Annotated in this window: 52 protein-coding genes; 38 read left to right on the top strand and 14 right to left on the bottom strand. The window is 65.2% G+C overall.

Features of this window, described 5'->3' with window-relative positions; all coding sequences use genetic code 11:
- Positions 1 to 84: 84 nt before the first annotated feature.
- From U5A57_RS28035 to U5A57_RS28055, 5 genes are all read left to right on the top strand, one after another.
- Positions 85 to 387 carry a Dabb family protein gene (locus tag U5A57_RS28035; protein WP_321914880.1) on the top strand — a complete coding sequence of 101 codons (303 nt, stop codon included), beginning with the start codon at positions 85 to 87 and terminating at the stop codon, positions 385 to 387.
- Between the two features lie 89 nt (positions 388 to 476).
- Entirely contained in the window at positions 477 to 923 is a 447-nt protein-coding gene (locus U5A57_RS28040; protein WP_321914932.1) for a PaaI family thioesterase, read from the top strand.
- Between the two features lie 111 nt (positions 924 to 1034).
- A complete protein-coding gene (locus tag U5A57_RS28045; protein ID WP_321914881.1) occupies positions 1035 to 2033 on the top strand; it encodes an NADP-dependent oxidoreductase in 999 nt (332 codons plus the stop codon).
- Positions 2034 to 2122: 89 nt separating this feature from the next.
- Positions 2123 to 3004 carry an SDR family oxidoreductase gene (locus U5A57_RS28050; protein ID WP_321914882.1) on the top strand — a complete coding sequence of 294 codons (882 nt, stop codon included), beginning with the start codon at positions 2123 to 2125 and terminating at the stop codon, positions 3002 to 3004.
- A gap of 23 nt (positions 3005 to 3027) precedes the next feature.
- Positions 3028 to 3990, top strand: a complete 963-nt coding sequence (locus U5A57_RS28055) for an alpha/beta hydrolase (RefSeq protein ID WP_321914883.1) — start codon at positions 3028 to 3030, stop codon at positions 3988 to 3990.
- A gap of 7 nt (positions 3991 to 3997) precedes the next feature.
- Here the strand turns inward: U5A57_RS28055 and U5A57_RS28060 are convergent, their stop codons facing one another.
- Complete coding sequence (locus U5A57_RS28060; protein ID WP_321914884.1) at positions 3998 to 4852, bottom strand: NRDE family protein; 855 nt, start codon at positions 4850 to 4852, stop codon at positions 3998 to 4000.
- Between the two features lie 91 nt (positions 4853 to 4943).
- A complete protein-coding gene (locus U5A57_RS28065; protein ID WP_321914885.1) occupies positions 4944 to 5987 on the bottom strand; it encodes a folate-binding protein in 1044 nt (347 codons plus the stop codon).
- Between the two features lie 77 nt (positions 5988 to 6064).
- Here U5A57_RS28065 and mltG point away from each other — a divergent pair, with 77 nt between their 5' ends.
- The 10 genes from mltG (at position 6065) to U5A57_RS28115 (ending at position 16493) form a co-directional block, all read left to right on the top strand.
- The gene (gene mltG / locus U5A57_RS28070) at positions 6065 to 7075 is read left to right on the top strand and encodes an endolytic transglycosylase MltG (RefSeq protein ID WP_321914886.1); all 1011 of its coding nucleotides are present in this window, start codon (positions 6065 to 6067) and stop codon (positions 7073 to 7075) included.
- A complete protein-coding gene (tmk, locus tag U5A57_RS28075; protein ID WP_321914887.1) occupies positions 7076 to 7696 on the top strand; it encodes a dTMP kinase in 621 nt (206 codons plus the stop codon).
- Positions 7697 to 7783: 87 nt separating this feature from the next.
- The gene (locus U5A57_RS28080) at positions 7784 to 8827 is read left to right on the top strand and encodes a DNA polymerase III subunit delta' (protein WP_321914888.1); all 1044 of its coding nucleotides are present in this window, start codon (positions 7784 to 7786) and stop codon (positions 8825 to 8827) included.
- Between the two features lie 41 nt (positions 8828 to 8868).
- On the top strand, positions 8869 to 9654 hold the full coding sequence (locus tag U5A57_RS28085; RefSeq protein ID WP_321914889.1) for a TatD family hydrolase: 786 nt from the start codon (positions 8869 to 8871) through the stop codon (positions 9652 to 9654).
- 67 nt (positions 9655 to 9721) lie between these two features.
- Complete coding sequence (locus tag U5A57_RS28090) at positions 9722 to 10447, top strand: ankyrin repeat domain-containing protein (RefSeq protein WP_321914890.1); 726 nt, start codon at positions 9722 to 9724, stop codon at positions 10445 to 10447.
- Positions 10448 to 10541: 94 nt separating this feature from the next.
- On the top strand, positions 10542 to 10904 hold the full coding sequence (locus U5A57_RS28095; protein WP_028207010.1) for a Rap1a/Tai family immunity protein: 363 nt from the start codon (positions 10542 to 10544) through the stop codon (positions 10902 to 10904).
- A 185-nt stretch (positions 10905 to 11089) separates the two neighbouring features.
- Positions 11090 to 12382, top strand: a complete 1293-nt coding sequence (locus U5A57_RS28100; protein WP_321914893.1) for a mechanosensitive ion channel family protein — start codon at positions 11090 to 11092, stop codon at positions 12380 to 12382.
- Positions 12383 to 12482: 100 nt separating this feature from the next.
- Positions 12483 to 13889 carry an alpha,alpha-trehalose-phosphate synthase (UDP-forming) gene (gene otsA, locus U5A57_RS28105; RefSeq protein WP_321914894.1) on the top strand — a complete coding sequence of 469 codons (1407 nt, stop codon included), beginning with the start codon at positions 12483 to 12485 and terminating at the stop codon, positions 13887 to 13889.
- Between the two features lie 105 nt (positions 13890 to 13994).
- Positions 13995 to 15161, top strand: a complete 1167-nt coding sequence (locus U5A57_RS28110) for an AAA family ATPase (protein ID WP_321914895.1) — start codon at positions 13995 to 13997, stop codon at positions 15159 to 15161.
- Between the two features lie 264 nt (positions 15162 to 15425).
- Positions 15426 to 16493, top strand: coding sequence for a glycosyltransferase family 4 protein (locus U5A57_RS28115; RefSeq protein WP_321914896.1), 1068 nt, complete (start codon positions 15426 to 15428; stop codon positions 16491 to 16493).
- A 33-nt stretch (positions 16494 to 16526) separates the two neighbouring features.
- Here the strand turns inward: U5A57_RS28115 and U5A57_RS28120 are convergent, their stop codons facing one another.
- The 3 genes from U5A57_RS28120 to U5A57_RS28130 form a co-directional block, all read right to left on the bottom strand.
- Positions 16527 to 17114: a YSC84-related protein gene (locus U5A57_RS28120; protein WP_321914897.1), complete on the bottom strand. Its 588-nt coding sequence runs from the start codon at positions 17112 to 17114 to the stop codon at positions 16527 to 16529.
- A 128-nt stretch (positions 17115 to 17242) separates the two neighbouring features.
- Positions 17243 to 17686, bottom strand: a complete 444-nt coding sequence (locus U5A57_RS28125; protein WP_321914898.1) for a hypothetical protein — start codon at positions 17684 to 17686, stop codon at positions 17243 to 17245.
- Between the two features lie 319 nt (positions 17687 to 18005).
- Entirely contained in the window at positions 18006 to 18332 is a 327-nt protein-coding gene (locus U5A57_RS28130) for a PsiF family protein (protein WP_321914899.1), read from the bottom strand.
- Positions 18333 to 18547: 215 nt separating this feature from the next.
- Here U5A57_RS28130 and U5A57_RS28135 point away from each other — a divergent pair, with 215 nt between their 5' ends.
- Positions 18548 to 18844 (top strand): YciI-like protein, encoded by a 297-nt coding sequence (locus U5A57_RS28135; protein WP_321914900.1) that lies wholly within the window; start codon positions 18548 to 18550, stop codon positions 18842 to 18844.
- A 67-nt stretch (positions 18845 to 18911) separates the two neighbouring features.
- Here the strand turns inward: U5A57_RS28135 and U5A57_RS28140 are convergent, their stop codons facing one another.
- Positions 18912 to 19583 carry a phosphoribosyltransferase gene (locus tag U5A57_RS28140; RefSeq protein WP_321914901.1) on the bottom strand — a complete coding sequence of 224 codons (672 nt, stop codon included), beginning with the start codon at positions 19581 to 19583 and terminating at the stop codon, positions 18912 to 18914.
- Positions 19584 to 19861: 278 nt separating this feature from the next.
- Between U5A57_RS28140 and U5A57_RS28145 the strand changes: the two genes are divergently transcribed.
- Positions 19862 to 20083 carry a hypothetical protein gene (locus U5A57_RS28145; protein WP_158757792.1) on the top strand — a complete coding sequence of 74 codons (222 nt, stop codon included), beginning with the start codon at positions 19862 to 19864 and terminating at the stop codon, positions 20081 to 20083.
- A 20-nt stretch (positions 20084 to 20103) separates the two neighbouring features.
- On the opposite strand, the gene U5A57_RS28150 is transcribed toward U5A57_RS28145, so the two are convergent.
- Entirely contained in the window at positions 20104 to 20961 is an 858-nt protein-coding gene (locus U5A57_RS28150; RefSeq protein WP_321914902.1) for a LysR substrate-binding domain-containing protein, read from the bottom strand.
- A 138-nt stretch (positions 20962 to 21099) separates the two neighbouring features.
- On the opposite strand from U5A57_RS28150, the gene U5A57_RS28155 reads away from it, so the two are divergent.
- The 3 genes from U5A57_RS28155 to U5A57_RS28165 all read left to right on the top strand — a co-directional run bounded on the left by U5A57_RS28155 (position 21100) and on the right by U5A57_RS28165 (position 23513).
- Positions 21100 to 22260 carry a 2-aminoethylphosphonate--pyruvate transaminase gene (locus U5A57_RS28155; RefSeq protein ID WP_321914903.1) on the top strand — a complete coding sequence of 387 codons (1161 nt, stop codon included), beginning with the start codon at positions 21100 to 21102 and terminating at the stop codon, positions 22258 to 22260.
- Between the two features lie 54 nt (positions 22261 to 22314).
- On the top strand, positions 22315 to 23118 hold the full coding sequence (gene phnX, locus U5A57_RS28160) for a phosphonoacetaldehyde hydrolase (RefSeq protein ID WP_321914904.1): 804 nt from the start codon (positions 22315 to 22317) through the stop codon (positions 23116 to 23118).
- Between the two features lie 77 nt (positions 23119 to 23195).
- Complete coding sequence (locus tag U5A57_RS28165; protein ID WP_321914906.1) at positions 23196 to 23513, top strand: YnfA family protein; 318 nt, start codon at positions 23196 to 23198, stop codon at positions 23511 to 23513.
- A 12-nt stretch (positions 23514 to 23525) separates the two neighbouring features.
- Here U5A57_RS28165 and U5A57_RS28170 read toward each other — a convergent pair whose 3' ends face one another.
- Positions 23526 to 23969, bottom strand: a complete 444-nt coding sequence (locus U5A57_RS28170; RefSeq protein WP_233881541.1) for a thioesterase family protein — start codon at positions 23967 to 23969, stop codon at positions 23526 to 23528.
- A 193-nt stretch (positions 23970 to 24162) separates the two neighbouring features.
- On the opposite strand from U5A57_RS28170, the gene U5A57_RS28175 reads away from it, so the two are divergent.
- The 4 genes from U5A57_RS28175 to U5A57_RS28190 all read left to right on the top strand — a co-directional run bounded on the left by U5A57_RS28175 (position 24163) and on the right by U5A57_RS28190 (position 27097).
- A complete protein-coding gene (locus U5A57_RS28175) occupies positions 24163 to 24804 on the top strand; it encodes a GNAT family protein (protein ID WP_321914907.1) in 642 nt (213 codons plus the stop codon).
- A gap of 553 nt (positions 24805 to 25357) precedes the next feature.
- The gene (locus tag U5A57_RS28180; RefSeq protein ID WP_321914908.1) at positions 25358 to 25801 is read left to right on the top strand and encodes a PRC-barrel domain-containing protein; all 444 of its coding nucleotides are present in this window, start codon (positions 25358 to 25360) and stop codon (positions 25799 to 25801) included.
- Between the two features lie 133 nt (positions 25802 to 25934).
- Positions 25935 to 26756 carry a polyphosphate kinase 2 gene (gene ppk2, locus U5A57_RS28185; RefSeq protein ID WP_321914909.1) on the top strand — a complete coding sequence of 274 codons (822 nt, stop codon included), beginning with the start codon at positions 25935 to 25937 and terminating at the stop codon, positions 26754 to 26756.
- A gap of 86 nt (positions 26757 to 26842) precedes the next feature.
- Positions 26843 to 27097 (top strand): RNA-binding protein, encoded by a 255-nt coding sequence (locus U5A57_RS28190; RefSeq protein WP_110387579.1) that lies wholly within the window; start codon positions 26843 to 26845, stop codon positions 27095 to 27097.
- Between the two features lie 127 nt (positions 27098 to 27224).
- On the opposite strand, the gene arcC is transcribed toward U5A57_RS28190, so the two are convergent.
- The 4 genes from arcC to arcD form a co-directional block, all read right to left on the bottom strand.
- Positions 27225 to 28154, bottom strand: a complete 930-nt coding sequence (gene arcC / locus U5A57_RS28195; RefSeq protein ID WP_321914910.1) for a carbamate kinase — start codon at positions 28152 to 28154, stop codon at positions 27225 to 27227.
- Positions 28155 to 28230: 76 nt separating this feature from the next.
- Positions 28231 to 29241: an ornithine carbamoyltransferase gene (locus tag U5A57_RS28200; RefSeq protein WP_321914911.1), complete on the bottom strand. Its 1011-nt coding sequence runs from the start codon at positions 29239 to 29241 to the stop codon at positions 28231 to 28233.
- A 47-nt stretch (positions 29242 to 29288) separates the two neighbouring features.
- The gene (gene arcA, locus U5A57_RS28205) at positions 29289 to 30548 is read right to left on the bottom strand and encodes an arginine deiminase (protein ID WP_415774670.1); all 1260 of its coding nucleotides are present in this window, start codon (positions 30546 to 30548) and stop codon (positions 29289 to 29291) included.
- Positions 30549 to 30561: 13 nt separating this feature from the next.
- On the bottom strand, positions 30562 to 32043 hold the full coding sequence (gene arcD, locus U5A57_RS28210) for an arginine-ornithine antiporter (protein ID WP_321914913.1): 1482 nt from the start codon (positions 32041 to 32043) through the stop codon (positions 30562 to 30564).
- A 607-nt stretch (positions 32044 to 32650) separates the two neighbouring features.
- Here arcD and U5A57_RS28215 point away from each other — a divergent pair.
- The 7 genes from U5A57_RS28215 (at position 32651) to U5A57_RS28245 (ending at position 42557) form a co-directional block, all read left to right on the top strand.
- Complete coding sequence (locus tag U5A57_RS28215) at positions 32651 to 34645, top strand: acetoacetate--CoA ligase (protein ID WP_321914914.1); 1995 nt, start codon at positions 32651 to 32653, stop codon at positions 34643 to 34645.
- Positions 34646 to 34768: 123 nt separating this feature from the next.
- The gene (locus tag U5A57_RS28220) at positions 34769 to 35773 is read left to right on the top strand and encodes an AraC family transcriptional regulator (protein WP_321914915.1); all 1005 of its coding nucleotides are present in this window, start codon (positions 34769 to 34771) and stop codon (positions 35771 to 35773) included.
- A gap of 217 nt (positions 35774 to 35990) precedes the next feature.
- Entirely contained in the window at positions 35991 to 37781 is a 1791-nt protein-coding gene (locus U5A57_RS28225; RefSeq protein ID WP_321914916.1) for an acyl-CoA dehydrogenase, read from the top strand.
- 43 nt (positions 37782 to 37824) lie between these two features.
- Complete coding sequence (locus U5A57_RS28230) at positions 37825 to 39498, top strand: electron transfer flavoprotein-ubiquinone oxidoreductase (RefSeq protein WP_321914917.1); 1674 nt, start codon at positions 37825 to 37827, stop codon at positions 39496 to 39498.
- A 135-nt stretch (positions 39499 to 39633) separates the two neighbouring features.
- Complete coding sequence (locus U5A57_RS28235) at positions 39634 to 40788, top strand: CaiB/BaiF CoA-transferase family protein (RefSeq protein WP_321914918.1); 1155 nt, start codon at positions 39634 to 39636, stop codon at positions 40786 to 40788.
- 67 nt (positions 40789 to 40855) lie between these two features.
- The gene (locus U5A57_RS28240) at positions 40856 to 41605 is read left to right on the top strand and encodes an electron transfer flavoprotein subunit beta/FixA family protein (protein ID WP_321914919.1); all 750 of its coding nucleotides are present in this window, start codon (positions 40856 to 40858) and stop codon (positions 41603 to 41605) included.
- Positions 41606 to 41615: 10 nt separating this feature from the next.
- A complete protein-coding gene (locus tag U5A57_RS28245; protein ID WP_321914921.1) occupies positions 41616 to 42557 on the top strand; it encodes an electron transfer flavoprotein subunit alpha/FixB family protein in 942 nt (313 codons plus the stop codon).
- A gap of 137 nt (positions 42558 to 42694) precedes the next feature.
- Here the strand turns inward: U5A57_RS28245 and U5A57_RS28250 are convergent, their stop codons facing one another.
- The gene (locus tag U5A57_RS28250; protein ID WP_321914922.1) at positions 42695 to 43774 is read right to left on the bottom strand and encodes an MBL fold metallo-hydrolase; all 1080 of its coding nucleotides are present in this window, start codon (positions 43772 to 43774) and stop codon (positions 42695 to 42697) included.
- A gap of 328 nt (positions 43775 to 44102) precedes the next feature.
- Here U5A57_RS28250 and U5A57_RS28255 point away from each other — a divergent pair, with 328 nt between their 5' ends.
- Positions 44103 to 44327 (top strand): hypothetical protein, encoded by a 225-nt coding sequence (locus tag U5A57_RS28255; RefSeq protein ID WP_321914923.1) that lies wholly within the window; start codon positions 44103 to 44105, stop codon positions 44325 to 44327.
- 430 nt (positions 44328 to 44757) lie between these two features.
- Here the strand turns inward: U5A57_RS28255 and U5A57_RS28260 are convergent, their stop codons facing one another.
- Entirely contained in the window at positions 44758 to 45054 is a 297-nt protein-coding gene (locus U5A57_RS28260; RefSeq protein ID WP_321914924.1) for a hypothetical protein, read from the bottom strand.
- A gap of 366 nt (positions 45055 to 45420) precedes the next feature.
- Here U5A57_RS28260 and U5A57_RS28265 point away from each other — a divergent pair, with 366 nt between their 5' ends.
- The 6 genes from U5A57_RS28265 to U5A57_RS28290 all read left to right on the top strand — a co-directional run bounded on the left by U5A57_RS28265 (position 45421) and on the right by U5A57_RS28290 (position 54182).
- Positions 45421 to 46338: a class I SAM-dependent methyltransferase gene (locus U5A57_RS28265; RefSeq protein WP_321914925.1), complete on the top strand. Its 918-nt coding sequence runs from the start codon at positions 45421 to 45423 to the stop codon at positions 46336 to 46338.
- A 153-nt stretch (positions 46339 to 46491) separates the two neighbouring features.
- Positions 46492 to 47964, top strand: coding sequence for a TolC family protein (locus U5A57_RS28270; RefSeq protein WP_321914926.1), 1473 nt, complete (start codon positions 46492 to 46494; stop codon positions 47962 to 47964).
- Positions 47965 to 47969: 5 nt separating this feature from the next.
- Positions 47970 to 49109, top strand: a complete 1140-nt coding sequence (locus tag U5A57_RS28275) for an efflux RND transporter periplasmic adaptor subunit (protein ID WP_321914927.1) — start codon at positions 47970 to 47972, stop codon at positions 49107 to 49109.
- Positions 49106 to 52159, top strand: coding sequence for an efflux RND transporter permease subunit (locus U5A57_RS28280; protein ID WP_321914928.1), 3054 nt, complete (start codon positions 49106 to 49108; stop codon positions 52157 to 52159). Before U5A57_RS28275 ends, U5A57_RS28280 begins: the two co-directional genes overlap by 4 nt.
- Positions 52160 to 52460: 301 nt before the next feature.
- Positions 52461 to 53003, top strand: a complete 543-nt coding sequence (locus tag U5A57_RS28285; RefSeq protein ID WP_321914929.1) for a hypothetical protein — start codon at positions 52461 to 52463, stop codon at positions 53001 to 53003.
- Positions 53004 to 53090: 87 nt separating this feature from the next.
- Positions 53091 to 54182, top strand: a complete 1092-nt coding sequence (locus U5A57_RS28290) for a porin (RefSeq protein WP_321914933.1) — start codon at positions 53091 to 53093, stop codon at positions 54180 to 54182.
- Positions 54183 to 54555 lie beyond the last annotated feature (373 nt).

Genomic DNA, 54555 nt, shown 5'->3' on the forward strand with positions numbered 1-54555 from the left:
CCCAGGCCGCTGCAGGTATCATGACGGCTGTCGGCGCGCGCACGGTGCGGCGCCTGTTCCCATGCAGACAGAAGAGGTGAGTTCGTGATTCGTCATATCGTGATGTGGAAGCTCAAGGAGTCGGCCGAAGGTGCGACGCGTGCCGAGAATGTCGTGAAGTTCAAGGCATTGCTCGAAGGCTGCCGCAACCTCGTGCCGGGCACGCTGCACCTCGAAGTCGGTGTGGCCGCGCCGGGTCTCGCTTCCACGTTCGACCTCGTGCTCGTTTCCGACTTCGCCGATCAGGCGGCGCTCGACGGCTATCAGGACCACCCTGAACATCTCGTGGTGAAGCAGTTCGCGAAGCTCGTGGTCGAGTCGCGCCAGTGCGTGGACTACGTGGTCTGAAGCGCATCATGATCGGTACCGCAGATCAATCCCAGGGCGGCGGCGCGCCAACAGGCGAAGCGCAGCAAAACCCGCAAACATCGCTCACGATCATCGAAAGTCCTTTCGTCGAGCATCTCGGCGCGCAACTCGTGAGCGCGCGCGACGGGGCAAGCGAAGTCGTGTTGCCGCTCGCCGAGCGGCATCTGAATACGTGGGACGTCGCGCACGGCGGCGTGACGATGACGCTTGCCGACATCGCACTTGCGATGGCGGCCCGCAGCGTCGCCGCCGACGGCGTGGGTGTCGTCACCGTCGAAATGAAAGTGAACTTCATGCAGCCGGGGCGCGGCGAATTGCGCGCCAGCGGCCGCGTGCTGCACCGTTCCACCACCATGGCCTATTGCGAAGGCGAGATTCGCGACAGCGAAGGCCATTTCGTCGCCAAGGCGCTCGGCACCTTCAAGTACATGCGCCGGCTTGCGGTGGGCCGCGACGTGACGCGTCAGCGTTTGCGCAGCGATCCCAGCGCGCGGCCGGGCCCGAGCGACGGTTAATACGCGTGATCGGGCGCGAGCGAGGGCTTTGCTCGCGCGCACCCGATCGCGGTTCTCTTGCGCGGCAGGCGTGCAACGCCTCGCCGCGCCCAACGAAGCAACACGGACGCCATGACCCAGACCAATCGCCAGATCCTGCTCGCTTCGCGCCCGGAAGGCGCCGCGAGCGTCGATAACTTCCGCCTCGTCACAACGCCGCTCGCACCGCTCGAAGAGGGCCAGGTGCGCGTGCGCAACCACTACCTCTCGCTCGACCCGTACATGCGCGGGCGGATGAGCGACAGCAAGTCGTACGCGGCGCCGCAGCCGCTCGACTCGGTGATGATCGGCGGCACGGTGGGCGAGGTGGTCGAATCGCACAACGCGAAGTTCAAGGTCGGCGACAAGGTCGTGGGCATGTTCGGGTGGCAGGAGTTCGGCACGTCGACCGGCAGCGACCTGCGCGTCGTCGATACGACCCACGTGCCGCTTGCCGCGTACCTCGGGCCCGTGGGCATGCCGGGCGTCACCGCGTGGTACGGCCTGAATCGCATCATCGAGCCGAAGGCCGGGCAAACCGTGGTCGTGAGCGCGGCGAGCGGCGCGGTGGGCAGTGTGGTCGGCCAGCTCGCGAAGCGCGCGGGCTGCCGTGCCGTGGGTATTGCCGGCGGCGCGGACAAATGCCGCTATGTCGTCGAGACGCTCGGTTTCGACGCCTGCGTCGATTACAAGGCGGGCAATCTCTATCAGGACCTCAAGGCGGCGACGCCGGACGGCGTGGACGGCTACTTCGAGAACGTCGGCGGCGCGGTGCTCGACGCCACGCTCGCGCGCATGAACGCGTTCGGGCGCATCGCGCTGTGCGGCATGATCGCGGGCTACGACGGCGAGCCGATGCCGCTGAAGTATCCGCAACTGCTGCTCACGCAGCGCCTGCTCGTGCAGGGTTTCATCGTGAGCGAGCACATGGAAGTGTGGCCGCAGGCGCTCACGGAACTGGGTACGCTGGTCGCGAAGCAGCAGCTCGCGTATCGCGAGAGCGTGGCCGAAGGGCTCGAGAATGCGCCGGGCGCGTTCCTTGGTATGCTCAAAGGCCAGAACTTCGGCAAGCAGCTGGTCAAGCTGATTTAACGGTTTCACTGATAGAAGCAAGCGCCCGGAAAGGGCGCTTCGCTTTTCCGTCTGCAGTTTTCACCGCAACCTTTACCGCAGGATTCGCAATGTCCGAACCGTTTGAGTTCGACGGCCGTGTGGCCGTCATCACGGGCGCGGCAAGCGGCTTTGGCCGCGCGTTTGCGCAGCAGGCCGCAGCGCTTGGCATGAAGCTCGTGCTTGCCGATGTCGATCAGGCGCTGCTCGACGAAACCGTCCATGCACTGCGCGAAGACGGCGCACAGGCCATCGGCGTGCGTACCGACGTGCGCGACGCCGCGCAGGTCGACGCGCTCGCGAAAGCCGCACTCGATGCCTACGGCAAAGTGCATCTGCTTTTCAACAACGCAGGCGTTGGCACCGGCGGCTTCGTGTGGGAGAGCAGCGCAAAGGACTGGGACTGGGTGTTTGGCGTGAATGTGATGGGCGTGGCCAACGGCGTGCGCAGCTTCACGCCGCTCATGCTCGAACAGGGCGAGCGCGCGCATATCGTCAACACGGCTTCGGTGGCGGGGCTGCTATCGCCGCCTGCCATGGGCGTGTACAACGCGTCGAAGCATGCGGTGGTCTCGCTGACCGAAACGCTCTATCACGACCTGAAGAACGTGAGCGACCGCGTGAGCTGCTCGCTGCTGTGCCCCGCCTTCGTGCCGACCGGTATTGCGAACGCCGAGCGCAGCCGCCCCGGCGAGTTGCGCAACGAAACGCCGCTCACGCGCTCGCAGCAGGCCGCCGATCTGCAGTTGCAGCGCGCGGTGCGCTCCGGCAAGCTCACGCCCGACGACGTCGCGAAAGTGACGTTCGACGCCGTGCGGGAAGGGCGTTTCTATATCCTCACGCATCCGCAGATTCTCGCTTCGGTGAAGCTGCGTCATGAGGACATCGAAACATTGCGCAATCCGACCGATCCGCTCTCGCTCAAACCTGAAGTCAAGAAAGCGCCGCAATAAAAGCGGCGCACGGGGTCCGTGCCATGCCTCTCACCGCGAAGATCGCACTCGTGCTCGACATGGTGGCCCGCACGGGCCGCGCGCCGTATCACGAGCAGACGGCGCAGGCGGCGCGCGCCGAGTATGAAAAAAGCGCGACGGTGCTCGAAATTCCCGCTGCGCCGATGCATGGCGTGGAAGACCTTCAGGTGTCAGTGCGCGACGGCGCAACGATCCGCGCGAGGCTTTACCTGCCGGTCGAACCGACCTGGGCGGAACCCCTGCCTGTGCTCGTCTACTATCACGGCGGCGGCTTCACGATCGGCAGCGTCGACACGCACGATGCGCTTTGCCGCATGTTCGCGCGCGATGCACGCTGCGCCGTGTTTTCCGTGGACTACCGGCTCGCGCCCGAACATCGTTTCCCGACGGCGGTGCACGACGCGTTCGACGCCTACACATGGCTCCACGCGCACGCGGCCGAGTATGCGCTGGATGACTCGCGCTTCGCCGTGGGCGGCGACAGTGCGGGCGGCACGCTCGCTACGGTCTGCGCAGTGCTGGCGCGCGACGCGGGTATCGCGCCGGTGCTGCAGCTGCTGTTCTATCCGGCCGTGAGCGCGCATCAGCAGACCGAATCGCACAAGCGTCTTGCAGATGGCCATTTGCTGACCGCACCGACTATCCAGTGGTTCTTCGATCACTATGTACGCGACAACTCGGATCGCGACGACTGGCGTTTTGCGCCGCTCGACGGCATGCGCGGCGAGCCGGATTTTCGCGGCGTCGCTCCGGCATGGATCGGTGTGGCCGAGTTCGATCCTCTAGTGGACGAAGGCGTGGCCTATGCGCAAAAGCTGCGCGACGCAGGCAACGAGGTCACGCTCGAGCGATTCGACGGCGTGATTCACGAGTTCATCAAGATGGGCGCGTTCATCGACGAGGCGCGGCGCGCCCAGCTGCAGGCTGTCCACGCGCTGCGTGCGGCGCTCGGCACGGGCGACTAAAGCGCGCTTAGCCTCTTTCGACCGTGTAGGTCTCGTGGCGCTCGAAGGCACCCGGGCGCGCGACACGGTGCGAGCCGTCGTCGTCGCTGCGCTCTATCGCTTCCACATCCAGAAGGGCGCCGCGCAGCGTGACACGCAGCGCCGTGGTGCCGCGCGTGCCGTAATCGGGCGTTTCGATGAAGGCCGCGGAAAGCGCGCGTTCGCGTTCCAGTGAAATACCCGTAGCGGGCAAGTCGCGGTCGGGCGCGACTTGCGGGTCCCGCATCATCTCTACGAGCCGTGCGAGCGGCACCTGCGCGTCGCCTCCTGCGAGTTGCGCGAGTTCGGCGCGCTTGCGCACGAGCTTGGGCCACGGTGTGTCGAGCACGGCGTTCGAAATACCGTGCGTGCCTTCGGGCAGCAACGCGGGCGCACGGTCCGCGCGATTGCAGTACCACGCAAGCTCGCGCCTCGCCCAGTCGCCGACGATCAGATTGAAGCCGTTGTAGAGGTCGCCCGAGCGCGCGATTTCGTCGAGATAGCCGAGCGGCGTATCGGGCAGATCCTGCGCGCCGGTGAGCCAGCGCGAGACGAGCGTGCCGCGCGTGGGTGCGTCGGGGCGCATGTCGTTCGGCGCGCGATAGTTCGTGAGCGCGGCGAAGCGGCCGCTGCGCGTCATGCCAAGCCAGGTGCCGCCGCCCACGAGATCGCGGCCCGCCAGCACGCCCGTTGCCGAACTGCCCGGCGACGTGACGTCGTCTGAGACGCTCCACCAGTGCAGGGGATCGGCGGTGCGGCGCAGGAACTCGTCGCGGTTGGCCGCGAGCGTGAAAAGCGCGCCAGCGTTCGCGCGCGGACGCCAGTCGAAGACGATCAGGCACATGAGGTGGGCCCTTGCAGGGTCGGGAGTGGGGCCGCGCCCACGCGTTGAGAGACGCTGGGCGCCTCACTCGCAATGGACGCGGTGTGCGGCGTCAAACTTCGGCAGGCAACGCGTACGGCAGCGGCAGCACGCGCAGCGCGGGGCCGTCCGCGGCGCCCAGATGCACGCTACCCGTTTCGAGCGCGGCAAGCTTGATCTCGGCGAGCAGATCGACGCCGCCCTCGGGCGCGGCTGCTGAGTTCACGACCATGCCGCACGGCTGGCTCGGGTCGTCCGAGTGGAACAGCTCGACGCCCGCGTGCGCGGCGTCCAGGCTCGCGGCCACATTGGCGAGCGCGGTACGGCGCTTGATCGTGCCGCGATACTGGCTGCGCGCGACGATTTCCTGGCCCGGATAGCAGCCCTTGCGGAAATTCACGCCGCCCAGCACGTCGTAATTGACCATCTGCGGCACGAACTGCTCGCTCACGGCCTGCGTGATGCGCGGCTCGCCCGCGCGAATGTCGAGCCAGTCCCACACGGCCGGCGGCACGCGCTTCACCGCACCGTCGAGCTTCGCGAGGCGCGCCTGCACGGCTTCTTTCGGGCCGACCCACAGATAACGCAGCACGCCGGCCGCGTCGGGCACGCGGATCAGCGTGCCTGCGGGGTCGTCCACTTTCACGTGCACGCCGTCTGGCAGGGCGTCGAACACGCTCGCGAGCGCGCCGCGCACGTCGCCCGCGAGGCCCACCACGAGCAGCTTGTCGGTGTCGTCGGTGAGCTTGGCCTTGGCGCGCAGCACGAACATCGACAGGCGTTTTTGCACCGTTGCCTGCACGTCCTTCGAGATCAGGAGGCGGATGGTGTCGCCCGTCTTCCAGGTGAGGAACGAGGCAAGCAGACGCCCCTTGGGCGAGCAGTAGCCCGCAAGGCGCGCACCGGCTACGTCGAGATGCTGGACGTCGTTGGTGAGCTGGCTGTGCAGGAAGGTCGCCGCGTCGTCGCCATTGGCGTCGATCACGCCGAACTGCGGCAGGATCGCGTAGGCGCCCCCTTGCAGAACGGCGTCGAAGTCGGCCGCGCCTGGAGGCGCATCGGCAGGGGAAAATTCAGGAGCGGAGAGCGTGGAAGCGGGATCGAGCGGTGAGTTCATGGATTCGGGGAACAGTCAATCCTGACTTTAGCGAAGGCAAGCAGTTATTATATGAGGTCCCCCTGAGTCGTGTTTCCATGTCCCTCCTGAAGAAATGCCTTGTTGCCGGCGCCGCGCTAGTCGTGATTGGCGCCGCCGCGGCGGGCGGCGTATGGCGCTGGGCCACCACGCCCCTCGAACTTGCCGCCCCACAGCTCGACGTCACCATCAAGCCGCACAGCACCGTGCGCAGCGTCACGCTGCAATTGCGGCGCGGCGGCGTGCCCGTGCAGACACAGCTTTTCGTGCTCATGACGCGCGTGCTCGGCCTGCAAAGCCAGCTTAAATCGGGCAACTACGAGTTCAAGGCGGGTGTCACGCCGTATGACGTGCTCCAGAAGATGGCGCTTGGCGACGTGAACGAGTCCGTGGCCACGATCATCGAAGGCTGGACCTTCAAGCACATGCGCGCCGAACTCGACGCGAACCCTGCGCTGCGCCACGACACGGCCGGCATGAGCGATGCCGAGCTGCTTGCGGCGATCGGCGCGCCGGCCGCGCCGAACGGCAGCGGGGAAGGGTTGTTTTTCCCCGACACTTATCTCTTCGACAAGGGGGCGAGCGATCTCGATGTCTATCGCCGTGCCTATCATCTGATGCAAACGCGTCTGAACGAAGCGTGGACCGCGCGCGCGCCTGGCTTGCCGCTCAAGTCGCCCTACGAGGCGCTGACGCTCGCTTCGCTCGTGGAGAAGGAGACGGGCCGCGCCGCCGACCGCGCGCTCGTGGCGGCCGTGTTCTCGAACCGGCTGAAAGTGGGCATGCCGCTGCAGACGGACCCGGCCGTGATCTACGGCCTCGGCGACACCTACGCGGGGCATTTGCGCAAGCGCGATCTGCAGTCGGAGACTCTTTACAATACCTACCTGCGCCTTGGATTGCCGCCAACGCCCATTGCGCTGCCCGGCGCCGCGGCGATCGAGGCGGCGCTCAATCCGGCATCGACGGCCGCGCTGTACTTCGTGGCGCGCGGCGACGGCAGCAGCGTTTTTTCAGACAATCTTGTCGACCACAACAAGGCCGTCGACAAATACATCCGGGGTAACTAAATGGCGCGGGGCCGATTCATCACGTTCGAAGGCATCGACGGCGCGGGCAAGACCACGCATCTCGCTTGGTTTCGCGATCAGCTCGTCGAGAAACTCGCGCCCTCGGGCCGAACGGTCGTCATGACGCGCGAACCGGGCGGCACGCCGCTTGGCGAATCGATCCGCGATCTCGTGCTGCATCAGCCGATGGACCTCGAAACCGAGGCGCTGATGATGTTCGCGGCGCGCCGCGAGCACCTCGCCAAGGTGATCGAGCCCGCGCTCGCGCGCGGCGACTGGGTGCTGTCCGACCGCTTCAGCGATGCCACCTTCGCCTACCAGGGCGGCGGCCGCGGGCTGCCGCGCGACAAGCTCGAAACGCTGGAGCGCTGGGTGCAGGGCGGGTTCCAGCCAGACCTCACCGTACTGTTCGACCTGCCGCCCGATACGGCGAGCGAACGGCGAGGTGCGGCGCGCGAGCCCGACCGCTTCGAAAGCGAATCCGACGCGTTCTTCAATCGCACGCGCACCGAGTACTTGCGCCGTGCGGAAGAGGCGCCGTACCGTTTCTCGATCATCGATTCGTCGCAGGGTATCGACGCGATTCGCGCCAAGCTCGAGCAAGTGATTGCAACACTCTGATTTCAAAGCGATATTTGGTTCTCTTATATGGCTGCGCGATTTTTGTGTAATTTCTCGTGAAAATCGCCTAACCGATTGATTTTAAAGATGATCTATCCTTGGCAAACCGACGACTGGCAACGCCTGCAGCAACTGCGCAGCCACTGGCCGCATGCGCTGCTGCTGCACGGCCAGGCGGGTATCGGCAAGCTCCAGTTCGCCCAGCATCTGGCGAAGGGACTGCTCTGCGAAGCGCCGCAGGCCAACGGCGAGCCGTGCGGCGCCTGTGCGGCGTGCAACTGGTTTGTTCAGGGCAATCATCCGGATTACCGGATCGTCGTGCCGGAGGCTCTGGCGGGTGAAATCGGCCAGGCCGGCGAAGACGACGCCAAGGCTGAGAAAGCAGACAAGGGTGACGGCGAAGAAGGCAAGAAGGGCCGCGCGCCGAGCAAGGAAATCCGCATCGAGCAGGTGCGCGCGCTGCTCGACTTCACAGGCGTGGGCTCGCACCGCGGCGGCCTGCGTGTGGTCGTGCTGTACCCGGCCGAGGCGCTGAACGTCGCCGCCGCGAACGCGCTGCTGAAGACGCTCGAAGAGCCGCCTGCGGGTGTGGTGTTCCTCGTCGTATCGGCGCGCATCGACCGCCTGCTGCCGACCATCATCAGCCGTTGCCGGCAGTGGCCCATGGGCACGCCCGCGCCCGAAGCCGCCACGGCCTGGCTCGCGCAGCAGGGCGTGGACGACGCGCCGGCGCTGCTCGCCGAAGCCGGCGGCGCGCCGCTCGCGGCGCTCGCGCTCGCGAACGACGAAAACCGCACGCTGCGCGACTGGACGCTGGCCCAGCTCGCGGCGGGCCCGGCTTGCGACGCTTTTGCCTGTGGCGAGACGCTGCAAAAGCTGCCGGTGCCGCTCGTGCTCGGCTGGCTGCAGCGCTGGGTCTACGATCTGCTCGCCCAGCACACCGCAGGCCGTCCGCGCTATTTCCCGCAGGCCACGAACGGCCTCGCGCGCTGCGCCGCGAAGCTCGACGCGGCGGCGCTGGCGCGCTACCTGAAAACGGTCACGCGCCAGCGCGCCGTGGAAAACCATCCGCTGAATGCGCGCCTCGTGTTCGAGGAACTCTTTCTCGGCTATCGTGAACTGTTCGCCTGACGCTCGCGCTCCGGCCTGAATCTTTCATCGCAGGACCACCCATGTTTGTCGATTCACATTGCCACATCAACTTCGAGGGCCTCGGCGACCGCCTCCCGCAGGTGCTCGAGAACATGCGCGAGAACGCTGTCACGCACGCGCTGTGCGTGTCGGTGGACCTCGAAACGCTGCCTTCGGTGCTCGACATCGCGAGCCGCTACGAGAACGTCTACGCGTCGGTGGGCGTGCATCCCGACCACGAGCACATGCGCGAGCCCAGCGTGGCCGAACTGGTCGAGCTGGCCGAGCATCCGAAGGTGATCGCGATCGGCGAAACGGGGCTCGATTACTATCGCCTGGGCGAGCGCACGATCGCCGACATGGAGTGGCAGCGCGAGCGCTTTCGCACCCACATTCGCGCGGCGCACGCCACGGGCAAACCGCTCATCGTCCATACGCGCGCGGCTTCCGACGACACCCTGCGCATCATGGAAGAAGAGCGCGCGGGCGAGCCCGGCGGCGTGATGCATTGCTTCACGGAACCGTGGGCGATTGCCGAGCGCGCACTTGCGCAGAATTTTTACATCTCGCTTTCGGGCATCGTGACGTTCAAGAGCGCGACGGATGTGCAGGAGGTCGCGCGCCGCGTGCCGATCGAGCGCCTTTTGATCGAAACCGATTCGCCATACCTTGCGCCAGTGCCATTTCGTGGCAAACCCAATGAACCTGCGTACGTGAGCCATGTCGGAAGATTCATTGCCCAGCAACGCGGGTTGCCGGACGCCGAACTCGGCGCTGTCACCACACAGAACTTTTTCCGGCTCTTCAAGATCCAGCCTCAGGCTTGAATCGCAAACCGCATGCTGTCAATGGTGTTAAATATCAACGACATAGCAGATAACGTTAAGGCTTGACATGAACTCGAAACCGCTTCCGCACGCCGCAAACCCTGTCCGCCGTACCGCCGCCGCGCTCGTGCTCGGCGTCGCCGCCACGCTGTTTGGCGCCGCGGCCCACGCCGCTCCGATCGACTCGCTCATCAAGAGCGTCAAGTTCGACGACGACAAGGGCGTGCAAAAAGCGCTCGCAAACGGCATGGACCCGAACGCCACGGACGACCAGGGCATGCCGCTCCTCGTGATCGCGGCGCGCGAGAAGTCCGACAAGGTTGGGGCGGTGCTGCTCGACAACCCGAAGACGAACATCGCCGCCGAAGACCGTGCAGGCGAAAACGCGCTGATGCTGGCCTCGCTGAACGGCGACGTGGACTTCGTGAAGCTGCTCATCGCCAAGGGCGCCGAGGTCAACAAGAAGGGCTGGACGCCGCTGCACTACGCCGCCGCGAACGGCAACGACGACGTTGCGAAGCTCCTGATCGGCTATTCGGCCGACGTCAACGCGCTCTCGCCCAACGGCACGACGCCGCTGATGATGGCCGCGCGCGGCGACCATCTCACGACGCTCCAGATGCTGCTCGAGCACGGCGCGACGCTGGGCGCCAAGAACCAGATCGGCATGACGGCGCTCGATTTCGCGCGCCAGTACAAGGCGCCGGACGCGATCAAGGACCTGACGGCGCGCATGACGCAGGCTGGCCTCTCCACGGCGGCCCCGGCAGCGCCGCAAAACAGTGCAAAATAATGGGGATGAAGGAGGCCGCACTGGACCAACGCGGCCGACCGGCGGCGCTCGACATGCTCGCGGCGCCGCTCCCCACGACAATTCAAGGAGAACCATGCTGCGGGTTCTGATCTGTGCGGGCGCGATGGCGTTGCCGCTCTCCGCTTTCGCATTCACGGCAAGCGACCTCAACCGGCTCTGCACGAAGACCGACGTGGCTTCGCGCAGTGCGTGCGCTGCCTATATCGAAGGTGCCGCCGACGGCATTTTCAACACGATCGACGCCATTGGCGGCACTACCGGGCCGCGCGTGGGTCAATACTTCTGCCTGCCGCCCGACGCGCGCTCCGCGCAACTGACCGACGCGGTGCGCAAGTACATCGCCGACAACCCGAACGTGGCAGGCTATAACGCCAGCACCGCCATTTCGCTCGGGCTTGGCAAGGCGTTTCCCTGCAAGACCGGCAACGGCAGCTGAGGCCAGTCGGTTGTTGTAGATGTAACAGGTAGCACGGCGCGGCGCCTTCTCTCGCCGCGCCACTCATCATCGAGGCCGCTGCGAGGCCAGTTGAACCGTCGCCGTGGCCGTCCGCGGGCCTGGCGCCCGTGCCGTTTCCAAGAGTCACCTTTTTGCTCAGGATGCTCAGGAGGAACTGGCCGCAGATGCCGACACTCGACGATCTCTCCCGTTTTACCGACGCGCCGTTGCACGACTGGCTCGGCACGTTGCTCGTGAGCGCGCTCGCGCTCGTTCTCGCGTTCGCCATGCACTGGGTCGGCGGCCGCGTCCTGCTGCGCATCGCACGCCCGTATCCGCGCGTCAGCGGGTTCTTGCGCTATATCCGCAAGCCGGCTTTGGCCGTCCTCGCCATCCTCGCGATCGAGTTCGTCTGGTGGCAGGCGCCCGACACGCTCAGGCACATCGACGGCCTGCGCGAGTTGTGCGCGTTCGCGCTGATCGCCGCGATCACCTGGCTTTCGGTGCGCTGCGCGGCCGCGATTGGCGAAGCCATCATCGCCGCGCATCCGCTCGACATCGCCGACAACCTCCAGGCCCGCCGCATTCACACCCAGGCCCGCGTGCTCGCGCGCACGGTGATGGTGCTCATCATCATCGTGGGGGTGGGCGCGGCGCTCATGACCTTCCCGAACGTGAGGCAGATCGGTGCGAGCCTGCTCGCTTCGGCGGGCGTTGCCGGTCTCGTTGCCGGTATCGCGGCACGCCCCGTGCTAGGGAATCTGATCGCCGGTTTGCAGATCGCGCTCTCGCAGCCGATCCGGCTCGACGACGTGGTCGTGATCCAGGGCGAGTGGGGGCGCATCGAGGAAATCACGGGCACCTACGTTTCGGTGCGGATCTGGGACCAGCGGCGGCTCATCGTGCCGCTGCAGTGGTTTATCGAGAATCCGTTCGCGAACTGGACGCGCAGCAGTTCGCAGATCATCGGCACGGTGTTTCTGTGGCTCGACTACCGCATGCCGCTCGCGCCGCTGCGCGAGGCGCTCGCGCGCATCGTCGACGGCGCGCCCGAATGGGACCGCCGCGTGCAGGTTCTACAGGTCACCGACGCCAACGAGCGCGCCATGCAGGTGCGCGTGCTCGTGAGTTCGCGCGACTCGGGCCTGAACTTCGATTTGCGTTGCCGCGTGCGCGAAGGGCTGCTCGATTTCGTCAACGAGCACTATCCGCAGTTCCTGCCGCGTGCGCGCGCCGAGGTTTCCGCGGAACTCGAAAGCAGCAGCGGCGACGTGTCGTCGTTCGTGCGGCGCCCGGCGCGGCAGGCTGCGGCGAGCACGGCGGCTCATACTGAGGCCGATCCCGTGACGGGCACACGCGTGCCGGGGGATAGCGAGGAACTGGAGGTGCGTCGCCAGGCGGCGGCGACGGACGCCAACGCGACCGATGCCGCCAGCGCCCGTGAGCCGGCGACTGAAAGTCGCCGCGAGGGAGCCTGAACCGCAGCGAAGGTCACCTGCGCACAACGGCGGCATGCTGCTCGGGCAATCCATTGCGCAGTCGATGCAGCAGTGCGAGGACAGGAGGAGGAACGGCAAGATGGGCAGACTGATAGTCGTCTCGAACCGCGTGGCGACGCCGACCGAAACCAAAGGCTCGGCGGGCGGGCTCGCGGTTGGCGTGTTCGGCGCGCTGAAGGACGCGGGCGGCGTGTGGTTCGGCTGGAGTGGCGACGTGGTGAGCGAGACGGTGGCGAACGCGGGGCCGACGCTCGTCGAAGACGGCCCCGTCACCTTCGCAACGGTCGGCCTCACGCGCAAGGACTACGATCAGTACTACCGCGGCTTCTCGAACGCCACGCTGTGGCCGGTCTTCCACTACCGCAACGACCTTGCGCGCTACGAGCGCGACGAATATGCGGGCTACCGGCGCGTGAACGCGTGGCTCGCGCACAAGCTCATGAAGCTGCTTCACCCGGACGACAACATCTGGGTTCACGACTATCACCTGATTCCGTTCGCCGAAGCGCTGCGCTCGGAAGGCGTGCGCAACCGTATCGGCTTCTTCCTGCATATTCCGTTTCCTTCGCCGCAAGTGCTGCAGACCATTCCACCGCACGAGGAACTCGTCAGATCGCTGTGCTGCTACGACCTGCTGGGCTTCCAGACGCAAAACGACCAGCAGGCGTTTCACGACTACATTGCGCGCGAGGCGCGCGGCAAGGTGGGAGCGCGCGCGGAGAATCCGGAGCATGGGGAGGTCGAGGCGTACGGCCGCAAACTGCGCACGGGTGTCTACCGCATCGGCGTGTTTCCCGATGAAATCGCCGAGCAGGCTGCGCGCTATGAAAGCCGCCAGCACGTGCTCGATCTCAAGCAGAGTCTGGAAGGGCGCAAGCTCATCATGAGCGTGGACCGGCTCGACTACTCCAAGGGGCTCGTCGAGCGGTTCCACGCGTTCGAGCAGTTGCTGGAAACATCGCCCGAATGGCGCGGCAAGGTCACGCTCGTGCAGATCGCGCCGCCCACACGCTCGGACGTCGCGAGCTACAAGGTCATACGCGAGGAACTGGAGCGCGAGGCGGGGCGCATCAACGGCCGCTATTCGAGCCTCGATTACACGCCAATCCGCTATCTGAGCCAGCAGTACGACCGCTGGAAACTGATGTCGCTCTTTCGCGAGTCGCAAATCGGCTATGTGACGCCGCTGCACGACGGCATGAACCTCGTCGCCAAGGAGTATGTGGCCGCGCAGAATCCCGCCGATCCGGGCGTGCTCGTGCTCTCGATCTTCGCGGGCGCCGCGGCTGAACTTTCCGGTGCGTTGCTCGTGAATCCTCACGATGCGGCCGGTATGTCGGAAGCGCTGGAGCGCGCGCTCTCGATGCCGCTCGAAGAACGCCAGGCGCGCTATCAGACCAACATGGAGGCGCTCAGACGCAACGATCTGGGCGTGTGGCGCGACAGCTTCCTGCGCGATCTCGCGGCAGTGCCCCAGCCGCGCTGACGGATGCAGGGCACAGGCGGTTCGCGTGGCTGAACGATTGCGTATGATGCGTGGCTTATCGAGGCACCACCAAGGCATCACCCAAGGCACTCGCCACGCACGTTCATGCTGACTACGCTCGCCATCGCCAATTACCGCTCGCTGCGCGAGCTCATCGTGCCGCTGGGCGCGCTCAACGTCGTGACCGGCCCGAACGGCAGCGGCAAGTCGAATCTCTATCGCGCGCTGCGCCTGCTCGCGCTCACGGCGCGCGGCGGCGTGATTCCGTCGCTGGCGCGCGAAGGCGGCCTGCAATCGACGCTATGGGCGGGCCCCGAGCGCTTCTCGCGCGCGGTCGCAGCGGGTGAGTACGCCGTGCAGGGCACGGTGCGCAAAGACGCGGTGAGCCTGCGCCTTGGCTTCGCGGCCGACGCCTTTGGCTACGCGATCGACCTGGGATTGCCGTTGCCTTCGTCCACCTCGCAGTTTTCGCTGGACCCGGTCATCAAGCGCGAGTGCATCTGGAGCGGACCGATCCTGCGGCCTTCGGCGCTGCTCGTGGACCGCCAGGGGCCGATGATCCGCATCCGCGACGCATCGGGCGAATGGACGACGCTCGCGCAGCCTGTGGCGAGCTTCGACAGCATGATGACCGAGTACGCCGACCCGCGCAGCGCGCCTGAAATGATCGCCGTGCGCGAGCAGATCCGCTCGTGGCGCTTCTACGACCACTTCCGCACCGACGAACACGCGAGCGCGCGCCAGGTGCAGATCGGCACGCATTCGCCAGTGCTAGCCGACGACGGCGCCAACCTCGCCGCCGCGCTGCAAACGATCCGCGAGATCGGCGACGGGCAGGCGCTCGACACCGCCATTGGCGACGCCTTTCCGGGCGCGCGCGTGGAGATCGTGAATCACGAGGGCCGTTTCGAGGTGGCGCTGCGCCAGGAGGGGTTGCTACGGCCGCTGCGCGGCGCGGAGCTCTCGGACGGGACCTTGCGTTACCTGTTGCTCGCGGCGGCGCTGCTGAGCCCGCGGCCGCCCGGCCTGCTGGTGCTCGACGAGCCCGAGACGAGCCTGCACCCGGACCTGCTGCCGTCGCTTGCACGGCTCATCGCGCGGGCGTCGCGGCACTCGCAGGTCATCGTGGTCTCGCACGCGGCGCGGCTCGTGGCGGCACTGGAGCGCGAGGCGGGCAGCCAGTCGGTCGTGCTCGAGCGGCGCCTCGGCACAACCGGATTCGCCGATCCGGACACGCTCGACGCGCCGGCATGGAAATGGCCCGCCAGGTAGGCCGGCAGGGCAAACGCAGGGATTGTTTCGGCATGTAACACCGTATAGAAATTGAAAGACTGACGGCGCACGTCGCCCGCTTGCCGAATAATGGGGATAGCCGAATGGGACAGTTGCCCGTCGCGCAGGCCTGACCGGACCCAACCCCGCAACAATCCGTGCTTACCCGGGGTAAGCCCGGGCCGCGGAGGCCGGGTCCGGCTGCCTTAGAATGTCCAGCACCGCAAGAACGGGCAACGCGGCCCCGTTTCCTGGAGACACTCGATGAGAATTGCGCAGATCGCCCCGCTGACCGAATCGGTCCCGCCCAAGCTCTATGGCGGCACCGAGCGCGCTGTTTCATACATCACCGAAGCGCTGGTCGAACTCGGGCACGACGTCACGCTGTTCGCGAGCGGCGATTCGCTCACGAGCGCGAAGCTCGAGCCCGTGTGGCCGCGCGCGCTGCGGCTAGACCCCGGCATTCGCGACCGCATCGCGCCGCACATGCTCCTCATGGAAATGGTGCGCCGTCAGGCCGACCAGTTCGATGTGTTGCACTTCCATATGGACTACTACTCGTTTTCGGTGTTCAAGCGCCAGGAAACGCCGTTCGTGACGACGCTGCACGGCCGCCTCGACCTGCCCGAACAGCAGCCGGTGTTCGATACGTTCAACACCGCGCCCGTCATTTCGATCTCGAACTCACAGCGTCAGCCGATGCCGCAGGCGCGCTGGCTGCGCACGGTCTACCACGGCCTGCCCGAGACGCTCTATACGCCGCAGCCCGTGGAGCAGCGCTATCTTGCATTTCTCGGCCGCATTTCGCCGGAAAAGCGCGTCGACACGGCAATACGCATTGCCGGGCGTTGTGGGTTGCCCATCCGCATCGCCGCCAAGGTCGACGAAGCGGACCGCGAGTATTTCGAGCGCGACATCAAGCCGCTGCTCGCGCTGCCGCACGTCGAGTACGTGGGCGAGATCAACGACAGCCAGAAGGCCGAATTCCTCTCCGGCGCGCATGCGCTGCTGTTCCCGATCGACTGGCCGGAGCCGTTCGGCCTCGTGATGATCGAGGCGATGGCATGCGGCACGCCCGTGGTCGCGTTCAATCGCGGCGCGGTGCCGGAGGTGGTGGAAGAGGGTGTGACGGGTTTTATCGTCGAGGACGAGATTGGTGCCGTGGCGGCGGTGAACCGCATCTCGCGCGTGACGCGTGCCGGTGTGCGGCGCCGCTTCGAAGAGCGTTTCACCTCGCACCGCATGGCGCAGGAGTACGTGCAGGCGTATGAGGCCGTGATTCGCGCGAACAAGCGCTCGCGCTTCAAGGTGATCGATACGTCCGCGAGTTGAGCCCGCGGACGTAACGGGCGCGCTTGCGCGCGTTTAAAAGTCGAGCTTCGTGATCTTCGTGCCGCCGAGCGAGAGGTCGCCGATCAGCCCGCTGTTGGTGAGCACGAAGACCTGCACGGGCTTGGTGGCCGTGGTGGTGTCGATCGAGCCGTTCGCGCCGACCTTCACGAGCGCGACCGATGCGTCGCCGCCTGCCGACCAGCCGCTCGAATTGCGGAATTTCGCGAGCGCGTCTTCCGTCATGAAGAGATAGACGACCGACTTCGACTGCACGCCGAGCGTTGCGCCGACCGAAGCCGACGACGTGCTGTAGAAGCCAACCGTGCTGCCGCCCACGCGCAGTGCGCCGTCGCCGTGCTCGCCGCCTACGCCAATGCCCGCCTGGATCACGCGCGGAAACACGAGGATGCCGCGAGCTTTGCTGACCAGTTCGCGCGAGCCTGGCACGGTTTGATAGAGACGCGAAAGCGTAGCGTCGACGTCGGAGTTGATTGAGTCGGCGCGCGACGCGTTGGTCGCGGCGTTCGGTGCCTGGCTGCCGGTGGTGGTGCAGCCCGAGAGCGCCGCGGCGCCGACGGCGATAGCGACAGAAGCCTTCAAAATGAAGCGGGATACGGCCATTTTATTCTCCGTTCTGGTTTCCGGGCGCCGTGGTGTCACGGCGTCCGTTTGTTATACCTGAACGTCCCGCTCCGCACTTTGAGGCTGCGCAGCACAAACGCTGCGCGGTGGCGCATGCACGAAAGAAGCTAGTGCTCCGGCACCGGTTTGGCCGTGGGCCGCCGCAGGGCGCGCTTCACGCCGCCGATCAGCACGCCGAACGCGAGCAGCACCGCAGCGGGCACGACCCAGTAACCGACGAACGCGTGCCACAAATAGCCCGCGAGCGTGGTGCGTCGTACCGCGTATTCATCGCGCGCTTCCTGCTGGCGCTGCGCGTTCGCCGCGAGCACTGCGGCGGGGCAACCGGCCGCACGCGCGGTGTCTGGCGTGCCGTGGCAGCGTAGCGCGGCGCCGGCGTCACGCTCGGCGTCGGTGAAGGTCCAGGTCGTCAGCGCGCGCTGCAAGTCCGCGCGGTTGTACGCCATCTCGTCCTGAACCTCGCGCACCGCGACGATCATCACCGGGACAAGCCAGAAGGTGATCACCATCAGCCAGCGGCGAAACCAGCGGTTCTTGTGTCTCCATGCCATCTGCGCCTCCGTTCGATGCCTTTGGCATCAACGTCAACTCGGCTGCCCGATGGCTAATAGGTGATTTCGCAGGCAGGGGCCGCCGCTCCAGCCATCATAGGAGAAAAACGACCAGGCTGAATGCGCTGGATTACGCAAATCCGCGCGTTTTCAGGTGACTTCGCCTCCTTCCACGATGATTCGCACAACCGAAGACCCGGGCGCGCGCAGATCGAGCGAACGCTGCAGCGCACAAAACCGACGCATAAAAAAACGCGCCGCAGCAAACGCTGCGGCGCGTGGGACCTGCCGTTCAGAAGGGTGCCTGAATTCGGTTCGCTCAGCTCTTTGTCGAAAGGCACGTCTTCATGAAAGCCTTGCGGTCGTCGCCCTTTTTGTCGCCGGCCTGGGCGTTGCACGCCTTCATGCGCTCCTGCTGGGTCATCGTCGGAGCCGGAACACCGGCAGCCGAAAGACACTGCTTCATGAAAGCCTTGCGATCATCGCCTTTCTTGTCGCCGGCCTGGGCGTTGCACGCCTTCATCTTGTTTTGCTGGCTGTTCGCAGCGGGCGCGGCGGGCGCAGCAGGCGCGGCGGTTTGCGCGAACGCCGGCGCGGCCAGCACGCTGCCCAGCACGATTGCAGCAATGACGGATTGCATCTTCATCGTTCACTCCCTTGAGTTTGGTCGTTCTGAGTTACCGTGCGGCCTGGCCGCTTGTGGACGGTGCGTCTTGCGTGCGCCGCCATTATGGCAAAGCCGCCATTAAAACGATGCGGCGATGTGTTCGGTTGACGCGCGCGCTGCTGCACAATGTTCGCTATCGGCCGTCGACTCAGCCAACCTCGTCCGACGCGGCCGCAACAGCACGGAGAACACGCATGCATTACCTCTTGATGTACGAGCTTGCAGACGACTATCTCGAACGCCGCCCCGAACACCGCAGCGCGCATCTGGCGCTCGCTTGGGCCGCCGCCGAACGCGGCGAACTACTGCTCGGGGGAGCCATTGCCGATCCCGTCGACAACGCGCTGCTGCTTTTCCAGGGCGAAAGCCCGGCCGCCGCAGAAGCGTTCGCGCGCGCCGACCCGTATGTGCGCTCAGGGCTAGTGAAGCAGTGGCGCGTGCGGCCCTGGCAAACGGTGGTGGGCGAAGCGGCTTCGAATCCGGTGCGATAGGGTGCGCCAGGGTGCAATAGGGCGCGGCTGGGTGCGATCGAGTGCGAGCACAAACAGCGGACGAGGTTCAGACTGGCGCTTCGCCGTTTGCGTCCTCAGCGGCCGCTAGCGCCAGCAGGTCGCGTACGGTCTCGTCGCTGACCTGATCGAAGTCGAGGTAGAACTGGCCGACGCTGTAGAACGCCTCGGGCATGCGTGCGCAAACGAATTCGTCCACGGCGCCGCTCAGGCGCTCTTGCGAGCCGGCGGGCGCGACCGGAAGCGCCGCGACAATGCGCGCCGGGCCAAGCGTGGCAAGTGCGAGCGCCGCGGCCTTGAGCGACGCACCTGTGGCCATCCCGTCGTCGACGACAATCGCGACCCGGCCCGCCACGGCAAGCGGCGCACGTTCGCCGCGATAGCGCGCCTCGCGGCGGCCAAGCTCGATACGCGCGAGCGCCATGGCGCTTTGCAACTGCGCTTCGCTCACGCCGGCGCTGCGCACGAGCGAGCTGTCCACGTACTGTGCGCCGTTCGACGACAGCGCGCCCATGGCGAGTTCCGCCTGCCAGGGCAGGCCGAGCTTGCACACGGGCAGAACGTCGAGCGGCACGTGCAGCGCCTTCGCGATTTCATAGCCTACCGGCACGCCGCCGCGCGGGAGCGCGAGCACGATCACGTCGCGTCTGCCCGCGTAGGCCGAGAGCGGACCGGCGAGCAAGCGGCCCGCCTCGCGGCGGTCGGTAAAGGGGCGTTCCATGAGGAGATCCTCCGATTCCGTTGCGGGCAAACCGCCGCACAACGATGCGTTCAGTTTGCCACTCACAGGCGCACGCTGCTCGTAAAGCAACGCCGCGCACGCAGCCAGCACGCCGCACACCGTGCGAGTGGTGCGAATGGTGCGAGCGGCTCGCGCATGCCACTGCCAGCGCGATCCAAAGCCTGGCGGCATTCATTTGCATACGCGGATTTCTCGTTTGGCGCGCTCGTGCTGCCTCGCTACGATGAAGTCGATCCCGCTACCGACGAGGTCTCGCCATGTCCGAATCCGCCTCCTTCAATCCGCGCGTCGTCGAACCGGTCGTGCCCGATGCGCCTGACGGCCTCGGGCTTGCCGTCGAGCTATGGCTCGCGCGCCCGGTCGACGGCATCGCGGGCCGAGCCGTGCGCATACACCTGCGGCACGGCGCGCGCATGGAGCAGGCCGAGACGCTGCGCGATCTGCTCCATGCGGTCGGCACGGCGATCGTGGTCTCCTGAAGGCCCGGTCATCGCGCTCCTTAATCGAGCGGCGTGGCAAAGAGCGCGTCGAGCAGGTTCGACGAGGACGTGTCGGCGAGGCGCGTGAGCGATTCGACCATGCGCACCTGGCAGTCCACGAGCGGCAGCATGCGAATGCGCCGTGACTCGCCGAATTCCGCATGCGCGATCACGCCCACGCCCACGCCTTGCGCGATGGCCGTCTGCAGCGCCTCGCGCCCATCCACATAGAGCACGGGCTGGACCTGCAAGCCTTTGCGCACGAGTTCGGCTTCGAGCAATTGCTGCGTGACCGAATGCGTTTCGCGAAACACCATGGGTTCGCGCACGAGTTCCTCATAGGTCATGCGGCGCTTCTTCGCGGCGGGACTCTCCGCGGGCACCACCGCGACCAGCGGTTCCTCGCGCAGCACGCGCGCCTGCAACCGGCTGTGCACCTGGCGCGCGGCCGTGATCGCGGCGTCGGCTTCGCTCGCGAGCACGCGGCGCATGCATTCAGTCGCGTTCGCGATCGAGAGCTTGATTACCACGCCGGGATAGCGCCGCCTGAACGCGCCGATCAACTTGATCGCGAGGTCCGGCGCGTCGGCGGCGAGGGCGAGTTCGCCCGATTCGAGCGCGCCCGCCGCTTCGAGCAGCCGCCGCGCGTCGCGCTCGCAGCCCACCATCTGACGCGTCACCGCGAATAGCCGCCGCCCGAGTTCCGTGAGTTCCACGCCGCGCGGCCCGCGCTCGAAGAGTTTGACCCCGAAATCCTGTTCGAGCCGCTTCACGTGGTCCGATACGGCCGGCTGCGTGAGCGAGAGCGCCTGCGCGGCGCGTGAGAACCCGCCGTGTTCGGCGACCGCGTGAAAAGCACGCAACTGCGCGTATTGCATGTCGAAGCGCTCCGGTAACAGGGGAAACGGCAAGGGATAAGTCAGGCTTATATCGACATCGATTATATCGATTTTACCGATGGATGGCGCTGCGCTAACGTGTCGCCATTGACAGCCCTGACGCCCACCGGAGCCCGCATGACCACCCCCGCCGAGCCGTATCTCCTGACCCCCGGACCGCTCACCACCGCGGCCTCGACCAAGGCCGCGATGCAGCGCGACTGGGGCTCGTGGGACGCCGACTTCCGCGCCATGACCGCGCAGTTGCGCGCCGCGCTGCTCCAGATCGCGGGCGACGAGCGTGGTGACTATGACTGCGTGCCGTTGCAGGGCAGCGGCAGCTATTGCGTCGAGGCGATGCTCGGCAGCTTCGTGCCGCGCGATGGCCACGCGCTCGTGCTCGCCAACGGCGCGTATGGCAAGCGCATTGCCACGACGCTGCGCTACCTGGGCCGCCAGCACACCGTGCACGATACCGGTGACTACCTGCCGCCTCGCGCCGCGGACGTCGAGCGCCTGCTGGTCGCGAACCCGGACGTCACGCATGTCGTCGTCGTGCACTGCGAGACCAGCTCCGGCATTCTGAACCCGATCGAGGAGATCGCGGCCGTGACGGCGCGCCAGGGGCGGCGGCTCCTGATCGACTCGATGAGCGCGTTCGGTGCCGTTCCGCTCGACGTGCGCGCGCTGCCTTGCGACGCGTTCGTTTCGTCGGCGAACAAGTGCATCGAGGGCGTGCCGGGCTTCGGCTTCGTGATCGCAAAAAAAGAAGTCCTGAGCCGCGCGAAGGGCGTGAGCCACTCGCTCGCGCTGGACATCTACGACCAGTGGGATGTCATGAACCGCACCGGCCAGTGGCGCTTCACGCCGCCCACGCATGCCGTGGCCGCGTTCATCGAGGCGCTGCGGCTGCACGCGCTCGAAGGCGGTCAGCCTGGGCGACTTGCACGCTATGCGCACAACCGCGACGTGCTCGTCGAGGGCATGCGCGAGCTCGGTTTCGAGCCGCTGCTGACCGAATCCTGGCGCTCGCCCATCATCGTCACGTTCTTTTCGCCGGCCGATCCCGCATTCGACTTCACGCGCTTTTACGAGCTCATGAAGGCGCAGGGTTTCATCATCTATCCGGGCAAGCTGACCAGTGTGGAAAGTTTTCGCATCGGCTGCATCGGTGCGCTCGACGAAACCGTCATGCGCCGCGTCGTGGCCGCATGCGGCGAAGCGCTGCGCGCGCTCGGCGTGGCGAGTGCCGCGCCCGCGCCAGTCGATCTCGGCGCACGCGAAGCGCTCGCCGCTTGATGCGCGGCTATTGTTAAGAGTACAGACCACCGATTATTTGGCAGGACGCATGCAATGAAACACGTCAAGGCAGTGATCTTCGACTGGGCGGGCACCGTGGTCGACTACGGCTCGCGCGCGCCAATGGGCGCCTTCGTCGAGACCTTCGAGCAATTCGGCGTGCCGGTCACGATCGACGAGGCGCGCGGGCCGATGGGCATGGCCAAGCGTCCGCACATCGCGGCGCTGATGGCGCTGCCGCGCGTCGCGGCGGCATGGGAAGCGCGCTACGGCCACGCGCCGGGCGAGGCCGATATCGACGCCGTGTACGACGTCTTCGTGCCGAAGAACGTTGCCGTGGCCGCGCAGTACAGCGACGTCATTCCAGGCGTGGCGGCCGTGACCGCCGCGCTGCGCGCCGATGGCGTGCGCATCGGCTCGACCACCGGCTACACGCGGGAGATCATCGACCAGATCGTGCCGGGCGCGAAGGCACAGGGCTTCGAGCCGGACAGCATCGTCTGCACCGGCGACACGCCCGAGGGCCGGCCATCGCCCTACATGATCTACCGCACGCTGCCGCAACTCGGCGTGTGGCTCGCTCGCGATGCGATCAAGGTGGACGACACCGAAGTCGGCATCGAAGAGGGCATCAACGGCGGCACGTGGGCGGTCGGGGTCGCCGTGAGCGGCAACGCCTTCGGCCTGACCGAGGAAGAAGTCCACGCGCTCGCCCCCGATGAATTCGCACGCCGGCGCGCCGCGGCCGTAGAGCGTCTGCGCGCGGCGGGCGCGCACTATGTGATCGACAGCGTCGCCGACCTGCTGCCCGTGGTGAACGAGATCGAATCGCGGCTTGCCCGCGGCGAGCGGCCGTAAGCCGTATCTCGCGCGGCTTTTGCAGGCGACCCCGTCGCCTGCGCTAACATGGGCGCCCCCGTCATTGGCCGCCGCCCATGAAGACGTTTCTACTTTTTGTCGTGACCGCGCTCGCCGAGATCGTCGGCTGCTATCTGCCTTACCGGTGGCTGCGCGAAGGCGCGAGCGCGTGGCTTCTGTTGCCGGCCGCTGTTTCGCTTGCGCTTTTCGCCTGGCTGCTCACGCTGCATCCCACGGCCGCCGGGCGCACCTATGCGGCCTATGGCGGCGTTTATGTGTGCGTGGCGATTCTCTGGCTCTGGGCCGTCGAGGCGATCCGGCCAAGCCCCTGGGACTGGGCCGGCATCGGCTTCACGCTGGCCGGCATGGCGCTCATCATGTTCCAGCCGCGTTGAACGGCGCGAACCTCAACCGACGGTATTGACCTGCGGAAACTTGTCGCGAAAGGCCTGCGGCATCGGTACGACCTTTTTCGCTTCGTAATCGAAGAATACGAAGCCGGATTTCGCCATGGCGATGAGCGCGCCGTCGGCGGGCCGCGTAATGCGAAAGATGATGTCGCCGCCGTACTTGTTGAAATCCATGATGCCCACTTCGAAGCAGAGCGCGTCGCGCGCGTAGGCTTCGGCGCGATAGGTCGTGGCCAGATCGGTCACGATGATGCTCGTGTGCGCGTCCTTCATGCCCTCGATGCCCGCGTCGAACAGAAAACGCGCGCGCGCCTCGGAAATCATCGAGATCATCGAATCGTTCGCGAGGTGATTGGCCGAATTGATGTCGGTAACGCGCACTGTGAGGTGCGTCGAGTAATAGAACTGGTCTTCGGGAAAGTGGAGCTCGATGCGGGCCATGATGCGATGCGAAAAATTGGGGACGGGCGACGCCAGCGGGCTTGTACGGCATGGGCGCCGGGGCGCCGGGGCGCGTTGGCAGGCGCGATTGTAACGGCTGACGCGTCGCCCCCGGCGCCAGCCCGGCGCTAGAATGCGTGAGCCTTTCGCCCGAGACTACCTTGCGCGCTCGCCATATTCATCGATTCCCGCCATGACCGACATAGCTGGCCCCGCATCCCGCACCGCCGCCGATACGCCCCCCGCGCCGAACGAGTTGCCCACACTAAACGGCCGCACGGTCGCGCTGCATCCGCTCTGCGCGCAAGACGCGCCACGCCTCGTCGCCGCGGCGGCGGACGGCGAACTCTGGAACCTCAAGGTGACGGTGGTGCCTGGTGCCACTACCGTCGATGCCTGGATTGCCCGGGCGCTCGATGGCGTGCGTGCCGGCACCGTCATTGCGTTCACGATCCGGCTGCGCGCCAGTGATCGCGTGGTGGGGAGCACGCGTTTCTGGAAGGTCGACCGTGAGAACCGCAAGCTGGAAATCGGCTCGACGTGGCTCGCTGCCTCGGCGCAGCGCACTGTCGTGAATACCGAGGCGAAGTTTCTGATGCTCAGCTACGCCTTCGAAACGCTCGGCTTCGTGCGTGTGCAGTTCACGACCGACGTGCTCAACGCGAAGTCGCGTGCCGCAATCCTGCGCCTGGGTGCGAAAGAAGAGGGCGTGGTGCGCCGTGAACGCATCATGCCGGATGGCCGCAAGCGCGATTCCGTGCGCTTTAGCATCATCGAGGACGAGTGGCCCGAGGTGAAGGCTGGCTTGTTGCGGCGGTTACAAGCCGCCGGCTGAGCCTTGCCGCGTCGGCGCAGCCGCTCGGGTGGCGCTTCAGTCGGCGGATCGCCTTCGGGTACCGGCGGCGGCTCGGGGTCCGAAACCGGAGGGGGCGGTGGGCGACGCGGATTATCGGGCTCCTCTGTCGGCAGATGGGCCTCGGGACCACGCAAAAAGCGAGCGGCAAGAAGGAAGTTCGAACGCATAGACCTCTCCGCGTTACAGGATGCGTGTGCGTGTGCGTGATGCGCTGCGGCATCGCGAATGCGCGAATCCACGCAAATCCATTTGCCCGGCGAAGCGCAAGCGCCGTGCCGCACAACACGCTCCTGGAACGCACGTTGCTGCGATTCGCGCACGGACCTTTGCAGTCATCTGTGAGTGGCGCGCGGCTATCCGCGCGGGCAGCAGTGGGACATCCGCCGCGCCGCGCTGGTCCCGGCGCGATTGCGCGCCGTGTAGGCGCAACCGTATTCCGTAAGCGACTCCTCATGGCGAACGTGGGCCCCCGGGTACAGCGCTTGCATTGGCGCGGTATTCATCGTCCATTTGCACAAGGGAGGGGGATACCATGACGACACAATCGAATCGCCCGCTGAAGTCGCGTGACCGGGCATCCCGGCACACATCGGCATGCGTCGTCGCGCTTGCGTGCGCGCTTGGGTGCACGTTGGGCGCGCCTTCTGCCGCGCTCGCGCAGGGCGCACCGCAATCGATCGCCGTGCAGCGCATGGCCACGGTGCAGTCGGGCACCGGCTTTCGCGCGTCGAAGCTCGTAGGCTCCGATGTCTACGACAATAGCGGCGGCAAGATCGGCGCAATCGACGACATCGTGCTCGAATCGCCTGACGAAGGCGCCTTCGCCATTCTCTCCGTGGGCGGCTTCCTCGGCATGGGCAAGCATCTCGTGGCCGTACCGTTCAACGATCTGCGCATCGACAGGAAACAGATCGTACTGCAGACCGATAAGGCGCAGCTAAAGGCCATGCCCGAGTTCAACTACGCGCACGATTGACGCGCGCGCGGGCGCGCTTGCTGGAGGTCAAGCCGGCCAGCGCCTTAGTCCAAAGTCCTATTGCGCGCGCCACGTCCACACACCATAGTGGAAGGATGCCTCGTGGGAGGCGTCCGAAGCGGGGAGCAATTCAATGGCGAAGAAAGAGGAAGTCAAGGCCGCGAGCGCAACGCAGCCGGCGGAAAAACTCAGCGAAAAAGCCTATCAAAAGGAGCTCGAGCACTTGCATGGCGAACTCGTTCGCTTGCAGGAGTGGGTGGTCCAGAAGCGCCTGCGGGTATGCATCCTGTTCGAAGGGCGCGACGGCGCAGGCAAGGGCGGCACGATCAAGGCGCTCACCGAACGGGTGAGCCCGCGCGTGTTTCGCGTATTCGCGCTGCCCGCGCCCACGGAGCGCGAAAAGTCGCAAATGTACTTTCAGCGCTACCTGCCGCTGTTGCCCGCTGCCGGTGAAATCGTGGTGTTCGACCGCAGCTGGTACAACCGTGCGGGCGTTGAGCGCGTGATGGGCTTTTGCACGCCGGAACAGGCGACGGAATTCCTGCGCGGCGTGCCGCTCATCGAGCGCGCCATCATCGACTCGGGCACGATCCTCATCAAGTTCTGGCTCGAAGTGAGCCAGAAAGAACAGACGCGGCGCCTCGAAGGGCGTATCAACGACCCACGCAAGATCTGGAAGCTTTCGCCGATGGACCTGCTGTCGTATAGCCGCTGGTACGACTATTCACGCGCGCGCGACGAAATGTTCGACATGACCGATACGCCGGAGTCCCCATGGTTCGTTGTCCGATCCGATGACAAGAAACGCGCGCGCCTGAACGTCATCAATCATATTCTGAACACCATTGCGTACAAGGCGCTGCCGCGCGAGAAGGTCACGCTGCCCGATCGCCAGAAGCCACATGGTTACCGCGACCCGGACTACCCCTACCGGTACGTGCAGGAGAAGTACTGAGCGGCGCGCGCGATCCGGCGCGGCTTCTCGTCGCGGCGGATCAAACCACACTATCATCACGATTGAACGCTCACGAGGGGTAGACCATGGCCGAACTGCTGCTGGGAAATATCGACGAACACGTCACGGACGCCGAAATCAACGAGTTTCTGGAGCGCTACGGTTTTCCGCCGTACGACGCGATTCAGCGCATCGAGGGGGCGGGGCGTCCCGGCGCCTTGCTCACCTTCCACGCGGCGAGCGAAGAGGGGCTGCGCAGGTTGCAGGGCCGCATCAACAACCTGTTCTGGCGCGATCACACCATCAGCGCTCAGGTCATGCCGCCGGCGCGCGAGGAGTAGGCGGGCGCCAACACACAACAGGGCGCGTACCACGGCTTTGTCAGCTGCGGTGCGCGCCCTGCGTTTTCAGGCGCCGTTTCAGGGCGCTCGAACTCGGGCCGAAGTCAGGCCCGATCTCAGGCCGGTTTCAGTAAAAGATCAACCCCGGCTTCTCCGTGCTCACGCGCGTGCCCGCCTTGCCTTGGGTAATCGCCACGATATCGGGCAGCGCGCCAATCACTGCATCCTTGCCGGTGTTACGCGCGAACTCGGCTGCCGCCATGACCTTCGGTCCCATCGACCCGGCCGCGAAGCCAAGCTTCTCCAGTTCGTCGGGATGCGCGCTTGCAATCGCCTTTTGCGACGGCTTGCTCCAGTCGACGTAAGCGGCGTCCACGTCGGTGGCGATGATGAGCATGTCTGCTTCCAGCTCCTGCGCGAGCAGGGCGGAGCACAGATCCTTGTCGATCACGGCCTCCACGCCGCCCAGCTTGTGGCCTTCGCCGTAAAGCGTCGGAATGCCGCCGCCGCCCGCGCAGATCACGATCGTGCCGCGCTCCAGCAGCCATTTCACGGGGCGGATCTCGAAGATGTGCTTCGGCCGCGGGCTCGCCACGACACGGCGGAACTTGTCGCCGTCCGGCGCGATGGCCCAGCCACGTTCGGCGGCGAGCTGCTCCGCCTGTTCCTTCGTGTAGACCGGGCCGATCGGTTTGCTCGGATGCTGGAACGCCGGATCGTTCGCGTCCACCTCGACCTGGGTGAGAATGGTCGCGAAGGGCACCTCGTACGGCAGGAGATTGCCGAGTTCCTGCTCGATCATGTAGCCGATCATGCCTTCGGTCTGCGCGCCGAGCACGTCGAGCGGGTAGCTGGGCACGTCCTTGTAGGCTTCGCCTTGCAACGCGAGCAGGCCGACCTGCGGCCCGTTGCCGTGCGCGATCACCAGTTCGTTACCCTGTGCGATCTGCGAGATCTGGGTGGCCGCGAGGCGCACGTTTTCGCGCTGGTTCTCCGCCGTCATCGGCTCGCCGCGACGCAGCAGCGCGTTGCCGCCGAGCGCAATCACGATTCGCATGTCTGACTCCCAAGGTTAGGCGTATCGGTGAAGCGGGGCGCGCGCACTGCACACGCGCCCCGTCGAGCGGCGTGGCTCAAATGTCGGCGAGCGTCGACACGAGAATCGCCTTGATCGTGTGCATGCGATTTTCCGCCTGCTCGAAGGCCAGATTCAGCGGCGACTCGAACACTTCCTCCGTGACCTCGACACCGCCCTTGAGCTCGGGATACTTGTCGGCGATCTGCTTGCCGATCACGGTCTCGCTGTTGTGGAAGGCGGGCAGGCAGTGCATGAAGCGCGTATGCGGCGTGCCGCTCGCTTTCATGAGCGCCATGTTCACCTGGTACGGCAGCAGCGCCTTGATGCGCTCGCCCCAGGCTTCCATGGGCTCGCCCATCGAGACCCACACGTCGGTGTGGATGAAATCGACGTCCTTGACGGCGGCCTTGGGGTCCTCGGTGAGCAGGATGCGCGCGCCGCTTTCCTCGGCGAACTTCTTGCAGTCCGCCACGAGATCGTCATGCGGCCAGAGCGACTTCGGCGCCGCAATGCGCACGTCCATGCCGAGCTTCGCGCCGACGAGCAGCAGCGAGTTGCCCATGTTGTTGCGCGCGTCGCCGAGATACGCGTAGCTGATTTGCGTGAGCGGCTTGTCGGAATGCTCGCGCATGGTGAGCACGTCGGCGAGCATTTGCGTGGGGTGGTATTCGTCGGTCAGGCCGTTGAACACGGGCACGCCCGCGAACTTCGCCAGTTCCTCGACGATGTCCTGTTTGAAGCCGCGATACTCGATCGCATCGTACATGCGGCCCAGCACGCGTGCCGTATCCTTCATGCTCTCCTTGTGGCCGATCTGCGAGGAGGTTGGATCGATGTAGGTGACGTTCGCGCCCTGATCGTAGGCCGCGACTTCGAACGCGCAGCGCGTGCGCGTGGAAGTCTTCTCGAAGATCAGCGCAATATTGACGCCCTTGAGGTGTTGCTGCTCGGTCCCCGTGTACTTGGCGCGCTTGAGGTCGCGCGAGAGGTCGAGCAGATAACGCAGCTCGCGGGTGCTGTGATGCATCAGACTAAGCAGGCTGCGGTTGCGCAGATTGAAAGCCATGTCGTTTCTCCGTTGCGAATGCAGTGGGTTGCGGTTTGGTGCGGCGCTCAGAGATCGATGGCGTCGCGCACGATCGGGCACGTCATGCAGTGGCCGCCGCCGCGCCCGCGGCCCAGTTCGCTCGCCGTGATCGTGATGACCTCCACGCCGGCCTTGCGCAGCAGCGTATTCGTATAGGTGTTGCGGTCGTAGCCAATCACGACGCCGGGTTCGAGGCACACCACGTTGTTGCCGTCGTCCCATTGCTCGCGCTCGGCCGCGAACGCGTTGCCGCCCGTCTCGACGATGCGCAGGGCCTTCAGGCCCATCGCTTCGGCCACCACGTCCACGAAGGGCTTTTCCTCACGGCGCAGGTCGAGCTTCGAGGGGCTCTTGTCGTCGGGGCGAACCGAGAACGGCACGATCTCGTTGACGACTTCCGGGAAGATCGTCACGAGGTCGCGGTCGCAGAAGCTGAACACCGTATCGAGGTGCATGGCTGCGCGCGACTTGGGCAGGCCCGCCACGACGACGCGCTTTGCGCCGCCTTTGGCGAAAAGGTTCTGCGCCAGACGCCCGATGGCCTGGCGGCTCGTGCGCTCGCCCATGCCGACCAGCACGACGCCGTTGCCAATCGGCATCACGTCGCCGCCCTCCAGCGTGGCCGCGCCATGGTCCTCGTCGGGGTCGCCGTACCAGACCTCGAAGTCCTTGCCGGCGAACTGCGGGTGATAGCGGTAGATCGCCGTGGTGAGCAGCGTCTCCTGCCGCCGTGCCGGCCAGTACATCGGGTTCAGCGATACGCCGCCGTAGATCCAGCATGTCGTGTCGCGCGTGAAAAGCGTGTTGGGCAGCGGTGGCAGCACGAAGCTCGAATAGCCGAGGTAGCTGCGGAACTCCTTCAGGATCTTGCTTTGGTCGCTGTCCGGAACATCCTCGGCCACCACGCCGCCAATCAGAAATTCCGCGGTGCGGCGCGGCTCCAGCCCTTCGAGCCAGTTGCGCACCTCGCCGGCCAACGAAACGCCCACGGTTTCCGGGCGAATCTTGCGATCGAGGATGTACTTGAGCGCTTCCGGGTTCTGAATCGCTTCGGTCAGCAGATTGTGCATCTCGAGGACTTCCACGCCGCGTTCGCGCATCTTCGTCACGAAGTCGAAGTGGTCGCGCTTCGCCTGGCTGACCCAGATGACGTCGTCGAATAGCAGTTCGTCGCAGTTGCTGGGCGTGAGGCGTTGATGCGCGAGTCCGGGTGAGCACACCATGACCTTGCGCAGCTTGCCCGCCTCGGAATTGACGCCAAAGGCGACAGTGTCCGTACTCATCATGAGACTCCTCGAATCAGAGGGTGAGAAAGCCCTTGTACAGGCCGAAAGCCGCCACCAATGCGCCAATCAGCACAGCGGCGAAAACGAACCTCTCGATGTTCGTGAACACGGGCTGGCCGACTTCGCGTTTCGCGCGCGCGAACAGCACGATGCCTGGCGCGTAGAGCAACGCGGAGAGCAGCACGTATTTGAGACCGCCGGCGTAAATGAGCCAGATCGCGTAGATCACGGCAACGCCCGCGATGACGAGGTCCTTGCTGCGCTCGCCGCTGTCGGTTTCGTACGTTTCGCCGCGCAGCGCGAGCAGGAATGCATAGGCCGCCGACCAGAAGTAGGGCAGCAGGATCATCGAGGTCGCGAGATAGATGAGCGAGAGATACGTGCCCTTCGAGAACAGCGTGATGACGAGGAAGATCTGCACCATGCCGTTCGTGAGCCACAGTGCGTTGGCCGGCACGTGCTTCGCATTTTCCTTGCGCAGGAAGTTTGGCATCGTGTGGTCGCGCGCGGCCGAGAAGATGATTTCGGCGCACAGCAGCACCCACGAGAGCAGCGCGCCCGCGAGCGACACGACCAGCCCCACGCTGATCAGAATCGCGCCCCAGTGGCCGACCACGTTTTCGAGCACGCCTGCCATCGAAGGATTCTGCAGGGCGGCGAGTTTGGGCTGCGTGAGCACACCGAGCGACAGCACGTTCACGAGCACGAGCAGAAGCAGCACGCCAACAAAACCGATGACCGTGGCCTTGCCGACATCGCTGCGCTTCTCCGCACGCGCGGAGAAGATGCTCGCGCCTTCAATGCCGATAAACACCCACACGGTCACGAGCATCATGTTGCGGACCTGGTTCGTCACGCTGCCGAGCTTGGGATTCATTTGTCCCCAGAAGTCGGCCGTGAAGATGCTGGAGCGGAAGGCAAACGCACAGAGAATAATGAAGAGGCACAGCGGCACCAGCTTCGCGACCGTGGTGATCTGGTTGACGATCGCGGCTTCCTTGATGCCGCGCAGCACGAGAAAGTGCAGCGCCCAGAGCAGCACCGAGGCGCAGATGATGGAGATCGGCGTATTGCCCTCGCCGAAGACCGGGAAGAAGTAGCCGAGCGTACTGAACAGGAGAACGAAGTAGCCGACGTTGCCGAGCCACGCGCTGATCCAGTAGCCCCACGCCGAGCCAAAGCCCATGTAGTCGCCGAAGCCGGCTTTCGCGAAGGCGTACACCCCGCCGTCGAGTTCGGGCTTGCGCACGGCCAGTGACTGGAACACGAACGCGAGCATGAGCATGCCGACCGCGGTGATCGCCCAGCCGATCAGCACCGCTCCGGCGTCGGCGCTGGCCGCCATGTTTTGCGGCAGCGAAAAGATACCGCCGCCCACCATCGAGCCCACGACGAGGGCGGTGAGCGCGCCGAGGCGCAGCCTGTTGGCGGCGGCTGGCGCGGCGGCGCTATCGGGTTTTGCGGCGGGGCGAGGCGTAGACGTCGATTCGGACATGCGCGGTCTCCTGTACGAGCCGGCAGGGCCGCAGATCTCGCGCTGCGCGCCAACCCGTCAACTTGCTTTGTGCCTGCGTCTGCAGCGCGCGTCGCATGCCGCGAGAGCGCAACCCGCGCCGCTACGCGCTCAATCTGATAGTGGGCGCGCGATCTGACAATAAGACCTTGGTCCGATAGGGAGAGGAGAACTGGCGGGAATTAGCGAAATTAAAGGCATTAGCGCATTGCATTTTTATGACAGCTCATATGCCAATTGCGTACGGGTTAAGTCATAAGCATGATCTCCCCGCAGAACAGGTGTTGTGCGCGGTGAGGAGAATCCGAGATTTGGTTGATTTGTGCGGTACAACACAGCATACGAATTGGAATATTCGTTGATTGAGTCCGGCAATAAAATGGTGGTCACGCGAGCGTATTCAATCCAGGCTTTTATTCGAAATATTAAAAATGAATACGGATTGACAATGCAATGACGCGCGACGTTAGCGGACATCGCTGTGAGTGAATGTAAGCGAGCGTCTTCCACTGGTTTCCCTGAATTGTTCGAGGCGCACCGGCTCCGGCACCATTAGGTCAGACAAACCCGCAAGCGCCCGCGCAACGAGATGAACGAAACGCTCACCGCATCCCCTCCGGCCTGGACTCCGACGCCGCAGCAGGTCGAATCGGCCCGCATCACCCAGTTCACGAAGTGGCTCGGCGACACGCGCGGTCTGACGTTCGACGACTACGACGCGCTATGGCGCTGGTCGGTCGAGGACGTCGACGCGTTCTGGTGCGCGCTCTGGGACTGGGCGCAGATTCCCTCGCGCGAGCCGCGCGGTGTGGCGCTCGCCGACGCCGCGATGCCCGGCGCGCGCTGGTTTCCCGGCGTCGAGTTGAACTACGTCGAACGGGCTTTCCAGCTTGCGAGCGAGGCACGACCCGCGATCGTGTCGCGCAGCGAGAGCGGCCCGACGGCCGGGCGCACGCGCGAATTGAGCTGGGCGGAGCTGCGCCGCCAGGTGGCGGCTTGCGCGGCCACGCTGCGGCGTATGGGCGTGACCCGCGGCGACCGCGTAGCGGCTTTCATGCCGAATACGCCCGAGACCGTCGTGGCATTTCTTGCCACGGCGAGCGTGGGGGCGATCTGGTCGGTGTGCTCGCCCGACATGGGCCCGCTCGCGGTCCTCGACCGCTTCCGGCAGATCGAGCCCAAGGTGCTGTTCGCCGTGGACGGCCATCGCTACGGCGGCAAGCCACACGACCGGCGCGAACTGATCCACCATTTGCTGCGTGAGTTGCCGAGCGTGGCGCACCTCGTGTTCGTCCCGCAGCTCGATCCCGACGCCAACGTGAAGGAGTATCCGCACGCGACGGCGTGGTGCGACGCGGTCGCGGGAAACGTCCCGCTGCATTTCGAGAGCGTGCCGTTCGACCATCCGCTGTGGATCGTCTATTCGTCGGGCACGACGGGCATGCCCAAGGCCATCGTGCATTCGCACGGCGGCATCGTGGTGGAGCACGTGAAGCTCACTGCGCTGCACCTCGACTTGAGCCCCGGCGACCGTTTCCACTGGTACGCCAGCACGAACTGGATCATGTGGAACTGCCAGGTGGGCGGCCTGCTCGCGGGGGCGACGCTCTGTCTCTACGACGGCAACCCCACGTACCCTGATGCGCAGGCGCTGTGGCGCTTCGTGGGCGAGACGGGCGTCACGTTCTTCGGCGCCGGGGCGGCGTATTTCCAGGGATGCCTGAAGTCCGGCGTCGAGCCGCGCGCGGCGGCGGATCTCTCGCGCCTGCGCGCGGTCGGCTCAACCGGCTCGCCGCTGCCCCCCGAAGCGTACGCGTGGATACTCGAACACGTGGGCCCGGTGTGGATCGACGCGATTTCGGGCGGCACCGATTTCGCGGGCTGCTTCCTCGCAGGCGTGCCGACCTTGCCGGTTTATCTCGGCGAAATGCAGTGCCGATGCCTTGGCGCGCGAGTCGAGGCGTTCGATGAGGCCGGGCACGCGCGCATCGACGAAGTCGGCGAACTCGTGTGTACCGCTCCCATGCCTTCGATGCCGCTCTACTTCTGGCGCGACGAAGCGAACCGCCGCTACCGCGAAAGCTACTTCGACATGTTTCCTGGCATCTGGCGCCACGGCGACTGGCTGCGCATCACCCCCCGGGGCGGCGCGATCATCTACGGACGTTCGGACGCCACCATCAACCGCCACGGCATTCGCATGGGCACGAGCGAGCTCTATCGCGCAGTGGAGTCGGTGCCGGAGGTGCTGGACAGCCTCGTGGTCGATCTGGAATACCTGGGGCGCGCCTCGTCAATGCCGCTCTTCGTGGTGTTGCGCCCTGGCGTCGAGCTGACCGACGCGCTCGCGCAGCGCATTCGCGCGCGCGTGCGCGAGGCGCTCTCGGCGCGCCACGTGCCCGACGAGATCCATCAGGTCGCGGCCGTTCCGCGCACGCTCTCGGGCAAGAAGATGGAGGTGCCGATCAAGCGGCTTCTGCTCGGGCAGCCACTCGAGAAAGTGGCCAATCCGGACACCATGGCCAACCCGGAAAGTCTCGCGTGGTTTGCTGAATTTGCGCGGGCGAGGGGCGAAGCGCACTAAGCGGCCCGCGGCAGCGCAAGACTTCGGGGCGCGGCAGCGCCGTTTTGGCCGCGCCGATTTAGAATGGCGCGCGCGGGCTGACGCCTATGTCGGCCCGTTTCCGCGGCCTTCCATTGTCAACGCATGCCATCGCCTAGCGCCACCGTTCCCATCTCGCTCGTCAACGGCTTTCTCGCCGGCGCCGGTGCCGAGCCCGCCGTGATCCGCCGCTATCTGAACGAGGCGGGCATCGCGCTGGAACTGCTCGCCAAGCCGGGCGGCCGGGTGACGGAAGAGCAGTTCTCCACGCTCTACCAGACGCTCGCCATCGAACTCGACGACGAGATGCCCGGCATCTTCAGCCGGCCGCTGCGCAGCGGCACGCTCAAGTTTCTCTGCCTGAGCCTGCTCGATGCGCGCAACCTCGAAACGGCGCTGCATCGCTTCGACCAGTTCTTCCACATCGTGCTCGACGATTTCCGGCTCGAATCGCGCCGCCAGGGGCTCGTGGCCCAGGTGGCATTACGCGCCAATGCTGCGTATGGCGCGATCGGGCCGCTCGGGCAGGAACTGACGCTCAAGCTCGCACACGGCGTGTGTTCCTGGCTGATCGGCCAGCGCATTCCGCTTCTGCAGGTCGATTTCGCCTGTGCGCAGCCGCCGCACGCGCTCGATCACCGCTACTTCTTCCATGGGCCCGTGCGCTTTGGCAGCGAGGCCACGCTGATGCGCTTTAGCGCGGCCTATCTCGACATGCCGATCCGGCAGAGCAAGCGCAACCTGCGCGCGTTTCTCGCGCGCTCGCCCGGCGACTGGATCTTCGAAACGTTCAGCGAGCAGCTCGTGAGCCACAACGTGCGCCAGTACCTTGCCGCGCAGCTGCCCGACCTGCCGACCATCGAAGCGGCGGCCGACAGCCTGCACTGCTCGGTCCGTACGCTCTGCCGGCGTCTTGCCGCGGAGGAGACCACGTTCCAGGCGCTCAAGGACGAACTGCGCCGCGACGTGGCGATCCAGCGCCTCACCGACACCCAGGACACGATCGCGGCCATCGGCGGCGATCTCGGTTTCGACGACCCCAGCGCCTTCCATCGCGCCTTTCGCCACTGGACCGGCAGCACGCCCGGCACGTATCGCCGCCGCGGCTGAGCGCCGCCCGCCACAAAGCGCGCACGCCCACCCATGATGGGTGGGCACAGCGGCCAATAGCGTGGCCAGAATTGTCACCATGTGGTCCGGTTTGGACAGTGGTCTGGCGACCGATTGCCGCTACGATCCGTCCTGTACTGCCGCAACGTGGCCACCCAGACATCCCAGGCCCGGCGGCGCATCCATTTTGACCCCTGAGTGACTGGAAGGACCGATCATGAGCTACAACGCCCCCGTCAAGGACATGCTGTTCGTGCTGAAAGAGCTGGCCGGCATCGACGCCGTCGCAACCCTGCCGGGTTTCGAGGACGCTGGTTTCGACACCGCACAGGCCGTGCTGGACGAGTGCGCGAAGCTCTCCGGCGAAGTCATCGCGCCGCTGAACGTGGAAGGCGACCGCACGCCGAGCAGCTGGCGCGACGGCGAGGTCACGGCAACGCCGGGCTTCGCGCTCGCGTTCCGCCAGTATGTCGAGGGCGGCTGGCAGGGTCTGCAGCATCCGTCCGAGTTCGGCGGCCAGGCGCTGCCCAAGCTGATCGCCACGCCTTGCATCGAAATGCTCAACGCGGCGAACCTCTCGTTCGCGCTGTGCCCGCTGTTGACCGACGGCGCCATCGAGGCGCTGCTCACCGCGGGCAGCGAGGAACTGAAGGCGCGCTACGTGCCGAAGCTCATCTCGGGTGACTGGACCGGCACGATGAACCTCACCGAGCCGCAGGCCGGCTCCGACCTCGCACTCGTGCGCTCGCGCGCCGAACCGCAGGGTGACGGCACGTACAAGGTCTTCGGCACGAAGATCTTCATTACGTGGGGCGAGCACGACATGGCGGAGAACATCGTTCACCTCGTGCTGGCGCGCACCCCCAACGCACCCGAAGGCGTGAAAGGCATTTCGCTCTTCGTGGTGCCGAAGTTCCTCGTGAACGACGACGGCTCGCTCGGCGCGCGCAACGACGTGCATTGCGTGTCGATCGAACACAAGCTCGGTATCAAGGCAAGCCCGACGGCCGTGCTGCAATACGGCGACCATGGCGGCGCGATCGGCTATCTCGTGGGCGAGGAGAATCGCGGCCTCGAATACATGTTCATCATGATGAACGCGGCGCGCTTTGGCGTGGGCATGCAGGGCGTGGGCGTCGCGGAAAGCGCGTACCAGAAGGCCGTGGCGTACGCGAAGGAGCGTGTGCAGAGCCGCCCCGTCGACGGCTCGCTCAAGCAGTCGGCGACCATCATTCATCATCCGGACGTGCGCCGCATGCTCGGCTCGATGCGCGCGATGACCGAAGGCGCCCGTGCGCTCGCTTATGTCGCCGCGGCCTATAGCGACAACGCGCACTACCACGCCGACCCTGAAGTGCGCGCCCGCAATCTCGCGATCTACGAATACCTCGTGCCGATCGTGAAGGGCTGGAGCACGGAAATGGTCAACGAGGTGACGAGCCTCGGCGTCCAGGTGCATGGCGGCATGGGCTTCATCGAGGAAACGGGCGCCGCGCAGTACTACCGCGACGCGCGCATTCTCGCGATCTACGAAGGCACCACGGCGATTCAGGCGAACGACCTGGTCGGCCGCAAGACGGTGCGCGACGGCGGCGCGGTGGCGAAGGCGTTGCTTGGCGAGATCGCACGCACTGCCGAAGAACTCGGGCAGGCCGGCGGCGCGGCAGCGGCATCGATGCGCGAGCAGCTGGAAAAGGGCGCGCGTTCGCTGGCGAACGTCGTCGACTACGTGGTTGCGAACGTCAAGAGCGACCCGAACGCGGTGTTCGCTGGCAGCGTGCCGTATCTGAAGCTTGCGGGCATCGTGCTGTGCGGCTGGCAAATGGCGCGCGCGCTGCTCGTGTCGCAACGCGAACTCGCGAACGACGCCGAGTTCCACGGCGCGAAGATCGCGATCGCGCAGTTCTACGCAGAGCACATTCTCCCGCAGGCAGGCGCCCTCGAAACGTCGATCCTGGCCGCAAAGGGCGACGCTGGCGTGCTCGCGCTGAGCGAAGTGCAGTTTTGATAGAGCGGTTTAGGGCGCTCAGTTAGCAAGCAAGGAAGAGGATATGTCGTCGAGTGATCTGATTGCGCAGTACGGCCCACGTGAGTCGATGGAATACGACGTCGTGATCGTCGGCGGTGGCCCCGCCGGGCTGTCCGCTGCGATCCGCCTGAAGCAGCTGGCCGCGGAAAAAGGCGCTGAAATCGGCGTTTGCGTGCTGGAAAAGGGCTCGGAAATCGGGGCGCATATCCTCTCGGGCGCGGTCATGGATCCGCGTGCCCTGAACGAGCTGATGCCGGACTGGAAGGAACAGGGCGCACCGCTGAACGTGCCCGTGACTGAGGACAAGTTCCTGTTTCTCACGGAGACCGGCGCGAAGGGCGTGCCGAACTGGGCGCTGCCCGACAACTTCAAGAACCACGGCAATTACGTCATCAGCCTCGCCAATGTCACGCGCTGGCTGGGCCAGCAGGCCGAGGCGCTGGGCGTGGAAATCTTCCCCGGTTTTCCAGCTGCGGAAGTGCTCTACAACGACGATGGTTCCGTGAAGGGCGTCGCCACCGGCAACATGGGTGTCGGCAAGGACGGCGAGCCTACCGAGAACTTCCAGCTCGGCATGGAGCTGCACGCCAAATACACGCTGTTCTGCGAAGGCTGCCGCGGTCACCTGGGCCGTCAACTGAACGAGAAGTTCAAGCTGGGCAAGGATTCGGACCCGCAGGTCTACGGCCTCGGCATCAAGGAACTGTGGGAGATCGATCCGGCGAAGCACCAGCCGGGCCTCGTGATCCACACGGCCGGCTGGCCGCTCGAATCCGATACGTATGGCGGCTCGTTCCTCTACCACACCGACAACAACCAGGTGATGGTGGGCTTCGTTGTCGGTCTCGCATACCAGAACCCGTACCTTTCGCCGTTTGAAGAGTTCCAGCGTTACAAGACGCACCCGGAAATCCGCAAGTACCTCGAAGGCGGCAAGCGCGTGTCGTATGGCGCACGCGCGATCACCGCAGGCGGCCTGATGTCGCTGCCCAAGCTCGTGTTCCCGGGCGGCGCGCTCGTGGGCGACGACGCGGGCTTCCTGAACGCCTCGCGCATCAAGGGCAGCCACGCGGCGATCAAGACCGGCATGCTGGCCGCAGATGCGGCGTTCGAAGCCGTGCAGGCCGGCCGCCAGAGCGATGAACTCGCGGCGTACCCCGAAGCGTTCAAGCAGTCGTGGCTCTACACGGAGCTGTACAAGGCGCGCAACTTCAAGCAGTGGATGAGCAAGGGCCTGTATCTCGGCACGCTGATGGTGGGCATCGAGCAGAAGCTGCTGGGCGGCAACGTGCCGTGGACGCTGCATCACCAGCACCGCGATCACGAGATGCTGAAACCGGCTTCGCAGTGCAAGCCAATCGAGTATCCGAAACCTGATGGCAAGCTCACGTTCGACCGGCTCTCCTCGGTGTTCATCTCGAACACGAACCACGAAGAGAATCAGCCCGCGCACTTGACGCTCAAGGATGCGAGCGTGCCCGTCGGTATCAACCTCACGACTTACGCCGGCCCCGAGGCGCGCTTTTGCCCCGCAGGCGTCTATGAGTTCGTGAAGGACGAGCAGGACGACCATCGTCTGCAGATCAACGCGCAGAACTGCGTGCACTGCAAGACCTGCGACATCAAGGACCCGACGCAGAACATCGTGTGGGTCACGCCGGAAGGCGGCGGCGGTCCGAACTATCCGAACATGTAAGCGCGGGGCCGCGCGTTCGCGCCCCTTGTAGAACCATTCCCTTGCGCCGGCTCCACCCACCGCTACCGGGTGGGTTCAACTGCGACGGTTTGCCGTATGTTCATCGTGACGGCAACAACGCAACGGAGACAGGGAATGGGCGTATTGAGCGGTTTTCGCGTGCTGGAGTTCGAGGCAATCGGCCCGGCTCCCTTCGGCACGATGCTGCTGGCCGACATGGGGGCGGACATCATCCGCGTGAACCGGCCCGTTGCCCCCGACGATCTCGGGCCGAAGCGCGATGGCGTGCATGTGGATGTGACGGGGCGCGGCCGCCGCTCGATCACGCTCGACCTCAAGCGTCCCGAAGCGGCACAGGTCGCACTGGACCTGATTGCCGAGGCCGATGTCCTCATCGAGGGCTTTCGCCCCGGCGCAATGGAGCGGTTGGGTCTCGGCCCCGAAGCGGCGCTCGCGCGCAATCCGAAACTCGTCTATGGCCGCATGACCGGCTGGGGGCAGAGCGGGCCGCTCGCACAGCGCGCCGGCCACGACCTCAACTACATCGCGCTATCGGGCGTGCTTTCCGGCATCGGGCGCGCAGGAGAGGCGCCGGTGCCGCCGCTGAACCTCGTGGGCGACTATGGCGGCGGCGGCATGCTGCTCGCGCTCGGTGTGGTGGCGGCGCTATGCAACGTGCAGCGCGGCGGCGCGGGCCAGGTGGTGGACGCGGCCATGGTCGAGGGCGCGGCGCAACTCGGCTCGATCGTGTGGGGGCTGATCGCGTCCGGCAACTGGCGCGAAGCACGCGAGAGCAATCTGCTCGACGGCGGCACGCCCTGGTACGACAGCTATCTCACGAAAGATGGCCACTACATGGCGGTGGGCGCGGTGGAATCGCGCTTCTATGCGCAGTTGCTCGATAAACTCGGGCTTGCCCATGCCGACCTGCCGAAGCAGCACGACCGTAACGGTTGGCCCGTGCTGCGGCAGCATTTCGAGGCGGCGTTCCTCACGCGTACACGCGACGAATGGTGCGCCGTGTTCGAGGGAAGCGACGCCTGCGTCGCGCCCGTGCTGGGCTTTTCCGAAGCGCCGAGGCATCCGCACAACGTTGCGCGCGCAAGCTTCATCGAGGCGCACGGCGTCGTGCAGCCGGCGCCCGCGCCGCGCTTCTCGGCTACGCCTTCGGCCATCGGCCGCCAGCCACCGGCGCGAGGCGAACACGGCCTTGCCGCGCTGCTCGACTGGGGCTTCGACGAAGGGACGATTGCGCGCATGCGAGAGCATGGGCTCGGTTATCAGGAGTAAGTGACGCTGCACGGCGCGATTGTGCGTATCGAGCAGCGGCATCGAATGTATCGATCTGGAGGAAGACATGAAGGTGTTGGTAGCAATCAAACGCGTGGTGGACGCCAACGTGAAGGTTCGCGTCAAGGCGGACGGCTCGGGCGTCGATCTCGCGAACGTCAAGATGAGCATCAATCCGTTCGACGAAATCGCCGTTGAGGAGGCCGTGCGGTTGAAGGAGCAGGGCGTGGCGAGCGAGGTGGTCGCCGTGTCGTGCGGTCCCGCCGCGTGCCAGGAAACGCTGCGCACGGCCATGGCGATCGGCGCCGACCGTGGCGTGCTGATCGAAACGGACGCCGCGCTCGAACCGCTCGCCGTCGCCAAGCTCCTCAAGGCGCTGATCGAGAATGAAGCGCCGCAACTCGTGATCCTCGGCAAGCAGGCCATCGACGATGACTGCAACCAGACGGGCCAGATGCTGGCCGCGCTCACCGCGCGCCCGCAGGCGACGTTCGCGAGCAAGGTCGAGATCGCAGAGGGCAAAGCACGCGTGACGCGCGAAATCGACGGCGGCCTCGAGACCGTGCAGCTTGCGCTGCCGGCCATCGTGACGACCGACTTGCGCCTGAACGAGCCGCGCTACGCGACGCTCCCCAACATCATGAAGGCCAAGAAAAAGCCGCTCGACACGACCACGCCCGCGCAACTCGGCGTGGACGTCGCGCCGCGCCTCACCACGCTCAAGACCGCGGAGCCGGCGGGCCGCGCGGCCGGCGTCAAGGTGCCCGACGTCGCGACGCTCGTCGCGAAGCTGAAGAACGAAGCGAAAGTGATCTGAAGGAAAGCAAATGACTGCTGGTAAACCGGTTCTGGTCGTCGCCGAGCACGACCACGTCTCGATCAAGTCGGCCACCCTCAACACGGTGACGGCCGCCCTCCAATGCGGCGATGACGTGCACGTGATGGTGGCGGGTCACAACGCGGCAGGCGCGGCAGAGGCAGCGTCGCGCATTGCGGGGGTTGCGAAGGTGCTCCACGCGGATGGCGCGGCACTCGCCGATTCGCTCGCCGAAAACGTCGCCGCGCAAGTGCTGGCCGTGGCCGCCAATTATGGCCACATCCTTTTTGCCGCCACGAGTGCGGGCAAGAACGTCGCGCCTCGCGTGGCCGCGCTGCTGGACGTCGCGCAGATCTCCGAGATCACGCGCGTGGTGAGCGCGGACACGTTCGAGCGGCCAATCTACGCGGGTAACGCGATTCAGACCGTGCAAAGCGCCGAAGCAGTGAAGATCCTCACGGTGCGCATGACGGGCTTCGATGCAGCGGCGCAGGGCGGCGCCGCACAGGTCGAAAGTGTCGCAGCGGTTGCGGACAGCGGCCTGAGCGCGTTCGTCGAACGCGTTGTGACGAAGAGCGAGCGGCCCGAGCTTGCGGATGCGCGCATCGTCGTGAGCGGCGGTCGGGCGCTTGGCAGCAGCGAGAAGTTCAACGCCGTGCTCACGCCGCTCGCCGACAAGCTCGGCGCCGCGCTTGGCGCGAGCCGCGCAGCCGTGGATGCCGGCTTCGCTCCGAACGACTGGCAAGTGGGGCAGACCGGCAAGATCGTCGCGCCTCAGGTGTACATCGCGTGCGGCATTTCCGGCGCGATCCAGCATCTCGCGGGCATGAAGGACTCGAAGGTGATCGTGGCGATCAATAAGGATGCCGAAGCGCCGATCTTCAGTGTGGCCGATTTCGGCCTCGAAGCGGACCTGTTCGAGGCAGTGCCTGAACTGGTGGCGACGCTCTAGGCGAAGCGTTGCGGCCAGTGCAAGCGTCACTGGCCGCGCCGAAAATTTTCCGGGTTTTCCGGTGCGTGCCGTCGATGCGGCTTGTGGCAGGCAGGGTGCGATGCGCCTTGCCTGCCATTTTTTATGCCCGCGTTTTTTTACGTGAGTGAATACCAGTACATGCCGTCGTCGCGCAGTTCGCGTTTCACTTCGCCGCGGTAGGTCAGGTAGTTCAGGCACGCAAGGCTCTCGCCGGTCGCGAGGCTCATCTGCGCGAGATCGTCCTCGCCAATGCGCCGCGCGAACAGCGCACCGAACACGTCCACGGCGCGGCGTGGTTCGGCGAGCGTTGCGCGCAGACGTGCGAGGCTCTTGTCCTGCCCCTGGCGCAAACGCTCGATGCGCGCGTGGAGCCCGTAAAAGCAGTCGTTATGCGAGGGAAGCACGAGCACATCGTCGGGCACTTCGCGTTGCAGTTTGTCGAACGAGGCGTACCACTGGGCCATGGGGTCCGCGTCGGGCTCGATCGGATAAACCGAGACGTTCGAGGAGATGCGTGGGAGCACCTGGTCGCCGGAAACGAATAGCTTGAGCGCCGGGCAGTAGAAGCAGGCGTGTTCCGGCGAATGCCCCATGCCGACGATCACGCGCCAGTCGTGCGCGCCGATGCGCACGACCTCGCCGTCCTGCAGGCGCCGGAAGCTTTCTGGCAGTGCGTGGATATACTGGCCAAAGCGGCCAAAACGCGCGCGGTAGACATCGATTGCCGACTCGCTCCAGCCCGCGCGGCGATAAAAGTCGAGCGCGTCGGCGGGCGCTTCGCGGCCCGTGTCGGCGGCGGCCACGCGGCAGTTGAAGTACTCAGTGCGCGTCATCCAGAGCCGGCAGTCGAATGCGCGCGTGAGCCAGCCGGCCATGCCCACATGATCGGGGTGCATATGCGTGGCCAGCACGCGCGTCACGCGGGAGGCCGCTCGCGCCTCGCCGCCTTGCGCGAGGATCGCGCGCCACACGTCCGTGGCAGCGTCCGTGCGTGCGCCCGTATCGATGACCGCGCAACCGTCGGCCTCGTCGATGAGCCACACGTTGATGTGGTCGAGCGCCCAGGGCAGCGGCATGCGCAGCCAGCGCACGCCCGGCGCGATCTCGAGGGTCGAACCGGGCGCAGGCGGTTCTGCGTAAGGGTAGCGCAGCGCCGTTTGCGGGCTGTGGGAGAGGTCTTCGGTGCGTTCGGTCATGCTTCGTGGCACATAAGGAAATGGGGCGCGCAAACTTGCGCGCATCGCGCAGGATAGCGCGAACGCGGCGTGGCCGCCCACCTTCGTTTGGGGGGCAGAGTGCATGACGCGCGAGCCTGAGGCACGACTTCGTACTGCCCACACCTGTTTACTTTTGTTTCCGCTTGTTGCGTCTCGTTGCCGCCTGTTTCGCTTTGTTGCCAGATGACGACGCCGGATGGCGTAGCATCGCCCCTCAACGTCGATATTTATTGCGCCGCAACAAAATGATGCCTACACTGACTTGGTCTGCCGGCTACCTCGACGCTTTCGCAAAGGAGGGCGTGACATGACGACTCGATCAAACCTATCGCATGCATCGCCAAAGCTGCACGTCTTCGAACAGGAAGGAGGGTGGCATTGGGGCATCACCATCCCTCGCAGCGCGGGTAGTGGCTTCAAGCTCATCGCGTACAGCGAAACGGCCTTCAACGGCGAGAGCGAAGCGCTGCGCGACGGCAGCCGTGCGCTCGAAAATCTTCCGGTAGACGCGGCGCTCGCGTTCGCGTCCTGAAATCGCGCATGCGATAAGCGCGTTCGCGCAATCTCTTTGCGGCACATGCAGCAGATGAAGTTCTGCGTGGCGCCGCCGGGCGCATGGCGCCGCTCACATCATTCCCCGCCTTCTTCGCTCGTCCTGCGGCTGCCATGGCTGGCCGCGACGCAGGCAATCCCCTGGTTCGCGTTCAGGACGCCGCTTGCAGGCTACGCGGCGGCCGACTCTGGCACGTTTCTGGAGCGGCGAGTTTTCATAAGTTATCGATGCATTGTGATAAGAATAGTTATCGCAACAGCATGTTTTTGCTACCTCGTATGGAGCGTGTGTAGCGATTTTGCTGAAAAGCGGCAGGCTTGCACGTCGCGGCTTTCGCGCGACGTGCAAGCGGATCACAAACGCGCGTGCATAGCGGTCGTCAGACAGCCTCTGTCACATGCTTCGCTCGTCATCCAATCTTGTTGGCCTGCTCCTTCGCAAGCAGGCGTTGAGCCTGATGATCTCCGCGGTTGGCTTCTTGCGCGGTCTGCACCGATGATTCGGTGGCTTCGGCCAATGCAGCGCGTGCGGCGTTGCTGATCGTGACGGCATAGGAAGCCGACGGCGTCGAACTCGGTGTCGTCGTAGTGGACTGCGTCTGCGTCGTGCTGGCCGGTTGCGCAGCGGCAGTCGCCTGCTGGTTCTGCGCGCCGGTATTCGCCACAGTTGCAGTGGCGGGTTGGCTAGAAACTGCCTGGATTGTCATTAGAAGGTCTCCAAAGAAAGAGAGAAAAACCGCGAACAGCGCACGGTTTATCGGAGCACCTTCCAAATACTTAAGCAGTATTTATTTCGTGAAAAGGAGTCAAATTAAGGCTCGCATAAGCTACGGTTCAATTCGCGTCGACGCCATTCATAATGCCTCGCCCTCAAGCCTTGGTACGCCTGCCTGTCGAAGCCTTCGCCCGCAATTTCTGGAATGAAAGCGACTTTTATTCAGGTAAAAGGCGGGTAAAACTTTGCCATCGAAAAAATAGGGACTCCACGTCGGGAATATCGCTTCGATAAGGAGTTCATCAGAATCCAAAGCTACCATCCCGCAGATCTTTCAAGTTTTCTCTGGAAATCTATCTTGCTGCCGCTTACGAACAACGTGACTCACGATAACTGGTCCACATGGGTGCTCCGGCAGCGTCATGGCGACGATCGCGCCCATGAGCACGAGGTCCGTGCTGAGATCACGAAATACGCAGACCGCGTCCTGGATTACGTTCGCCTTCGTCCGGGCATGACACTGGCCGACATCGGCACGGGTGATGGTCTCGTGGGGTTTCGCGCGATCGAACGGGCCGGCGCCTCGCTGAGGGTGCTCATGACCGATGTTTCGCCTGCGTTGCTGCGGCACACGGAAGAGACCGCCAGAAGTCTGGGTGTGAGAGGGCAGTGCGCATTCACGCACGGCAGCGCCGAGAAGCTGGAAGGCATTGCCAATGACGCGGTCGATGCCGCCACGATGCGCGCGGTTCTCGCGTATGTGGAAGACAAGCCCGCTGCGATGCGAGAGCTCTATCGAATACTCAAGCCAGGCGCTCGCTTTGCCATCGCGGAGCCGATTTTGCGCGACGAAGCGCTTGAGGTCTGCATGCTCAAGCAACTGGTCGATGCCCGTGCATTCAACACCGAGGATCCGTTCTTTCCCTTGCTGCTTCGATGCCGGGCGGCACAGTTCCCCGACACGGAGGAGAAAGCGCGCGCGCTGCCGATTACAAACTACGGTGAGCGCGACCTTGTGCGCTTCGCGATCGACGCGGGATTCACAGACATTCATCTGGAATTGCACATCGAAGTGCGAACGGAAGACAGTCTTCCCTGGGAAACGTTTCGCCGTACCTCGCCTCACCCGCTGGCGCCCAGTCTGGAAGAGGTCTTCGAGAAGGAGTTTACCGGCGATGAGCGCATGTACCTGGAAGCTCGCATGCGTGCGATTTTCGAAAGCGGGGCGCAGCTCGGCGCGGAGCGCATTGCGTATCTGACGGCGAAAAAGCCGTAGGTATCGCACCCGAACGCCTGCTTAAGGATTGCATAAGCGTATACCCTGCAGAATGCGCCGCATGCCTGACGCTACGCCACGAACGTGTGGTGTCTGCGTTCAGGTTCAGGCTCGCGCATTCATGCAGCGCGGGATTGGCTCAAGGAGTGCATTTTGCCCAGTCCGCAGTCTCGCGCGACGTTGCCGCGCGTCTTTCGTCTCTCCATTCCTGTTAGCTCGCGTGCCACGCTCGTCGCTTTGACATCGGGCGCCGCGCTGCTTGCCGGATGCGCAAGCTACATGGTGCAGCCATTGGCTACCGGGCCTTCGTTGATCAAGCAGGACGCGCTTGCACGGGTTCAGATCGATCCCGCGAAAATGCCGTTGCCCGAGCTTGCAGCACATCGCTTCGATCCGACGGACGGCTTTGACATCGAAGACGTCGCGATGCTGGCCGTCGCCAATAATCCCGACCTGAAACTTGCGCGCGACGATCTTGGCATTGCGCAAGCGCAGGCGTTTTCGGCAGGACTCCTGCCAGACCCACAGGTGAGCATTTCCAGCGACTATCCAGGCGCTGTGGGGCTCTCGCGCGCGTTCAGCTATGGCCTGAGCATGGACGTGATGGCGATTCTCACGCGTGGCGCGAACACGAAATCCGCCAACGCCACGGTTCGCAAGACCGACCTCGGTCTGCTCTGGCAGGAGTGGCAGGTCGTGGCGCAGGCCAAGCAACTGTACGTGAGAGCGCGCTTCCAGGACGAGGTGTTGCCGCTGCTCGGGCAGCAGACGGAGCTGGCCCGCACGCGTTACGAACGCTCCGCGCGCGCGGCAAGCGAGCACAACGTGACGGCTGACCTTGTCACTGCGTCGCTCACCGCATACGAAGACGCGCGCAAGCAATACACCGATATGCAACGCGCGCGCGAGCAGACGCACCACGACCTCAACGCGCTGCTCGGACTCGCGCCCGACACGACGCTGGCGCTTGCAGGCGACACGACAGTCACGCCGCTAGCCGATGGCACACTCGATTCCGCCATTGCGATGCTGGCGCAGCGCCGTCCCGATCTGATTGCGTTTCAGGCCGGCTACGAAGCGCAGGAGCAGAAGTACCGCGCCGCAATCTTGAGCCAGTTCCCGAGCCTCTCGGTGGGCTTTACACGGCAGCGCGACACTTCGGAAATCTACACGAGCGGCTTCGCAATCAATCTCACGTTGCCGGTATTCAATCGCAATCGCGGCAATATCGCCATCGAGCAAGCGACGCGACAGCGCCTGGCGGACGAATACCAGACCCGCCTGAACGCGGCTTACGCGGATATCGCGCACCTGCGTGCGGACAGCGCGATCGCCACGCATCAGCTCGATCAGGACGACGCCGCGCTGCCAGCGCTCGAGCGCGCCGCCGCGCAGGCGGCCAACGCCTATGCGGCGCGCAACATCGTGCTTGGGCAGTACGTCGATGCGCAAAGCGCGGCGCTCGCGCGCCGTATCGACGCCGCCACCGCGCGCGAAGCACTAGCGGAACAACGCATTGGCCTCCAGGCGCTGCTCGGCAGTGCGATTCCCGATCCGTATCGGACTCCGCCCGCGCGAGGCGCCACTGCTGAGAGCGCGTCCTCCAACACCTTCGTCGCACGTTGATCCCTATGACTGACCAACGCTTCCTTTGCGGCACGCGTACGCGTGTCGCCGTCTGCGTACTCGGCGGGGCGGCCGCGCTCGCTGCCAGCGCAGTGCTGTTCGCACCGCATGCCGCGCGGGCAGACGACACCGGCACGACGGGCAGCGCGCCTGCGCCTTCTGCTGCCGTGCAGGTCGTGCACGTGACGCGCGAGCCGGTTTCTCAAACCGTTGTCGCTTTCGGCTCGGTTGCATCGGCCGCCTCGAACGCCACGACCGTCAGCCTTCCGTATCTCGCACGCGTCACGCGCGTGCTCGTACAGTCCGGACAAACCGTCGCGCGCGGCGCGCCGCTCTTCGTCGTGCAAGCCGATCCGAACGCCGTGATCGCCTATACCCAGGCACAGAGCGCCGCGACGCTCGCCCGTGGCGAACTCGCGCGCACCGGCGCGCTTTTGCACGACGGTCTTGCCACGCAATCGCAGTTGGCCGCCGCGCAAAAGGCGCTCGACGACGCACAACAGGCGCTCGCCGCACAACGCGCGACGGGCATTGCCGCGGGTTCGAAAACCGTCACCGCGCCAGTGGCCGGCGTAGTCGCGCAGCTTGCCGCCGTGCCGGGCGACCAGATCCAGGCGGGCACGGCGCTCGCCCAGCTTGTTGCAACCGATGGTCCCGCGAGCCATGCCGCGAACATAACGCTAGGCGTTGAACCGGCCGACGCGCTCACGCTGCGCGCCGGCGACCGCGTCGTGTTGCGCCCACTGTCCGCCGCGCTCGGTTCGCAGCGTGCACAAGGGCGCGTCGTGCTCGTTGGCGCAGCGATCGATGCGCAAAGTCAGCTCGTGAATGTCGGTGCGAACGTACCGCTCACGGGCACCGCGTTCCTGCCAGGCACGCGCGTGCGGGCCGACATCGACACGCAGACCGGCACGTGGTGGAACGTGCCGCGCGCCTCGGTGCTTCAGGACGCGAAGGGCAGCTATCTGTATCAGGTTGCGCCGAACAACAATGCGCACCGTGTCGATGTGATCGTGAAAGTCGAGCATGGCAATACGTACGGCGTGGATGGTGCGCTCGACGCCTCGCGGCCGCTCGTGGTCGTCGGCAACTACGAACTCGAAGACGGCATGGCCGTGCGCGTGGCGCAAGGCGGCAAGCGATGACGTTCAGCCAGTGGATGCAGCGCCATCGGCGCTCGCTTCTGTTCGTGATCGCGCTTGCCGCGCTTGCCGGTGCGCTCACCGCGCTGCGTCTGCCGATCTCGCTCTTTCCGAACGTGTCTTTCCCGCGCGCCGTGATCTCGCTCGACGCGGGCGATCGTCCCGCTGAACAGATGGCGACGCTCGTCACGATGCCGGTGGAAGAGGCGTTGCGGCGCGTGCCGAACGTGCGCGACGTGGAATCCCGCACGAGCCGCGGCGCGGCTGAGATCTCGCTGAATTTCGACTGGGGCACGGACATGGCGCAAGCCACGTTGCAGGCACAGTCGGCCATCGCCGAGATCCTTGCCACGCTGCCGCCCGGCACCACGATGCAGGTGCGGCGCATGGATCCGACGGTGTTTCCGGTCCTCGCGTACAGCCTGACGTCGTCGCGATTGTCGCTCTCGCAACTCTACGATCTCGCGCAGTTCCAGTTGCGTCCGCTGCTTTCCTCGGTTGCGGGCGTGGCACGCGTGGACGTGACGGGCGGGGCGCGAGACGAGCTCGAGGTTGCCGTCGATCCCGCGCGCCTCGCGGCGTACAAGCTTTCGGTCGCCGATGTCTCGCGCGCGATCGGTGCGGGCAACGTGCTGATGGCCACCGGCCGCATCGAGGACCACCACAAGCTCTATCTCGTCGTAGCGAATTCGGCATTCAGCGGGCTCGATACGCTGAAAAACGTAGTCGTTTCCTCCGCGGGCGCGACGCAGATCCGTCTCGGCGATGTCGCCACCGTCGCTCGGGGGACCGTGCCGCAATGGATTCGCGTGACTGCCGATGGTCACGACGCCGTGCTGATCAACGTCTTTCAGCAGCCTGGCGCGAACAGCGTGGCGATGGCGCAAGCGATTCGCGCGCGCATCAAGGACTTTGGCGCGCAGATGCCGCAAGGCGTGAAGCTCGCGAACTGGTACGACCAGAGCGAACTCGTGATCGCCTCGGCCACGAGCGTGCGCGATGCCATCATGATTGGCATCGTGCTCGCGGCGCTCACGCTCTTCGTGTTCCTGCGCAACACGAAGATCACGCTCATTGCCGTGGCGCTCGTGCCGGTGGTGATGGCCGCGACGATTCTGCTGCTAGACGTGTTCGGCATGGGCTTCAACATCATGACGCTAGGCGGGATGGCGGCGGCAGTGGGCCTCGTGATCGACGATGCGATCGTGATGATCGAGCACATCGCGCGGCGCATGCGCGAAGCCGGCGCGCAAGCGTTCCATGGCCGCGTGATGAGCGCGGCGCTCGAATTCACGCGGCCGCTCGCCGGCTCTTCAGCGGCAACGCTGATCATCTTCGTGCCGCTGGCGTTTCTCTCGGGCGTCACGGGGGCGTTTTTCAAGGCGCTTTCCGTGACAATGGCGAGCGCGCTCTTTATTTCGTTTCTGGTGACCTGGCTTGCCATTCCGATTCTTTGCGACCGCTGGCTCACGGCGCAAGACGCCGAGGAGCATCGCGAAACGCGTTTCGCCGCATGGCTGAACCGGACCTATGCGCGGCTCGTCTCGCGCGTGAGCGCGCGGCCCATGTGGGTGCTCGCGCTTGTCGTGCCGCTCGCGCTGCTGTCGGCGCTTGCGTTCACGCGCGTGGGGAGCGGCTTCATGCCGTCGATGGACGAGGGCGGTTTCGTGCTCGACTATCACACGCAGCCGGGAACGTCGATCACGGAAACCGATCGTCTGATGCAGCAAATCGAGGCGATCATTCGCGCGAATCCGAATGTGGCCACCTATTCGCGGCGCACCGGCGCGGGACTGGGCGGCGACTTGAACGAGCCCAACAAGGGTGACTTTTTCGTGCGGCTGAAGTCGGGCAGCCGGGAGCCGATCGACACCGTGATGGAGGAGATCCGTTCGCAGATCGAATCAAACGTGCCTGGTGTGAGCGTCGAGCTTGCGCAGTTGATGGAGGACCTGATCGGCGACCTCACGGCGGTTCCCCAGCCCGTGCAGATCAAGATCTACTCGGACGACCAAAACGTGCTCGACAAGACGGCGCAGCGTGTGGCCGCACGCATCGGCAAGATTGGCGGCATCGTCGACGTGAACGACGGCATTAACCCTGCCGGCGACGCCATCGACCTGCGCATCCGTCCCGATGCGGCGGCTGCCGAGGGCATGGACCCGCAGGCCATCGCGCAGCAGGTCTCGGATCTGCTGGACGGCAACGTCGCCACGCAGTTCCAGAACGGCCCGAAGACGGTCGGCGTGCGCGTGCGTGCGCAAGGCGCGCTGCAAATGACGGACACCGAACTCGCACGCCTGCCGTTGCGCGCGCCGGACGGGCATGTGTTCGCGCTGTCGCGCGTTGCCGACCCGGTGCATGTGAGCGGCCAGCCCGAGATCAGCCGTGACAACCTCAAGCGCATGGTGGCGGTGACGGCGCGCATTGATGGTCGAGACCTCGGCTCGACCATCGCCGACGTGCAGCGCGCGCTCGCCGATTCCGCGTTGCTGCCAAAGGGCGTCTATTACGAGCTTGGCGGGTTGTACCAGCAACAGCAGATCGCGTTCAGAGGCCTGCTCGCGGTATTCGGCGCAGCCGTGGCGCTGGTGTTCGGCTTGCTGCTGTTCCTCTACGAACGCTTTCGTGTGGCGCTCGCGGTCATGGCGATGCCGCTGCTCGCCACCGGCGCCGTTTTCATCGGCCTGTGGGTGACGGGCATCGAGCTGAACATCTCCGCGATGATGGGCATGACGATGATCGTCGGCATCGTGACGGAGGTGGCGATCTTCTATGTCTCCGAGTTTCAGGGGCTCGTGCGCGACGAAGGCATGCCGCTCGAGGAGGCGTTGCAGGCCGCGGGCCGCAACCGCCTGCGGCCCATCGCGATGACGACCATCGCAGCCATTCTCGCGTTGCTGCCGCTTGCCTTCGCAATCGGCCAGGGTTCCGCGATGCAGCAACCGCTCGCCGTTGCGATCATCTCGGGCCTGATCGTGCAGATGCCGCTTGTGCTGCTGGTGCTGCCGGTGCTGCTACGCCTCCTGCTGCGGCTGAAGGAGGGCAGGTGAGCGGCGGCCGTGCGTTTGCAGACGTGGCGTTGCGAAGTCGTTTCCACCGTATCGATTTCTCTTATCGGCGGCCGGGTCGCTAACCTGGTCTGCCGGACTCCCGCCTTCGAGGGATAGTCCGCGCGAAGCCTTGCCCAGCTTGGCGCTGCGCGGCTCGTCGTGAGCCACGGGCACGCCTTGCGCGCGCGTTTTTGCTTGTGGAGCGCCCCTCGCTTGCCGTTAACCCGATGTAGTTTTCCGCTTTCACCGTTTCTATCTTGACGAAAAATCATTTCGTGCAGGAATACAAGAGGAGATGGCGATGAGCGGCAATGCAAGCGTGGGTGAGGGTGGATATCAAGGAACGAGAACGGCAATCGACGGCAAGCCGACTCTCGGTGCAATTGTGCGCGCCGGCATTGCCGGCGGCTTGACGGGCGCGGTGATCATCTGGATTTACGAGGCGCTGATCTGGGTTGGCGCCCAGCATCTCATGCCGCTTGCGGGCATTCCCCGCAACGCCACCGGCCTCGTGTTCGGCAAGGGCGTACAGGAGGCGCTCGGCATCTGGGCGTATTTCCTCGGGACTGCCATCCATTTCTTCTTCGCCATTGGCTGGGGCGTGCTGTTCGCCGCGATCTGGCCGTATTTCCGCCGCCGCGGCTACGAGGCCACGTTCGTCGCGCTCTTTTACGCGATCTTTGCCTGGATCGTCATGCACGTGGCGATCAGCATCGCATCCGACAACCATCCTAACTACTACGACCCGGTCGTCATCATCGGCGGTTTCATGTCGCACTTTTGCTTCACCGTGCCGCTCGCACTCGTGGTCAAGCGCATGCTCGCGACCGGGCCCGCACGCTGACGCCTTAATACCGTCACCGATCTATCAAAAAGTTAACAACAGGGGAATATGACGATGCCGTTAAATAGAGGAATCCTTAGTTTGTCGGTGATCAGTGCGGCGATCATCGCCAGTACGCCGGCAATGGCGCAATCGTCGGTGACGCTTTATGGCGTGCTGGACGTGTTCGCCGGCTACCAGAACACGAAAGTCGCCGGCAAGACCACGTCGCTCGCCGTGCTCGGCAATAACGGCTTGATGACGAGCCGGTGGGGCTTGCGCGGCACGGAGGACTTAGGCGGGGGCTACCGCGTGAATTTCGCGCTGGAGAGCGGCTTCGATCCGGGCACGGGCAAGTTGCAGAACAGCTATCGCTTCTTCGATCGACAGGCGTGGGTCGGTGTGGGCGGTGGGTTCGGCGAGGTGCGCTTCGGCCGGCAGAACACGCCGATGTTCGCCTGGAGCGGCAATATGGACGCCTTCAGCGCGGCCACTTACGCCTCGGGCTACAACAACTTCGCGAACTGGCTGGCGCGCGTGGACAACGATATTGCGTGGATCTCGCCGAAGTTCGTGGGCACGCAGGTCGAGCTGCACTATTCAGTGGGCGGACAGCCCGGCACGCTCGCGGGCAATGCGGTGTATCAGGCCGGCGTGCAGACCACCCAGGGTCCGGTTTATCTCGCGCTCGCGTATTTGAATGCGGCGAATGCCACGGCCTCCAACCGTGTGCAGGAATTCATGGCGGGCGGCAATCTCGACTACGGGTGGGGGCGTATCTACGTCGGTTACTTCCGCGCCAACGACGTGATTTCCGCGACCACCGGCAACGCGCTCAGCAACCCCGCGGGCAAATATGACCCGACGGTGGGTCCGGTTGGCAACACGGCCGGGGACTGGCACAGCACGTATTCGCTTTCGGCCGACTACCGGTTCTCCCCGTTCTTCAGCGTGGGCGCGGGTGCTGCCTACACCAAGGACAGCACGCACCTTGGCAACGACGCCCTGCAATATGGGGCAATCGTCAACTACGATCTTTCGAAGGGGACGCGGCTCTACGGCACGGTATCCGAATTGAAGAACTACGGTACCGCGCAGTTCAAGATGGCGGGCGCCAGCATTACGACGGGTTCGTTCCTCACGCCTGGACCCGGTCAGAGCGAATTCGGCGTGCAGGTCGGCATCCGGCATCTGTTCTAGCGTTCGCGTGCGCAACGAGACCATGCGCAGCGCGTAGACGTACACGCCATCACTTCGTGGCCATCGGACATTGGATAGCGGTCCCTCGGTCGTAAGTACTACGATCGTGATTGCAAGGGCGATGTTGTCGCTTTTTCGATTCCGCTCACGGCAGTCGCCGTGCATCGAAATATGCAAACCTTGCAGCGGAAGACGGGCTCGCCGGACGCCAGCGCACCGAAAGGAGGGCGCTTGGCGAGCCGGCGTATTTCCATTTGTCGATGGAGGCGCCATGAAAGCACTGGTCTACAACGGTCCGGGCAAATTTGCGGTCGAATCGCGGCCGATACCCGCCTTGCAGGGTCCCGGCGATGCAATCGTCAAGCTGTCGAAG

The organism is Paraburkholderia sp. J11-2, assembly GCF_905220185.1.
Lineage (GTDB): Bacteria > Pseudomonadota > Gammaproteobacteria > Burkholderiales > Burkholderiaceae > Paraburkholderia.

Bases quoted from the DNA above. Each gene is read 5' to 3' on its own strand.
- U5A57_RS28045 (WP_321914881.1), top strand. From the start codon at position 1,035: ATGACCCAGACCAATCGCCAGATCCTGCTCGCTTCGCGCCCGGAAGGC.
- U5A57_RS28050 (WP_321914882.1), top strand. From the start codon at position 2,123: ATGTCCGAACCGTTTGAGTTCGACGGCCGTGTGGCCGTCATCACGGGC.
- U5A57_RS28055 (WP_321914883.1), top strand. From the start codon at position 3,028: ATGCCTCTCACCGCGAAGATCGCACTCGTGCTCGACATGGTGGCCCGC.
- U5A57_RS28060 (WP_321914884.1), bottom strand. From the start codon at position 4,852: ATGTGCCTGATCGTCTTCGACTGGCGTCCGCGCGCGAACGCTGGCGCG.
- U5A57_RS28065 (WP_321914885.1), bottom strand. From the start codon at position 5,987: ATGAACTCACCGCTCGATCCCGCTTCCACGCTCTCCGCTCCTGAATTT.
- mltG (WP_321914886.1), top strand. From the start codon at position 6,065: ATGTCCCTCCTGAAGAAATGCCTTGTTGCCGGCGCCGCGCTAGTCGTG.
- tmk (WP_321914887.1), top strand. From the start codon at position 7,076: ATGGCGCGGGGCCGATTCATCACGTTCGAAGGCATCGACGGCGCGGGC.
- U5A57_RS28080 (WP_321914888.1), top strand. From the start codon at position 7,784: ATGATCTATCCTTGGCAAACCGACGACTGGCAACGCCTGCAGCAACTG.
- U5A57_RS28085 (WP_321914889.1), top strand. From the start codon at position 8,869: ATGTTTGTCGATTCACATTGCCACATCAACTTCGAGGGCCTCGGCGAC.
- U5A57_RS28090 (WP_321914890.1), top strand. From the start codon at position 9,722: ATGAACTCGAAACCGCTTCCGCACGCCGCAAACCCTGTCCGCCGTACC.
- U5A57_RS28095 (WP_028207010.1), top strand. From the start codon at position 10,542: ATGCTGCGGGTTCTGATCTGTGCGGGCGCGATGGCGTTGCCGCTCTCC.
- U5A57_RS28100 (WP_321914893.1), top strand. From the start codon at position 11,090: ATGCCGACACTCGACGATCTCTCCCGTTTTACCGACGCGCCGTTGCAC.
- otsA (WP_321914894.1), top strand. From the start codon at position 12,483: ATGGGCAGACTGATAGTCGTCTCGAACCGCGTGGCGACGCCGACCGAA.
- U5A57_RS28110 (WP_321914895.1), top strand. From the start codon at position 13,995: ATGCTGACTACGCTCGCCATCGCCAATTACCGCTCGCTGCGCGAGCTC.
- U5A57_RS28115 (WP_321914896.1), top strand. From the start codon at position 15,426: ATGAGAATTGCGCAGATCGCCCCGCTGACCGAATCGGTCCCGCCCAAG.
- U5A57_RS28120 (WP_321914897.1), bottom strand. From the start codon at position 17,114: ATGGCCGTATCCCGCTTCATTTTGAAGGCTTCTGTCGCTATCGCCGTC.
- U5A57_RS28125 (WP_321914898.1), bottom strand. From the start codon at position 17,686: ATGGCATGGAGACACAAGAACCGCTGGTTTCGCCGCTGGCTGATGGTG.
- U5A57_RS28130 (WP_321914899.1), bottom strand. From the start codon at position 18,332: ATGAAGATGCAATCCGTCATTGCTGCAATCGTGCTGGGCAGCGTGCTG.
- U5A57_RS28135 (WP_321914900.1), top strand. From the start codon at position 18,548: ATGCATTACCTCTTGATGTACGAGCTTGCAGACGACTATCTCGAACGC.
- U5A57_RS28140 (WP_321914901.1), bottom strand. From the start codon at position 19,583: ATGGAACGCCCCTTTACCGACCGCCGCGAGGCGGGCCGCTTGCTCGCC.
- U5A57_RS28145 (WP_158757792.1), top strand. From the start codon at position 19,862: ATGTCCGAATCCGCCTCCTTCAATCCGCGCGTCGTCGAACCGGTCGTG.
- U5A57_RS28150 (WP_321914902.1), bottom strand. From the start codon at position 20,961: ATGCAATACGCGCAGTTGCGTGCTTTTCACGCGGTCGCCGAACACGGC.
- U5A57_RS28155 (WP_321914903.1), top strand. From the start codon at position 21,100: ATGACCACCCCCGCCGAGCCGTATCTCCTGACCCCCGGACCGCTCACC.
- phnX (WP_321914904.1), top strand. From the start codon at position 22,315: ATGAAACACGTCAAGGCAGTGATCTTCGACTGGGCGGGCACCGTGGTC.
- U5A57_RS28165 (WP_321914906.1), top strand. From the start codon at position 23,196: ATGAAGACGTTTCTACTTTTTGTCGTGACCGCGCTCGCCGAGATCGTC.
- U5A57_RS28170 (WP_233881541.1), bottom strand. From the start codon at position 23,969: ATGGCCCGCATCGAGCTCCACTTTCCCGAAGACCAGTTCTATTACTCG.
- U5A57_RS28175 (WP_321914907.1), top strand. From the start codon at position 24,163: ATGACCGACATAGCTGGCCCCGCATCCCGCACCGCCGCCGATACGCCC.
- U5A57_RS28180 (WP_321914908.1), top strand. From the start codon at position 25,358: ATGACGACACAATCGAATCGCCCGCTGAAGTCGCGTGACCGGGCATCC.
- ppk2 (WP_321914909.1), top strand. From the start codon at position 25,935: ATGGCGAAGAAAGAGGAAGTCAAGGCCGCGAGCGCAACGCAGCCGGCG.
- U5A57_RS28190 (WP_110387579.1), top strand. From the start codon at position 26,843: ATGGCCGAACTGCTGCTGGGAAATATCGACGAACACGTCACGGACGCC.
- arcC (WP_321914910.1), bottom strand. From the start codon at position 28,154: ATGCGAATCGTGATTGCGCTCGGCGGCAACGCGCTGCTGCGTCGCGGC.
- U5A57_RS28200 (WP_321914911.1), bottom strand. From the start codon at position 29,241: ATGGCTTTCAATCTGCGCAACCGCAGCCTGCTTAGTCTGATGCATCAC.
- arcA (WP_415774670.1), bottom strand. From the start codon at position 30,548: ATGATGAGTACGGACACTGTCGCCTTTGGCGTCAATTCCGAGGCGGGC.
- arcD (WP_321914913.1), bottom strand. From the start codon at position 32,043: ATGTCCGAATCGACGTCTACGCCTCGCCCCGCCGCAAAACCCGATAGC.
- U5A57_RS28215 (WP_321914914.1), top strand. From the start codon at position 32,651: ATGAACGAAACGCTCACCGCATCCCCTCCGGCCTGGACTCCGACGCCG.
- U5A57_RS28220 (WP_321914915.1), top strand. From the start codon at position 34,769: ATGCCATCGCCTAGCGCCACCGTTCCCATCTCGCTCGTCAACGGCTTT.
- U5A57_RS28225 (WP_321914916.1), top strand. From the start codon at position 35,991: ATGAGCTACAACGCCCCCGTCAAGGACATGCTGTTCGTGCTGAAAGAG.
- U5A57_RS28230 (WP_321914917.1), top strand. From the start codon at position 37,825: ATGTCGTCGAGTGATCTGATTGCGCAGTACGGCCCACGTGAGTCGATG.
- U5A57_RS28235 (WP_321914918.1), top strand. From the start codon at position 39,634: ATGGGCGTATTGAGCGGTTTTCGCGTGCTGGAGTTCGAGGCAATCGGC.
- U5A57_RS28240 (WP_321914919.1), top strand. From the start codon at position 40,856: ATGAAGGTGTTGGTAGCAATCAAACGCGTGGTGGACGCCAACGTGAAG.
- U5A57_RS28245 (WP_321914921.1), top strand. From the start codon at position 41,616: ATGACTGCTGGTAAACCGGTTCTGGTCGTCGCCGAGCACGACCACGTC.
- U5A57_RS28250 (WP_321914922.1), bottom strand. From the start codon at position 43,774: ATGACCGAACGCACCGAAGACCTCTCCCACAGCCCGCAAACGGCGCTG.
- U5A57_RS28255 (WP_321914923.1), top strand. From the start codon at position 44,103: ATGACGACTCGATCAAACCTATCGCATGCATCGCCAAAGCTGCACGTC.
- U5A57_RS28260 (WP_321914924.1), bottom strand. From the start codon at position 45,054: ATGACAATCCAGGCAGTTTCTAGCCAACCCGCCACTGCAACTGTGGCG.
- U5A57_RS28275 (WP_321914927.1), top strand. From the start codon at position 47,970: ATGACTGACCAACGCTTCCTTTGCGGCACGCGTACGCGTGTCGCCGTC.
- U5A57_RS28280 (WP_321914928.1), top strand. From the start codon at position 49,106: ATGACGTTCAGCCAGTGGATGCAGCGCCATCGGCGCTCGCTTCTGTTC.
- U5A57_RS28285 (WP_321914929.1), top strand. From the start codon at position 52,461: ATGAGCGGCAATGCAAGCGTGGGTGAGGGTGGATATCAAGGAACGAGA.